Source organism: Spirillospora sp. NPDC048819 (assembly GCF_040650055.1).
GTDB lineage: Bacteria > Actinomycetota > Actinomycetes > Streptosporangiales > Streptosporangiaceae > Spirillospora.
Genome location: NZ_JBEZGN010000008.1, coordinates 1 through 56,818, shown reverse-complemented (window position 1 = coordinate 56,818; position 56,818 = coordinate 1). Strand labels below are relative to the sequence as shown.

Here is a 56,818-nt window from a genome sequence, read left to right as displayed (position 1 = left end):
GCGAACCGCTCGCTCGCGATCCGCCGCCTGATCGGGGATCGGCACGGCGAGGCGAACGTCCTGAACGCGCTCGGCCTGATCGAGCTGAACGCCGGCCGACTCGGCCGGGCACGGCAAGCGGCGAAGGGTTCGCTCCGGCTGTGCCACACGATCGACGACAAGCGCGGCATAGCCGGCTCCCTCGACCTGCTCAGCAAGGTGTACCTGCAGACGGGGCTGGCCGAGAAGGCGCTGCGGACGGCGGAACGGGCATTGATCCTGGAGGACGACGTCGGCCACCACTACGGCAAGGTCGTCACGCTGCGCAATCTCGGCGAGATCCTGCTGCGGCTCGATCGCGCCTCCGACGCGCTGATCCGGGTGCGGGACGCGCGCCTCCTGGCCGCACAGATCGGTGTGCAGCACGAAGAGATCAAGGCGCTCCGGCTGCTGGCGCACATCTGCGATACGGCGGCCGAGCCCTCCGCCGCCGAAGCCGCCCGCGGTGAGGCCGACGCAATCGACCGGGAACTTGAGAAGCTTCTGGGAAATCCTTGAACTCCCGGGGTCTTTGGTTCTGCACCTATCCCTGTGTCCGGTGTGGTGAAATTGCTCTCCGGGCCTAAGCGAGGCACGGGTTCAATCACCGAGGACGTGCCTTGCTCGATCCGATTGACCGTTTTCTCACTTGCCGTGAGATTCTCAGATGGCATTACGGCCACTGGAGACCCGAGTTCCTGAGTCCGCCGCGGCGGCACTACAGCCTGCACTACACGTATCGGTACGACGACCGAAAGTACGTGGCCTCGAAGGTGTGCAAGGAGCGCGGGAGGCTCCCCTTCCACCGGCAGTTCGCCATCATGCGCGCCCTGGAACGGACCGAGGCCGGACCGGTGGTGCGATCTCCCATCGCCCCCAGGTTGAGATGGCGCGGACGCAACTGGGTGACCGGACCGTCCAACCGCTGGTTCGTCCGCTCCTACACGGAGCACGACCAGTGCCCCGACTGGTCATCGGCGGCGCTCGTCGCGGACGCCGCACGGAAACTGGCGCTCGTCCACCGGACGTCGAAGGCCATCGATCCCAACATGCTGCGCCCTCCCGTACACGGCCTGCAGGTCTACGACTGGGGACTGTTCGACGTTCTTCAGCACATCGGAACACTGCTTGAGGACATGCACTCCCGGGAACGGTCTCCCCGGCACATCAAGGCCGTCGATTCCGCCTTGACCCGGTTACGGGACGAGAGGGCAAGTGTGGATCTCGGGCCGGAAGGGCTCGCCCACCACGATCTACGGACCGAGAACCTCCTCGTCAAGGACGGCATGGTCATCGAGATCGTCGACTGGGACCGGGCGCACTGGGACGTCCAATGGTATGACGTCACGCTGGCGGCCCTTCACCTGGCTTATGCACGGCCGGCGAATCCGCGGTGGGACCTGACGAACGTGTTCCTGAACGCCTATCAGGAGGAATCGGAATACGAGCTTTCGCCGGACGCGCTGGCATGGCTGTTCCGGTTCACGGCGGCCCGGAATCTCGCGGTTTCGCGTTCTCCCCAGAAGTGGGCGCGGCTGGCCCGCGGGGTCGAAGAGCGGTGGGGGAACGGGGCGTCAGCGTTCGTTGATGATTTTGTTGCCGAGGACCAGGTCGCCTCTTACCTGGACGTTGCCGCTGAAGACGGTGGAGCCGTCGGGGTCGGGTGAGGCCGGCGCGGGCGCGGGAGAGGACCGGGGCTTCGCGCCCGTCAGGTACATCCAGGCTTCGGTCGTCGTTTCCTTGACCTGGACGGTCACCTTTTCGAAGGAACCCGGGTCCAGCGGGCCGTGCAGATGGGCCACGAAGGCCTCGTACACGAACGGCGAGACGATGAGGCCCAGGTCGGCGCCCGTCTCGGCGAGGGCGGTCTTGAGGGCCGGAGCCTCCATGAGGCGGGCCGTCTGGATGATGGCCTGCCCGTTCAGGCCTTCGGCGTCGGGAGTGATCGGGCCGACGTGCAGGGCGACGCGGAGCTGGACGCGGACGGCGGCGCTCGCGCGGTGGTTGTGCAGGCGGAGCGCGACGGCCAAGTGTCCGGCGAGGGGGTCGACGAGGGACGCGGTCGGGACGGCGGGCGAGAGGATGACCAGGGCGCCGTCGCCGCGGTCCTCGCGGTAGGTGTCCGAGGGTGGGACGCCCAAGGCGTCCAGCGCGGACAGCAGGATGCGGTAGGTGACCTCGCGGACGACCCGCCGGTCCTCGTCGTCGCGGGACGGGTCGCCGAAGCCGGCGATGTCGCAGAAGAGAACCGAGCAGTTCAGCCCCGACCAGGTCGTGAGGGCGCGGCGCGGCGCGGGGGCGACCGGTGCGGAGTCAAGGGGTGCGTCCACGGTACGAGTGAACGCTCCGGGCGAGTCGCCGTCCATGTCGTGTGGCACAAACGTGCGTTAGCGGGGGGTGTTGTTTTGGCGTAGGTCGCGGGGGGTTACGCCGAAGCGTTGGCGGAAGGCGTGGCTGAGGGCGCTGGCCGAGGAGAAGCCGGTGGCGTGGGCGAGGTCGGTGATGGTGACGTTCCGGTAGAGGGGGTTGCGGAGGCGGTCGCGGACGAGGCGGAGCCGCTCCTCGCGGATCAGCTCGCGGGGGGTGGTCCCGGCCCGCTGGAGGGCGAGCTGGATCTGCCGCAGCGACCAGCCGAGGTCCTGCGCCATCCCGGCGCCGGTGAGGCCGGGGTCCGTGACGTGCGCGCGGACGTAGCGGCGCACGACGGCCTCCACCTCGGCGAGGTGGCCGGGGGCGGGCGGCCGGTCCTCGCCCGCGACGACGATGCACAGCAGCTCGGTGATCCGGTCGCAGGCGGCGTCGAACTGCGGTTCGCTGAGGGTCTCGGCTCCGACGGCCCTGACCATGTCGGCGACGACGCGGCCGAGGCCGGCGGACAGGTCGAGGCCCGTGGCGAGCGGCGAGGCGGGGCGCAGCCGGCCGTCCACCTCGTGGGCCGGGATCGTCATGACGAGCGCGCGGGCGGGGCGGTGCTGGACGACCCGCAGCGGCGCCGCCGGCGACAGCAGGCCGCCCGTCCCCGGCCGGAGCCGTGCCTGCCCGCAGTCGCGGAGCACGAGCATCTCGCCGTGCAGCGGCAGCAGGAAGCGGTAGGCGTCGTCGGGGTCGCGGCGCGCGTCGCCCGCCGTGCGGACGTAGTCGGTCCGGTCCGAGCGGTAGAGGACGAGGCGGTAGGCGGCGCTGCTCTGCCGGACCGACCCGCCGAGGAAGTCGTCCACCGCAGGCCCTTCCGCCGGTCGGTCCGCGTGCCGTGGCCGGCCGGCGGCCGCGGCACCTGATCACCGCAGGTGAGCGTAGTACGATCACCGCCGCAGAATCAGGCGAATCCAGCGGAAAGTGACGCGTTTCAGACGGCGCGTGATCACGTGATGCGCCTGGCGGCAAGATCTCTGCGCGCGAGCACAAGCGCCCCCGTGCGCACCCGTCCTACGGTGCCGAAACCGCGGCGTATCTGCGCCGTCCGGAACCCACCCCACCCGGCCATGAGGCGGTCCGCTCCGGTCCGCCTCGCCCGATTCGTGTGCACCGAGGATCTGATGGAGCAATTCCTCTTGGCGGCGGCGTTCGTCATCGTGGCGGGCGCGGGCATCGCCGCCGCGGTCCTGCTGGTACGCCAGCGGCAGGCGGCCGCCGAACTTCGCGAGCAGAACTCCGTGCTGGCCCGTGGTCTGGACCTGCGGGAGAAGGAGCTGCGGCACCTGGCCGACGTCCGGCTGCCGGAGCTCATGGAGTCACTGGGCAACCCGGGCGTGCACGTCGCCGGGCCGCTGCACGACCTGGCCCGGGAGGCCCCCGCCTACGGGCAGTCGCTGCAGACCGTGATGGACCTGTTCGCCGGGTCCGCCGCCCGCGTCCGCGAGCGGTCCGACCGGTCCGCGAAGTCGACGCTGCGGGCGATGATGCGCGCCGTGCAGAGCCTGGCCAACGAGCAGCAGCTCGCCATCTCGACCATGCAGGAACGCCACGACGACCCGGACGTCCTGGAGGGCCTGCTCCGCATCGACCACATGAACGCCCAGCTCGGACGGCGCACCCAGGCCACCGCCGTGCTGTGCGGGTCATGGCCGGGGCAGCAGCGCTCGGCGTCCTCGATGAGCGACGTGGTCCGCGGCGCGACGTCCCGGATCCGCGACTACCTGCGCGTCAACCTGGAGGGGACGGTGAACAGCGCGGTGACGAGCCGGGCCGTGGAGCCCGTCGTGCTGACGCTGGCCGAACTGCTCGACAACGCCGCGCGGCACTCCCGGCCCGACACCTCCGTCGAGGTCAACTTCCGGTCCACGCACAACGGCGTCGCCATCACGATCGACGACGCGGGCGTCGCGATGGACGCCGACGAACTGCAGCGCGCGTCCGACCTGCTGTCGGGCGAGGCGTCGGTGGACATCCACCGGCTCGGCGACCCGCCGCAGGTCGGGTTCGCGGTGGCGGGCGTGCTCGCCGCCCGCTACGGGTTCCGGGTGTCGGTCGACAGCCGCTCCCCCTACGGCGGCGTGCGCGCCGTGGTGTTCGTGCCGAGCACGCTGCTCACCACCGTCCCGGACGCCCGGCCGCCCGAACCGGTGACCTCGTCCCGCCCGGCCGCGGACACCGGCGCCGAGGACGGGCCGTCCACGGCGGGCGGCCTGCCCAAGCGCAGCCGCGTCGCGGTCGCCGAACGGCCCGACGGGACGGACGGCGAGCAGGACGCGGCGGAGACCGGCGGCCCGCCACCGGCCAGGCCCGCCAGGGAGACCGCCGCGGGCCTCGGCGCCTGGCAGCGCGGGACGCGCTCCGGCCGCGCCGGCGGCGAGGGAACCGGCATCGGCGGGCCCGCCATCGAGAGCAAGGACCTGCGGCCATGAACGAGGGGTGGAACGGCGCGATGGACGACGGGACGAACCGGCTCGGCTGGATGCTGGACGACGCGCTGCGCATGCCGGAGACGCGCTACGCGATCCTGCTGTCGGCCGACGGGCTGCTCATGGCGCACTCCGAGCGGATCAGCAGGGACGACGCGGAACGGCAGGCCGCCGGCATGTCGGGGCTGCAGTCGCTCGCCCGCAGCACCGCCGAGTTCTGCGGCGACCCGGGCACGACGTGGCGGCAGACGGTCAACGAGTTCGACGACGGGTACGTGTTCCTCGTCGCCGCCGGCCCCGGCGCGTACCTGGCGGTGTCGGCGACGCAGCACGTGGACATGGAGACCGTGTCGTTCCGGCTGCAGGAACTGGTGCAGCGGCTGGGCAAGGAGATGACCAGCCCGCCGCGTCCCGGCGCGGGCCGTCCCGCATGACCCCGCGCAGGAACGAGCGGGCGCTGGTCCGCCCGCACGTCGTCACCGGCGGCCGGGCCCACCCGACCCGCAACGTGTTCGACCTCGTCACCCTCGTGATCGCCACCGGCGACCTGCCGCTTCATTCTGGGGGGACGACCCCCCAGACCCCCCGGCAACCGCTTTCGAGCACCGGGCTGTCCCCGGAGAAGCTCCGCATCGTCGAGCTGTGCCGCGGCGGCGCGCTGTCGGTCGTGGAGATCGCGGGGCATCTCGCCCTGCCCGTCGGGGTCATCAAGGTCCTGCTGTCCGACCTGGTCGACGGCGGGCACCTCACCACCCGGGCCGGCGCGCCCGCGGCCCAGCAGTCGAAGGTCCGGCTCCTTCAGGAGGTGCTCGATGGACTCCGCGCTCGCCTCTGACACGCCCTACCTGCGCGACAGCGTGCGGACGGCCGTCAAGATCCTCATCGTGGGGCATTTCGCGGTCGGCAAGACCACCTATGTCGGGACGCTGTCGGAGATCCGCCCGCTGCGCACCGAGGAGCGGATGACGCAGGCGGGCGCGATGGTCGACGACCTCGCCGGCATCAAGGACAAGACGACCACCACGGTCGCCATGGACTTCGGCCGCCTGACGCTCAGCGACGACCTCGTCCTGTACCTGTTCGGCGCGCCGGGCCAGCAGCGCTTCACCCGGCTGTGGGACGACCTCGCGCGCGGCGCCCTCGGCGCGCTGGTCCTCGTCGACACCGCCCGACTCAAGCAGTCGTTCGAGATCATGGACCTCGTGGAGCGGCAGGGCCTGCCGTACGCGGTGGCCGTCAACCACTTCGACGCGTCGCCGGTCTTCCCCGAGTCCGAGGTCCGCGAGGCCCTCGACCTCGCCGACACCACACCGCTGATCACCTGCGACGCCCGCGACCGCAGGTCGTCCACCGAAGCGCTGATCTCGCTCGTCGACCACCTCCTCACCCTCGACACGGAGACACCGTGACCGACGACACGACCACCACCGGACCGGCCCGCTTCGCGATCTACGGGGCGGAGTTCGCCAAGGACCCGCGGCGTGTCTACGAGCAGATGCGCGCCCACGGCGACCTCGCGCCCGTCGAGCTGGCCCCGGGCGTCCCGGCGACGCTCGTCCTCGGGTACGACGCGGCGCTGGAGATCCTGCGCGACCCCGACCGGTTCCCGCGCTGCAGCGAGGTGTGGGAGGAGGATGTCGGCCCCGAGTGCCCGGTGCTGCCGATGATGATGACCCGGCCCAACGCGCTGTTCACCAACGGCGCCGTCCACGCCCGCCTCCGCTCGGTGATCGTCGACAGCCTGGACCGGGTCGACCCGGCGTCGCTGCGCGAGCAGGTCGCGGCCGCCGCGGACGGCCTCATCGACATGTTCGCCGCCGACGGCAAGGCCGACCTCATCGGCCAGTACGCCCGGACGCTGCCGCTGCTGGTGTTCAACGGGATGTTCGGCTGCCCCCGCGACATCGGCGACAAGCTCGTGCGGGGCATGAGCGCGATCTTCGACACCGTCGGCGCCGAGGAGGGCAACGCGCTGCTCGGCGAGGCCACCTTGGAGCTGGTGGCGCACAAGCGGCAGAAGCCGGGCGCGGACGTGACGTCCTGGATGATGCGGCATCCCGCCGGCCTCGACGACCTCGAGATGACCCACCAGATCACGCTGCTGGTCGGCGCCGGCACCGAGCCGGAGCAGAACCTCATCGCCAACGGGATCCTGCTCCTGCTGTCGGACGACAGGTTCGGCGGCGACCTGTCCGGCGGCAGCCTGCCCGTCGAGGACGCCCTCGACGAGATCCTGTGGACGGACCCGCCGATGGTCGCCTACGGGACGACCTTCCCCCGCCACGACATCGACTTCCACGGGTACCGGCTGCCCGCCCACCAGCCCGTCCTGGTCGGCTACGCCGCGGCGAACACCGACCCGTCCCGGTCGATGGCCGACCGCAAGGGCAACCGCGCGCATCTGTCCTTCACCGGCGGGCCGCACACGTGCCCGGCCAAGAGCCACGCCCGGCTGATCGCGTCGGTGGCCATCGAGACGCTCCTCGACCGGCTCCCCGACCTGGACCTCGCGCTCCCCGCGGAGGACCTGGAGTGGCGGCCGGGCCCCTTCCACCGGGCCCTGACCGCCCTCCCCGTCACCTTCCCGCCCACCCGGTGACCCAGGGCGTTCCGGTCAGTCTTCGGTGGAGGCGCGCAGAGCGCCCACCACGGCGGTCAGCTGGGTGATCAACCCGGCGACGCTCGTCTGGTCGGCGCCGTTGACGGTGACGGTGCGCAGCTCGTCCGGCTTGGGCAGCTTGGCCATGATCTCCGGCAGCGATGCGATGAGCCGGGACTGCACGGCCGCGGGCGTCCGGTCGTTCTCGATCGCGGCGCGGGCGCCCTCCCGCTCCAGGTCCAGCAGCGCCTGCTCGTGCCGGGACCGGGCGCGGGACTCGGCGAGCGCCAGCTCGCCCTCGGTGCGGAGCCGGGCGAGCTCGTGGTCGCGCTCGATGCGCAGCCGCCCCGTCTCGGCCTCCTCCTCGTGCCGCTCGCGCTCCATCCGCAGGGTGTGCCGCGTCGTCTCGGTCTCCAGCTCGGCGACCTCGCGGGTGTCGTCGTGCTCGCGTTTGGTGCGGCGCAGCTTCTCGGCCGCCTCGGTGTCGAACAGCTGCGACTCGTTGCGGGCGCGCAGCTCCGCCAGCTCCCGCTCGTGCTCCAGCCGCTGCGACTCCTTGATCCGCGCGGCCGCCATCTCGCGCTGCGCGACGACCTCCTCGGCCTCCAGCTCCGCCAGCCGGGCGATCTGCCCCTGATGGGCCCGGTACGGCTTCTGCAGGTTCTCCCAGAGCCGCGACGAGCTGACCACGGCCTCCTTGATCTGCACGGTGACGATCCGCAGCCCGAGCCCCTGCTCGCCGTCGTCCTGCCCCTCGGCCACCGCGCGCAGCCGGGCCGTCAGCTCCTCGATGATGGGCTGCTTGTCGCTGAGGACGTCCTGCACCCCCATGGTCGAGACCTTGTCCTTGATCGCGGCCTCCGCCTGCTCCCTGAGCTGCAGGTTGACCAGCCGCATCGGGTCGTCGGCGTCGCTGAAGTCGAGTTTGCGGTACGCGATGCCGAAATCCTGGACGATCCACTGGACGTAGCCCTGGACGAGCACGCCCTGCAGTTCCCGGCAGATGCAGTACGCGTTGATCAGGATCGTCTGCGTGGCGCCCGGCACCACGAGGAACGAGTCGGTGGACGGGTTGAACCGGAACGACACCCCGAGCCCGATGTGCAGCGGCTCGGCCCGTCCGCGCCGGGTGTGGACGACGAACGCGTTCGGCGGCACGAGCACGTTCCTCCACCGCCAGAACCCGCTGATCCGCACGTCGACCGGGCCGGGCGCGGCGCGGTCCCCGGCGGGGGCGCCGCCGAGGGCGCGGTCGCGTTTGGCGAGCGGGCCGGGCAGGGCGGGCGGTGCTCCCGCGGCGGCGGGCGCCGCCACCGGGGCACGCCGCGCCCTGAGGTCGTCCTCCAGGACCGCCTGCTGGGCGACGACCTTCTCCAGATACGTGTTGCCCTGGTCCTGGGCGCTCATCTCACTCCTCGGCGCTTGATCGGCTTGGCGGTACCTTATTGGGCTTTGAACCTTCTGTTCGGCCGTATACGTATGTCCGGCCGTGGCGACACATGAGCGACAGGCTCCCCCGACCGACAAGCCGATGCTCGTCATCGGCGCCGCGGCTCTGGCGCTGGTCGTCCTCGCGCTGGTGACGCGGCTGGGCGGGGCGCTCAGCGAGACCTCGGCGCCGGGCCTGTCACAGGCCGGCGCCCTGACCAAGACCGGTCTGTCGGTCGCCAAGCTCGGCGGGAACGTCGCCGCGGTCCTCACCGTCGGGTGGCTCCTGGTCGCGGCCGTGTTCGCCCGCCCGCCGTCGCCGGTCGGCCGCCGCTGCCTGCGCGCCGCGTCCATGACGGCCCTGGCGTGGGCCCTGTGCACCCTGGCGCTGATCGTTTTCAGCGCCCTGGACCTGTTCGGCATCGGCGTCGGCGGCCTGACCGGGAACATGATGCGGACGCTCCTCATCGAGCTGCCGCAGGGACGGGCACTGCTGATCGTCCTCGCCGTCGCGGTCGCGCTGTCGGTCGCGGCCAGCCTGCCCCGCGCGGAGGGCGGCTCCGGCTACCTGCTGGCGGCCGCGCTCGCCGCCCTGCTCCCGCCGCTGTTCACCGGCCACGCGGCGGGCGCCTCGTACCACGCGCTCGCCGTCTACAGCCTGGCCGCCCACGTCGTGGGCGCCGCGCTGTGGATCGGCGGGCTCGTCGCGCTCGTCACCGCCGGTCCCGCACTCCGCGACCGGCTGCCGCACATCGTCGGGCGTTACAGCGCGCTGGCGCTGGTGTCGTTCACCGTCGTCGCGGTGAGCGGCGCCGTCAACGCCTGGGTGCGGCTCGGCGGCCTCCACCTCGGATCGCGGTACGGGACGGTCGTCGTGGCGAAGATCGCGGCGCTCACCGTCCTCGGCGGGCTGGGCTGGTGGCACCGGCGCACCACCATCCCCGCCCTGCGGGACGGCACGGGCACGCGGCCCTTCCTGCGGCTCGGCACAGTCGAGATCCTCATCATGACGGCGACCATGGCCCTCGCCACCGGGCTCTCCCGCACTCCCCCGCCCGAGAACGCCCCCGGCACGCTCGACATCGTCGCGCTGCGCCTCGGCTTCCCGCTGCCCGGCCCGGCGGGCCCCGGCCCCTACCTGCTCGACTGGTGGATCGACCCGCTGTTCTTCGCGCTCATCGTGACCGGTGCCGTCCTGTACGGGGTGGGCGTCGTGCGCGTGCGGGACTGGCCGTGGCACCGCAGCGCCGCCTGGGCCGCCGGGCTGCTCGTCGCGCTCCTCGCCACAGGCAGCGGAATCTCCCGGTACAGCATGGTCCTGTTCAGCGCCCACGCCGTCCAGCACGTCCTCATCGGGCTGCTGGCCCCGCTGCTGCTCCTGTACGGGGCTCCGGTACGGCTGGCGCTGCGGGCCGTGCGGGACGAGAACGCGCCGCTGCTCGCCGCCGCGGCCGGCTGCCGCGGGATCCGGCTGCTCGCGCACCCCGTCGTCGCGTCCGTGCTGCTCCTGATCAGCCTCTACGCGTTCTACGTGTCGCCGCTGTTCGGCGCGACGCTCAGCAACCACGCGCTGCACTCGCTCGCGATGCTCTGCTTCCTGGTCATCGGCCTGGCGTACTTCCACGGGACGGCGGGGACGCTGGTCCCGTTCGCCGTCCTGCCGCTGCACCTGATCGCCGGGGTCGCCCTGATGCGGGACGGGACCGTCCTCGGCAGCTGGTACGAGGAACTCGGTCGGCGCTGGGGCCCGGCACCGCTGGACGACCAGCACCTCGGCGCGCTGCTGCTGTGGACGGCCGCCGCAGCCGTCACGGCCGCCGTCGCACCGGCGCAGGAGCTCTACTGGCGGAGACGGCGGTCCACGACCCGGCTGAGCGCCTCCACGACCGTCGGGTCGTACTCGGCGGCGGAGTCGAGCCTCAGCCGCTCCAGCACGGCGGCGCCCCTGTCCCGGTCGCGGGACTCGCCCACCAGGTCGTCGTAGGCGTTGGCGACCTTGATGATGCGGCCCGCGAGCGGCGGCGGGACCGGCCTGGTGTCGGCGGAGTCGCCGGCGTCGGGTTCGCGTCCCGTCCGGTAGGGGTGGGAGGACAGCTGGACGATGTGCGCCACCCGGTCCAGGACCCCGGTCTGCTTGATCACCTCGGCGCCGAGTTCGGCGATGCGGCGCTGCTCGGCCGGGGACGCCAGCACGGTCGCGCCGCCCGGGATCGGGTCGCCGAGCGACAGCTGGCCGATGTCGTGCATGAGCGCCGCGTACTCCAGTTCGAGCAGCTCCTCCTCGGACATGCCGAGCTCGCGCCCCATCGCGACCGCGAGCCGGGACACGCGCCGCGAATGGCCCGTCTCCACGTAGCCGCCGACCTCGGTGACGCGCGACAGCGCCCGGACGGTCTGCAGGTAGGTGGCGCGGATCCCGGCGTACCGGCGGAACGCGAACTGCGTCACCAGGATCGGCACCGTGAAGATCAGCAGCGCGGCCTCGCCCATCGCGGTCGTCGCCACCGCGATCAGCATCGCGGTCGCGCTGGTCGCGGCGCACAGCGCCATCTTCGCCTCGATCTCGTCGCGCAGCGCGATGCCGAACCGCGCCCGGACGGCCTCCGCCCGGATCACCGCGGCGATCAGCACATCGGTGAAGCAGGACGCGATCACGACGATGCCCATCACCGCCAGCAGCAGCTGCCAGACGAGGTCGAGCGACAGCATCGGCCGGAAGCACAGCGCGACGACCGAGGCCGTGAACAGCCGCCGCGCCATCGCGTCCAGGCGCGGGGACCGGCCGACCGCGATGTGCGGCAGCGAGCCGATCAGCATGCCCACCGCGGTGACGGCGACGACCTGCAGCGCGGAGTGCTCGGCGGCGACGACGCCGAGCGGCGCGTCCGGCGGGGCGCCCTCGGGGCCGACGCCCACCAGCAGCGCGTAACCCATCGCGCCGGCGCCGGCGATTGGCGCGACCTCCCGGTTTCCCGGCATCACCATGCGGAACAGCTCGCCCAGTGCGATCAGCACGCCGAAGATGATCGCGACGTTGGGCTGCCGGAGCCCGACGGCCGCGACCTGCGTGATCGCGACGATGACGAACAGGCCGGCGGTGGCGATCAGCAGCAGCTGGCCGGAGTCGATGGTCTGCCACGCGGCCCGTTCCCGGGTGCGGCCCTCGCTGCTCATGGACGTCCCGTCACCGCCGCACCTCGTCGCCTGCGACCCGCAGCGGCGTGCTCGGGTCGTCGTGGTCGTGCCGGGTGGTCTCCACGACGTCGTCGTCGGGCAGGACGACCGGGCCGGGCGGCACCCACGGGTCGCGTTCGAGCGCCCGCAGGAACGCCTCCACGATCTCCGGGTCGAAGTGGTCTCCCATGCAGCGGCGCAGCTCCGTGACGGCCTCGTCGACGGTCCGGGCGGCCCGGTAGGACCGGGTGGAGGTCATCGAGTCGAACGCGTCGGCGACGGCGATGACCCGGGCGAACTCGGGGATCTCGTCGCCGGCCAGGCCCATCGGGTAGCCGCGGCCGTTCATCTTCTCGTGGTGGTGCATGATGCCGGCGAGCGCCTCGTCCAGGAACCCGATCTCGCGGACGATCTCCAGCCCGCGCATCGGGTGCAGCTGGATCGCGGCGAACTCCTCCTCGGTCATCGGCCCGTTCTTCTGCAGCACCTTGGTGGGGACGCCGAGCTTGCCGACGTCGTGGAGCATCCCGGCGTAGCGGATCGCCTCGACGCGGTCGGCGCGCATGCCGATCTCCTGGGCGATCATCACCGAGCCGCGGGAGACCCGCTCGGAGTGGCCGCGGGTGTAGAAGTCCTTGGTCTCGACGGCCTGGCAGAGCGCGGCGAGGGTGGCCGAGTGCGCCTGCTGCTGCACGTACGCCTGGTCCATCGCCCAGCGAGCGATGAACAGCGGCAGCAGGACCAGGACGGCGGCGAACGGCCCGACCCGCGGCCACAGCCCGGCGATCAGCAGGCCGACCATGCCGTAGCCGAGGCAGCCGACGGCGAGCTGGCCGCTCTCGTGCAGCCACTCGCGCGGCGTCGTCTGCCGGCTGAGCAGCAGCACCCCGCCCATCAGCGTCAGGTTGACCAGGACGAAGGTGACGAGGGCGCCGAGGAACGGCCCGATGACGTTCTCCACCCAGCGGGCCTGCTCGGGGTGGAAGCGGTCACCGCCGAGGAGGTCGAAGACCGTCCCGGCGATGAAGCCGCTGAGCGCGAGTTGCGCGCCGTTGAAGATCCGTTTGACGGGGGCGAAGATCCGCTGGCCGGTGATCACGGCGCAGAAGCCGATCAGGGCCGCGCCGGCGGGTCCGAGCAGGACGACCGAGGCCAGGCTCGCGGCGAAGCTCAGCGACACCCTGGCGCGCGCGACGTTCAGCCGTGCGGGCGCGGAGTCGCAGATCAGGAACAGCAGGGCCAGGACGGTCAGCTTGCCCCAGTCGATCTCCGCGAAGGACGACGTCGCGATGAGGCCCACCGCGAGGGCGACCACACCACAGACGTACGCCCAGGCAGCGAGAGGTAGTCCACGCATTGCCGCCCCCCTCGGGGAGTGAACGCCCTCATCCGGCCGGTCCGCGTCGGCGTGGCCTGTGCGGGCCTGCCGGGAATGAAGGTGTTCGTGACGAATGGCGGGCCGCCGCCGGGCTTACGCGTGCCTGCCGGCACCTACACCCAGGACACGCCCTCGGGCATCATCAGCGACGACGCCGAGGCGCTCTCACGCCGGCCGTGTCCCACCGGCGTCACGCGCTTGAGCATGGCTCCTTGCCTCCCCCCGCGAACCGGGCCGTCCGGCCTCGCGGCCGGCCACCGGGACCGGACCGGTCCAGGCTTCCCGGGCGAGCACTTACCCCGAATACACGGGCGTAGGCGTGCTCCCGTCGCTGATTCCGGCACAAGCCTAACGTGAACTGCCCAGGTCACACAGGCATGCGGAGAAACGAAAGCAAGGCGTGAAGCAATCGTCACCTTAAGTGATCAATTGCCTCACGCGAATGCACTCAACGTAATTGCACGATCCCTCTGCACGTCACAATGCACGTGCATCCTCGGCTGATCGCAATAACCACCGGGAATTGGTTACAAAACGGCCAAGCCCCGGCTTTCCGTCATGCCGGGACGTTCCGCTCCCGCGCCCACGCGACCGTCTCGGCGAGCCCTTCCGCGAGGCCCACCTTCGGCTCCCAGCCGAGCGCCTCCTGCGTCGCCTTCGGGTCGACGGACATGGCGGGAAGATCGCCCAGCCGCGGCGGCGCGAACTCCGGGTCGTCCGGCGCGCCCGCCGCCTCCGCCACCAGCGTGTGCAGATCCCGGTCGGTCGTCTGCACGCCGGTGCCCACGTTGAAGCGGCCCCCGCCGCCCCGCTCTCCCGCCGCGCGGGCGAACGCGTCCACCACGTCCGCCACGTAGACGTAGTCGCGGGTCTGCGCGCCGTCGCCGTAGACCCGGGTGGGGCGGCCCGCCAGCAGCGCGTCCGCGAAGATCGAGATGACGCCGGCCTCGCCCTCGGGCGTCTGCCGCGGCCCGTACACGTTGGCCAGCGTCAGCGTCGTGAAGTCGATGCCGTGCAGCGCCTTGTACATCCCCGCGTACACCTCGCCGGAGACCTTCGACGCCGCGTACGGGGACGCGGGGCGCAGCTCGGCGTCCGGCGGGACGGGCAGCGCGTCCGGAACCCCGTACACCGCGCAGCTCGACGTGAACACGACCTTGCGGCCGCCCGCCGCCCGCGCCGCCTCCAGCACGTTCGCCGTCCCGACCACGTTCGTCCGGGCGTCGCCCAGCGGGTCCGCCACGCTGGCGCGGACGCTCACCTGCGCCGCCAGATGGCAGATCACCTCGGGGCGCCGCGCCGCCGCCTTCTCCACGAGCCCCGGATCACTGACATCCATCTCCCACAGCTCCAGCCCGGGACGGACGTTGGCGCCGGACGACATGTCGTCCACGCCGATGACCTCGTGACCGTCCGCGACGAGCCGGTCGACCAGATGGGATCCAATGAAACCGGCCGCGCCGGTGATGAGTACGAGCACCCGCAGCAGAATACCGGCTGACGGGCGGTGGGCCGCACCGGTCGGCCCACCGCGATGATCAAGCGCTCTCGGTCTTCTCGGCCTCTCCGGACGCCTTGATGTCGCCGCAGATCTCCTCGATGCGGCCGAGCACCTTAGCGCGCAGGTCGGTGGGCGCCTGCTCGCAGCCGCAGGACTTGTTCACCAGCTTCTTGACGGCCTCTTCGAGCCCGTACTCGCGCAGGCACGGTCCGCACTCGTCCAGGTGCTGCCGCACCTCGCCGCAGCCGCCCTGGTCGAGCTCACCGTCGAGATAGGTGTAGACCCGCGCCAGCACTTCGTCACAGGGGGTCTCATGGTGGTTGCCACAGCTCATGGCTCACTCACCCCTCTCGTTCACCGCGCCGCCGCACGGCGCGGTGTCGGGCATCTCGCTCCGCTGTACGCGGCAGGCGCGTTTCCCGCTCACTTGGACCCTCCGCCCGTCCTCGTGAGACCGCGATCCTCAGCGTAGTCCTCCAGCATCACGCGCAACTGGCGCCGGCCCCGGTGCAGGCGGGACATCACCGTGCCGATGGGCGTGCCCATGATCTCGGCGATCTCCTTGTACGCGAAGCCCTCGACGTCGGCGAGGTAGACGGCGATCCGGAACTCCTCGGGCAGATCCTGCAGAGCCCGCTTCACATCGCTGTCGGGCAGGTGCTCCAGCGCCTCGGCCTCGGCGGACTTCAGCCCGCTGGAGGTGTGCGACGCTGCGCGCGCGATCTGCCAGTCCTCGATGTCCTCGGTGGCGGCCTGCTGCGGCTGGCGCTGCTTCTTGCGGTAGTTGTTGATGAACGTGTTGGTCAGGATGCGGTAGAGCCACGCCTTGAGGTTGGTGCCTTCCTTGAACTGGTGGAAGGACGCGAACGCCTTGGCGAACGTCTCCTGGACGAGATCCTCGGCGTCCGCCGGATTGCGCGTCATGCGCAGCGCGGCCGAATACAGCTGGTCCAAGAACGGGAGCACGTCGCGCTCGAACCGCTCCTGACGCTGCTCCACGGTCTCCGTGGTGCCCTGTACCTGACCCACCCCCTCGGCTGTGGCGCCCTTGGCCTTGGCATGGCCGGCGGCGTCGTATCCCACAGACGATATCGGTCCGCGCGGCCTGGCCACGCGTACAGGGGCCTGCGCGTCGCCGCGCGGTGCCGCGGTCCCGGCTCTCCGCTGCTGGTCGGCAACGGCTGTGGTCATCGGTGTGCACCTCCGCGTTATGGGTTGTGAGACGGTGCAACACCGGATCGGCGCCGCCGATTCCCCGATGGGGGCGGACACGGCGATCACGGGCGTCCCGCCCGGGTCCTGCACGGAGGGTGACAACACCTGTAACGGGGAAGAAGTGACATACACGGCGAGAACAGGAGCAAAAGTGCATCCGGTGCTGTCGGCGCGATCGTCCGAGCCCACCATCGCCAGTCTGCGCGAACTCTCCGGGGACGGGGCGGGCGACGCCCTCGCGCGCTACTGGACGTTCTACTGGGCGGTCGCCTCCGCCCAGCTGACGCGATGGCTGCCGCGCAGGCCGGCCCGCGTGCTGGACATCTCCGGGGGACGCTCCGCCGCCCAGGCCGCCGACGCCCGCCACACCGTCCTGGAGGTGCGCGATCCGGGCAGGTCCGAGGGGCTCGCGTCAACGGACGGCGCACCGCCCGCGAAGGCCGCCACCATCCCGGTGATCGGCGACACCGGCACCCTCCCGTTCCTCGCCGACGGCTCCATGGACGCCGTGATCGCCGAGAACCGCGTGCTGTCGCGCCACCTCGCCACCGAGACCACGGTCGCCGAGATCGCCCGCGTCCTGCGCCCCGGCGGCCGCGTCCTGCTCTGCGTCGACTCCCTGACGCTCGGCATGGCCCTGCTGGCCGAACGGAACTACTGGGCGCACCTGTCCGACGTCCCGAGCGCCGAGGTCGTCCTCATCCCGTGGCCGGACGGCACGATCACCCGCTCGTTCTCCGCCCACCAGCTCCGCGAACTGCTCGCCGACGCGGGCCTCGAAGTCGAGTGGATCAGGCCCCGCACGGTCCTGTCCCCCTCGACCGTCGAACACGTCCTGGCCGAGTCACCCCGCACCCTCCCCCGCCTGGTCCGCACCGAGCTCAACACCCCGAGCCCGGACGAGTCCCTGGGCATCCACCTGCTGGCCAGCGCCCGCCGGAGCTAGCGCCTGCGGTCGTGTTTCGACTGGCAGGCGATGCAGCGGGCGGCGTCGGGGCGGGCCTCCAGGCGGCCTTCGGGGACGGGGTGGCCGCAGCCGAGGCACCGGCCGTAGGTGCCGGCGCCGATCCGCTCCAGGGCGGCGAGCACGCCGCGGCGGTGGCGTTCGAGGGACTCCAGGGCGGCCTCCACGCGGTCATGGGCGGTGAGGCCCGCCCCGGCGTCCGCGGCGGAATTGTCGCGTTCGGGGCTTTCTCCGCGGAGAATGGCGATGGAACGGTCCAAATCCTCGAGCAGCACCTCGAGGCGGGAACGGGCTGCGTCGGTGTCCACGATGCTGCGAACTCCTCCCGGTGCGGGGCTCCGGGCAATGCGGCTCTCACCCCGGCCGCCGGCGTGACGCGGCGGCCGGAACAAACAGGGGTCAGAACAAACTGTCGGAATGGTTGCCAGAACTATCCCCAGAAGTCGAGGGTTCTATGAGTTCCGGCCCGTTGTTTTTCACGTTGTTGACCGCCTTGGACACCGGGTAGGCCTCCATTGTCCCGGCCATGGCGGGCACCAGAAGGCCCCGTACCTGCTCGGTGTCGTTCAGGCCGGGGTCGAGCCAGGCGTCCCAGCGGTCGGGTTCGACGATCATCGGCATCCGGTCGTGGATCCGGCCCAGATCATCCGGCGCGTCGGTCGTGATCACCGTGCACGTCCACAGCCACTCGTCCTCGGGGGACTTCCACAGCTCGTACAAGCCCGCCATGGCCATGACGGCGCCGTCGTTCGGGCGGATGAAGTACGGCTGCTTCTGCGGCTTCTTCTTCTTGGCCTTCTTCTCACCCTCGGCGGGGTCGGGCGAGTCACCCTGGTCCTGGAGGGTGTACCACTCGAAGTAGCCGTCGGCCGGCAGCAGGCAGCGGCGCCGCGCGAACGCGCGGCGGAACGACGGCTTCTCGTGCACCGTCTCGAACCGCGCGTTGATCATGCGGGAGCCGATGGACAGGTCCTTGGCCCAGGACGGGACGAGTCCCCAGCGCACCGTCCGCAGCTGCCGGACGGCCGCCTCCTCCTCGGGGGCGTCCTTCGGGCGCCGGTTGAGGACGACCGGAACCTGCTTCGTCGGGGCGACGTTGTAGTCGGGCTGGATGTCCCCGTCGACGGCGTCGAGCTGGACCTGGAACTCGTCCAGCAGCTCCTGACGCGCACGGGTGGTGGCATAGCGTCCGCACATGGGTCCCATCCTGCCGTGCTTGAGGCGTGGCCTGTTGGGCATGTAGCGGGTCATGCGACCCTTCACGACCCTGGCCCGCCCGTTCGTGGCGGCGCCCTACATCATGACCGGCCTGGACGCCATCCGGGACCCACGCGAGCGCGCCGAGCGGGTCGGCCCGGCGGTCAAGCCGGTGGCCGACCGGATCGACTGGCTGCCGAAGGACCCCGAGACCCTCGTCCGCATGGAGGGCGCGCTCAGCCTGGGCACCGGCGCCCTGCTGCTGACCGGCAGGTTCCGGCGGCTCACCACGCTGCTGCTCGCCGCCCAGCTGGTGCCCGCGCTCGCGACCGAGCACCGGTTCTGGACCGAGGACGACCCCGAGCGCCGCGCCAGTGAGCGCTCCCACCTGCTGAAGAACGCCGGCATGTTCGGCGCGCTGCTCATGGTGGCGACCGAGCCGCGCCGCCCGCCGCGGACGGCGGAGCTGCGGCGCGCGGCGCGGGAGACGCAGATCAAGAGCGCCGCCGAGGCCAAGGCGCTGCGCAGGGAGGCCGCGGTGACGCTCCGGGACGCCCGCCGGGAGGCGGCCCGGCAGGTGCGGATCGCCCGCGCCGAGGGCGGGCGCAAGGCCGCCAAGCAGACCGCGAAGGCGACGAAGGCCGCCAAGGCGGCCAAGCCCGGCGCCGCGTTCAAGGCCGGCAAGGCCGGCGGCGCGATGAAGGCCGCCAAAGTCGGCAAGGCAGGCGGCATGCTCAAGGGCGCCCAGCCCGGCGGCATGCTCAAAGCCGCCAAAGCCGGCAAGGCAGGCGGCATGCTGAAGGGTGCCCAGCCCGGCGGCATGCTCAAGACCGCCAAGGCCGGCAAGGTCGGCGGCGCGCTCAAGGGGGTCCAGCCCGGCGGCTTGCTCAAGGCGGCCAAGGCCGGCGGTGCGATGAAGAACGTCAAGGCCGGTGGCGCGTTCAAGATCGGCAGGGCGTCCAAGCCGGGCCGGGCGGCGCGGGCCGGGCAGACGGTCAAGGCGGGGACGGCCACGCAGGCGGCGAAGGCCATGAAGGCGGGCAAGACCGTCCGGGCGGGGACGGCCGTCCAGGCGGGCAAGGTCAAGCAGGCGGTCAAGCGCTGACTTCCCGAAGAGAACCTTAAAAGAACCTCAAATCGGTTGAACCGCAAGCCGGGGCGGTCCCGTACTGCCAGATGACGACCGTCGACGAGCGCCGCTCGTGCCCATCCCCCACAACGGAGACGCCCCGGCCATGGCAGTTCCCGGATCGACCGGTCGCCAGACCGGCGGGTTGCGGAGCCTGCTCCGCCGCCCCGGCTCGTCGCGACCGGCTTCGGCCGTGCGCGACGAGGAGATCGTCGCCGAGCTCTACCGCGAGTACCATCGGCCCCTCCTCGCGTTCGTCCTGCGGCTGACCGGCGGTGACCGCCAGTGGGCCGAGGACGTGGTACAGGAGACCATGATCCGGGCATGGCGCAGTGCGGACCGGCTCGACGACCGCACGTCCTCGCTGATGCCGTGGCTGGCCACGGTCTCCCGGCGTATCGTGATCGACAACCGGCGGCAGCGCGAGGTCCGACCGCCGGAGGTCGGCGACGGCCCCCTGGAGAACCTGCCGATGGCGGACGAGATGGACGGCCTGCTGCGCAAGGTCGTGGTGACCGAGGCGCTGGACTCGCTCTCCCCGGCGCACCGGCAGGCGCTGACGGAGACGGTGCTGCGCGACCGTACGGTGAATCAGGCGGCCGAGTACCTCGGCATCCCGGTGGGGACGGTCAAGTCCCGCGTCTACTATGCGCTGCGCGCCTTGCGCGTCGCCTTGGAGGAGAGGGGGGTGACCTCATGAGTTCGCCGGTCGAGCACACCGACGTCGGCGCGTACGCGCTCGGCCTTCTCGAGGAAGGCGATCGGCGGGCCTTCGAGGCCCATCTTCGCGGGTGCGGCAGGTGCCAGGCCGAGCTGGGCGAGATGTCGGGAACGGCCGGTGTCCTGTCCGCGCTCGGCGGGGACGCCGGTGTGCGCGCGCCCGCCCCGGAGGGGGGTGAGGACGGGCCGTCCGCGCCTCCGGCGCCGGTGATCGACATGATGCGACGCCGGCGCAGGGAGGACCGCCGGTTTCGGCGCGGCGCCTACGCCGTGGGCGGCGCGGCGGCGGCCGCCATGCTGGCCGTCGGGATCGGCATCGGGACGCTCCTGAGCGACGACGGGAACGCCGTGCGGCAGCCGCCGCCCGTGGCCGTCACCGGGGAGAAGTTCCAGGCGGCGAACGCGAGCACGGGCGCGTCCGGCACGATCGGCCTGGTCGACAAGGGCTGGGGCACGCAGGTCAGCCTGGAGCTGCGCGGTCTCAAGGGGCCGCTGAGGTGCCGCCTCGTGGCGGTGTCCGTCAACGGTTCCCCCAGCGTCGTCGCCGACTGGCGCGTCCCGGACAAGGGCTACGGCGTGCCGGGGCAGCCCAAGCCGCTCGTCATGCAGGGCGGGACGGGCCTCTCCCGCGAGGAGATCAGCCGGTTCGAGGTCCGCCTGGACGACGGCGGTGGCACGCTGCTGGCGATCCCCCTCTGAGCACCCCCTCTGAGCACCCCCTCTGAGCGACTCCGCCGCCGGCGGCGCGGCCCGATAACCTTGGGTCATGCCCACTCCGCACTGGACCGCCCCGGTCGCCCATGCCCCGGTAGACGCGACGGTGTCGCTGCCCGGCTCCAAGTCGATGACGAATCGGGCGCTGATCCTGGCCGCGCTCGCCGAGGGACCGGCGCGCATCACGGGACCGCTGCACAGCCGCGACACCGAGTTGATGGCGGCGGCGCTCCGCGCGCTCGGCGCGGGGATCGACGAGGACTCCGGCGGCTGGCGGGTGCGCCCGGGCCGGCTGACGGGCCCGGCGCGGGTGGACGTGGGCCTCGCCGGGACGGTGATGCGGTTCCTGCCGCCCGTCGCGGCGCTGGCGTCCGGTGAGGTGTCCGTCGACGGTGATCCGCGGGCGCGGGAGCGGCCGATGGGCCCGATCGTCGCCGCGCTCCGGGCGCTCGGCGCCGGCATCGACGACGGCGGCCGGGGCACGCTGCCGTTCACGGTGCGCGGGACGGGTGCGGTGAACGGCGGTCAGGTCACGATCGACGCGTCCGGGTCGTCCCAGTTCGTCTCGGGGCTGCTGCTGGCCGCGCCGCGTTTCGAGAAGGGCGTGGAGGTCAGGAACGACGGCCCGCCGGTGCCGTCGGCGCCGCATGTGGAGATGACCGTCCACATGCTGCGCGAGGCGGGCGTGGCGGTCGAGACCGAGGAGAACGTGTGGCGGGTGGCGCCCGGCCCGATCCGGGGCGCCGAGTGGGTGATCGAGCCCGACCTGTCGAACGCGGCGCAGTTCCTCGGGGCGGCGCTGGTCACCGGCGGGCGCGTCACCGTGCCCGGCTGGCCGGCCGAGACCACCCAGCCGGGTGACGCGCTGCGCGGGCTGCTCGGCGCGATGGGCGCGGAGGCGTCCCTCGGGCCGGACGGGCTGACGGTGCGCGGAAACGGCGAATTCTCCGGGCTGGAGGCCGACCTGCACGACGTCGGTGAGCTGACGCCCGTGCTCGCGGCCCTGGCCGCGCTGGCCGGCTCCCCGTCCCGGCTGACGGGCATCGCGCATCTGCGCGGCCACGAGACCGACCGGCTCGCGGCCCTGGTCACCGAGATCAACGGGCTGGGCGGCGACGTCCGGGAGCTGCCGGACGGGCTGGAGATCCGGCCGCGGCCGCTGCACGGCGGCGTCTTCCACACCTACGACGACCACCGGATGGTGATGGCGGCGGCCCTGCTCGGCCTGGCGGTTCCCGGAATTGAGGTGGAGAATCCGGGCACCGTGGGCAAAACTCTTCCGAACTTCACGGAGTCGTGGGCGTCGATGCTGGCGCCCGCCTGACAGCAGGGACGGACCACTGGCACGACGAACGCACGACTACGACGAGGACGACGTCCGGGTGCGGCCCGGACGCCGCGGGTCGCGTCCGCGCACCCGCCGCCGTCCCGCGCACGAGGACGCCTCCCCCGGGTTCGTGATCGCGGTGGACCGGGGCCGGTACCGCTGCCTGGTGGACCAGGGCACCGACGACGAGCGCGGCGTCACCGCGATGCGCGCCCGCGAACTGGGCCGCAAGGGCGTCGTCGTGGGCGACCGGGTCGCCCTCGTCGGGGACGTGTCGGGCGCCCCGGACACCCTGGCCCGCATCGTCCGCGTCGAACCGCGGACGTCGTCGCTGCGCCGCACCGCCGACGACTCCGACCCGTTCGAGCGGATCGTCGTCGCCAACGCCGACCAGCTCGTGATCGTGACGGCGCTGGCCGATCCCGAGCCCCGCCCCCGCATGATCGACCGGCAGCTCGTCGCCGCCTACGACGCCGGGATGGAGCCGCTGCTCTGCCTCACCAAGGCCGACCTCGCCGACGCCGCCGACCTCGTCGCCGAGTACGCGCCGCTCGGCGTCCCCTATGTCGTGACGCGTCGCGACGGCGACCACGGTGCGCTGCGCGGCGGAGGCCTGGAGGAGCTGCACGGCCATCTGGCCGGGCAGGTGAGCGTGCTGGTCGGGCATTCGGGCGTCGGCAAGTCGACGCTGGTGAACGCGCTCGTCCCGGACGCCGAGCGGGCCGTCAGCCACGTCAACGCGGTCACCGGCCGCGGCCGGCACACCTCGTCGTCGGCGATCGCGCTGGAGCTGCCGGGCGGGGACGGCTGGATCATCGACACCCCGGGCGTGCGGAGCTTCGGTCTCGCGCACGTCGAGCCCGAGAACGTGATCAACGCGTTCGAGGACCTCGCGGAGGGCGCCGCGGAGCGCTGCCCCCCGCTCTGTGATCATCTGCAGGACAGCTGCGGGCTGGACGGCTGGGTCGCCGACAGGCGCGCCAGCCGGGCCCGGCTGGACTCGCTGCGGCGGCTGCTCGCCAGCCGCGAGGGAGAGCCCGAATAGCCGGTCCCGTATGGCGAACGACGCGCCCGCCTCGCGTCGGTATCGTCTTCCCCCATGGTCCAGTTGATCGCGGGGCGCTACGAGTTGATCGAGGTGCTCGGCCGCGGCGGGATGGGCGCCGTGTGGCGGGCCCGCGACCGCACGCTCGGCCGCGAGGTGGCGGTCAAGGAGGTGTCGCTGCCGCAGGGCCTGGACGACGCGCAGGTCGAGCGGACGTACGCGCGGACGTTCCGGGAGGCGAGGTCGGCGGCGCGGCTCGACCATCCCGGCATCGTGACGGTGCACGACGTCGTGGAGGAGGACGGCCGTCCCTGGATCGTGATGCAGCTCGTCCGGGCCGAGGCCCTCGACGCCGTCGTCGCGCGGGAGGGTCCGCTGCCGCCGGACCGGGTCGCGGCGATCGGCCTCGACCTGCTGGACGCGCTCCGCGCCGCGCACGCCGCCGAGGTCGTGCACCGCGACGTCAAGCCGGGGAACGTGCTGCTGCCGCGCGGCCGCGCCGTCCTCACCGACTTCGGCATCGCGACCGTGGCGGGCGACGAGACCCTCACCCAGGCGGGGGCCATCGTCGGGTCGCCCGCGTACCTGGCGCCCGAGCAGGCACGCCACCAGAAGGCGACCCCCGCGTCGGACCTGTGGTCCCTGGGGGCCACGCTGTACGCCGCCGTCGAGGGCCGCCCTCCGTACAAGCGGCCCGACGTGTGGGGCGTGATGGCCGCCGTCCTGTCGGACGAACCCGACCCCATCGAGCGCGCCGGGCCCCTGACGCCGGTGCTCCATGGGCTCCTGCGCAAGGACCCCGACCAGCGGATCAGTCCCGATGAGGCCGGGCGGCTGCTCCGCCAGGCCGCGCAGGTGGCCGCTCCCCACGTCCCCGCACCGCCCCACTTCGTCCCGCCGGACCCTGGACGGCGTGATGTGACGCTGCAGCCCCGCGATGCGACGCTGCAGCCCCCGGTGGCCCCGCCGACCGTCGTGACGCCCGCCCGGAGGCGCGTGCCCTGGCCGCTGATCATCCCGGCCGGCGTCTTCACCGCCGCGCTGGTCGCCGCGGTCATCACGGTCGTGGTGTTCACCAGCCAGAGCGACGCCCCCGAGGGCAAGGGCCGGGCCGGTGGGCCCGGGACCTCGTCTTCTTCGCCGAACACCGCCGTGCCCGAGGGCTACCGCCTGTACCGGGGGTCGGCCTTCGTCGCGGCCGTCCCCGAGGGCTGGAAGGACGACGGGTCGGGCGACGACGTCACCTTCCAGGACCAGACGGAGGGCGTCCGCCGCGGCATCGTGATCCAGCGCATCGCCTCCGCCTCCGCCGGCGACCCGGGGGACGGCCTCGCCGACGCGATCGCGAACATGAGGTACGACTCCCAGTACCCCGGCTTCAAGCAGGAGAAGTTCCACCGGAACGTCCCCTACCAGGGCGGCAGCGCGGCCGATCTGCAGTTCACCTTCACCAAGGACGGCATCCCGGGCCGCTGCCTCGTCCGGGTGTTCGAGTTCGACGGCGCCATCTACCAGGCGATCCTGGTCGGCGAACAGAAGCACTGGTACGGCGGCCTCCCCTACTACGAGACGTTCCTGAGGACGCTGCGGAAGCCGTGACGCGAGCGGAAGGGGGGCGCGTGGACCGCCGGGCGGTGCTCATGGCGACGATCCTCGGCGGCATGGCGGCCGCCGGCTGCTCCGACGGGGAACCGTCCCCGAGCGGCCGGCGCCCTTCGCCGCCACGGCCCCGCCCGACGGGTCCGGCCGACTGGAACGCCCTCGCCCGCGGCCTGGACGGGACGCTGATCCGTCCGTCCGACGCCTCGTACGACCAGGCCAGGCGCCTCTACATCCCCCGCTACGACGACATCGAACCGGCGGGCATCGCCTACTGCGAAACCCCGCAGGACGTGTCCGAATGCATCGCGTTCGCGACGTTGAAGGGGATTCCGGTCGCGGTGCGCTGCGGGGGCCACAGCTACGCGGGCTGGTCGACGGGCACGGGAATCGTCATCGACGTCTCCCCCATGGGCGTGGTGAAGCGCGACGGCGGCAACGCGATCGTCGGAGCGGGAACTCGGCTGATCGACCTGTACGCCGAGCTCGCACGCGACGGTGTGAGCGTCCCGTCCGGCAGTTGCCCCACGGTCGGCGTGGCGGGGCTGACGCTGGGCGGCGGCCTGGGCGTGACGTCCCGCGCGTACGGGCTGTCGTGCGACGTCCTGGAGTCGGTCCAAGTCGTCACGGCGGACGGCCGGGTCCTCACGTGCGACGCCGAGCAGAACAGCGACCTGTTCTGGGCGTGCCGGGGCGGAGGCGGCGGCAACTTCGGCGTCGCGGTGTCGTTCGCGTACCGCACGCACGAGGCCGGCGATGTCACACCGTTCAGCCTGCGCTGGCCCTGGCCGGAGGCGGCCAAGGTGATCCGCGGCTGGCAGCGCTGGGCACCGGGCGCGCCCGGCGAGATCTGGACGAGTCTGCACCTCGACACCCGCCCCGACGACGGCTCCCCCAGCGTCGAGGTCATCGGGGTCGCGCTCGCGGACGCCGACGGCCACGTGAACCGGCTGGCATCGGCGATTGGGACCGACCCGGCCTCGTCCACCGTCCAGAGCCGTCCGCATCTGGACGCGATGAAGTTCATGGGCGGCTGCGCGGGACAGAGTGTCGAAGAGTGCCACGCACAGGGCGATCTGCCCGGCCGACGCCCCGGCGGCGGCTTCCCCAGAACCGACTACGCCGGAAAGTCCCACATCGCCTACAAGCCCCTCCCCGACGACGCCGTCGACGCGCTCCTGGACCGTTTCGACAAGGGCAACGACGTGCGGAACCATTCCGTCCTGCTGGACGCCATGGGCGGCGCCATCGGCCGCCTGGCCCCCGGTGACACCGCCTTCCCGCACCGGAAGGGCCTGTTCTGCGTCCAGTACCTCGCGCCGGACAACGCCTGGCTGCGCGCCGCTCACGCCGCGATGGAGCCCTACATGGGCGGCACCGCATACGTGAACTACATCGACCCCGATCTCAAGAGCTGGGCGCACGCCTACTACGGCCCCAACCTCGACCGCCTCAGAAAGGTCAAAGCCGCCCACGACCCCGGAGGGCTGTTCCGCTTCCCCCAATCCCTCTAGCCCGCGGCCGGATGTGGCGATCTTCACGGGGCGGAAGATCGATATCGTCCCCGTATGCCGCAGACGATCGCCGGGCGTTACGAACTGGCCGAGATCCTCGGCCGCGGCGGGATGGGCGCGGTGTGGCGCGCCCGCGACCGCACGCTCGGCCGCGAGGTCGCCGTCAAGGAGGTGTCGCTGCCGGACGGGCTCGACGGCGCGCAGGTCGAGCGGGTGTACGCGCGGACGTTCCGGGAGGCGCGATCGGCGGCGCGGCTCGACCATCCCGGCATCGTGACCGTGTACGACGTCGTGGAGGAGGACGGCCGCCCCTGGATCATCATGCAGCTCATCCGGGCGGAGTCGCTGGACCGCGTCATCGCCCGCGAGGGGCCGCAGGCGCCCGGGCGGGTCGCGGAGATCGGTCTCGACCTGCTGGACGCGCTCCGCGCCGCGCACGCCGCCGGGGTCGTGCACCGCGACGTCAAGCCGGGGAACGTGCTGCTGCCGCCCGGCCGCGCCGTCCTCACCGACTTCGGCATCGCGACCGTGGCCGGCGACGAGACCCTCACCCAGGCCGGCGCCGTCCTCGGCTCACCGGCCTACCTGGCGCCCGAGCAGGCCGGCCACCAGCGGGCCACGCCGGCGTCGGACCTGTGGTCGCTCGGCGCCACCCTGTACGCCGCCGTCGAGGGCCGCGCCCCGTACAGCCGTCCCGACCTGTGGGGCGTGATGGCGGCGCTGCTGGCGGAGGAACCCGACCCGCTGCGGCTCGCCGGTCCCCTGACCCCCGTGATCCAGGGCCTGCTCCGCAAGAACCCGGACGAGCGGACGGCCCCGGACGAGGTCGGCCGGATGCTCCGCCGGATCACCCAGGGGCCGGTACCCGGGCCCGCGCAGGCAGGCCCGCGCAACGTGACCCTCGATCCCGCCGTGACGGCGGCCGAGCCGCCGACACCCCAGCCGGGGCCGCTCGGCGGACCGTCTGCGGCCTCCCGCGGGTCTCGCCGGCCGGTGATCTTCGCGGCCGGGGCCGTCGCCGTGCTGCTGGTCTCCGTCGCCGCGGTCGTCCTGTTCCTCGACCTCCGGGGAGACCAGGGCGGGCAGGCGTCCAAGACGCCGCGGCCGGGGGGCGGCAGTGGGCGCGGATCGCCCCAGAGCACCTCCACCGCCGTTCCGCCCGGCTACAAGGAGTACCGCGGGCCGGCCTACGTCGCCGCCGTCCCTGACCGCTGGAGGCAGACGGAGGAGGGCGACACCGTGGAGTTCTACGACCCCGTCAGGGGCGGCGAGGGGCATGGAATATCGCTGTCTCCGGCCGATTACGGCACCGTCGATCTCGGGGACCTGCTGGCCACGGCGTCCGGCGCCTTCGAGAACGACGGTGAGTACCCCGGATACAAGGAGGTCGGCCTCAAGCGGAACCTCGCCTACAAGGACGGGAAGGCCGCGGAGCTCGAGTTCACCTTCCTCCAGAACAAGATCCCGGCGCACGGCCGGATACGGATGTTCCGGATCGACGGCGCCGCCTACCAGGTGATCATGGTGGCCTACGAGGAGAACTGGAAGGCGAGCCTCCCGCACTTCGACACGTTCTTCAGGACGTTCCGCAGCGCGCCTAGTTCTTCGAGGTCTCCTCGAACAGGCTCCTCGCCCTAGTCTCGGCCTCGTTCAGCGCCCTGACGTGCTCGGGCGCGAGTTCCTCCACGCAGCGGGTCATCTCCTCGGTGACCCGGCTGAACGCGCTCTCCTCCGCCCCGCGCAGCGCCGCCCGGACGGTCGCGGACCGGGCGCCGAGCGCCGCCCACTCCAGTTCCAGCCGCGCGACGGCCTCGTCGAACGCCCGGGCCGTCTCGGCCCCGGCGTCCTTCAGCTCGCCGGGGACCGGGCCCCGTCCCGCCTTGCGCGCGTGGCCCGACAGGGCCGAGATGCGGCTGGCCAGCGTCAGCCCCTCCCGGGCCAGCGGCAGCACGTCGTGGATCAGGTCGGTGACCGCCTTGGCCAGTTCCTCCACCCGCGTCAGGAGCGTCTGCGTCGCCTCCTCCAGCGCCCCGGAGGTGCGCTCGGCGACCCGCTCGGCGACGTCCTGCTGCTGCTTGAACAGGACCGGGACGATGTCGTGGTCCAGCCTGCGCCGCAGTTCGCGCTCCCGCTCGCCGCGCGCGTCCGGTCCCGCCTGCTCGTTCCAGTCCGCCCAGACCCGCTCGATGCGCTCCTCGCCGGAGGCGGCGATCTCCGCCGTGATCTCCTCCAGCGCCTCGCCCGCGCGGGCCTTCAGCCGTTCCACCCGCCCGTAGAGGGCCTCGCGCTTGAACGGGTCGTTGAGCTCGTTGAGCTGCGCCTGCAATCGACGGGAGACGTCGATGGCGTGCTCGGCCAGCGGGACGAGGCGGTCGGCGAGCTCGTCGAGCGTCGCCGCCCGGCGTGGATCGGTCAGCTCGGCCACCCATGCGGGAAGGTCGTGCGCCATGGCCCCATGCTCCCACCACCGCGCCCTGGAAACGGCCCACATCGGCACCGGCGCGCCACACCCGGACGACCGAAAAGCCGGAACAGCCCGGGTAAGTGTGTCTGGACAACCCGTGATCAGGGTAGCGTTGCTCGCCGTGGCGGGCTATTCCGATGACCTGCGTCTCGCACATGTGCTGGCGGACGGGGCCGACGACATCACGACCAGGCGTTTTCGCGCTCTCGATCTCGCCATCGAGACCAAGCCGGACCTGACACCGGTCAGCGACGCCGACCGCAGCGTGGAGGAGCAGATCCGCGGCACCCTGAAGCGGGCGCGCCCGCGGGACGCGGTGCTCGGCGAGGAGTACGGCAAGACCGGTTACGGCAACCGCTGCTGGATCATCGACCCGATCGACGCGACGAAGAACTTCGTGCGGGGCGTCCCGGTGTGGGCGACGCTGATCGCGCTGATGGAGAACGACGAGATCGTCGTCGGGGTCGTGTCGGCGCCCGCGCTGAACCGGCGCTGGTGGGGCGCGAGGGGCGGCGGCGCCTGGACGGGACGCAGCCTGACCCGCGCGTCCCGGATGAACGTGTCGTCGGTCACGGAGCTGCCGGACGCGTCGCTGTCGTTCTCCAGCCTCAGCGGGTGGGAGGAGCAGGGCCGCCTCGACCGCTTCCTCGACCTGACCCGGTCGGTGTGGCGGACGAGGGCGTTCGGCGACTTCTGGTCGCACATGATGGTCGCCGAAGGGGCGATCGACGTGTCCGCCGAGCCCGAGGTGTCGCTGTGGGACCTCGCCGCGCTCCAGGTCATCGTGGAGGAGGCCGGCGGAATGTTCACCGACCTGTCCGGCGTCCCCGGGCCGGACGGCGGCAGCGTCGTGTGCACCAACGGCAAGCTGCACGCCGAGGTTCTGCGCACCCTGGGCGGCGGCCAGCTCTCCCTGCGCATCTGATCGGCGTCCGCGTCTGGTTCCATGGAACGTGCCGCCTGCGGGAACGGTTCACTATGGCCATCGGGCAGACTCGCGACATATCGTGGAACAGCGGTCGCCGGGTGGCCGTTGTAGAGATAGGGCGGCCCGTAAACGGAGGTACCAGATGTCGACTCAGACAAAGTTCGTGATCGGCGGCGTCGTCGTCGGCTTCCTGACCCTGTTCATCTTTCCCTGGTGGCTGACCGCGCTGATCATCCTCGGCGTCCTCGGGACGCCGCTCGTCGGCTACCTGATGCTCGACCCGTCCCAGCGCAAGCGCGTGCGTGCGCAGGGCCGCAAGCGCCTCGGCAGCTGACCGGGCACGCTGACCGGGCCTAGTCCCAGAGTTTGCGGACGTCGCCGCGGGGGTCGTCCACGACTTCGTCGGCGGGCCCGTCGAAGACGTGCACCGCGCGGGTGGACGGGTCGAACCGCCGCCAGCCCGGGTCCCCGTGGACGGCGAAGTCCGTCCAGGCGCGGTGCATGCGGTCGGCGAGGGCCTGCGGCGGGTTCGGTCCCGCCAGGCCCTCGGTCTCGCTGTTCAGGTTGTCGAAGACGAAGCCGAGTTCGAGCGCGTGGCAGGCGCCCAGGTCGTGCTTGGGCGACCGCCACGCGAACTCGTACATCCACGTCCCGCCGGCGCCGCCGGATGCGGCGTGCCCGGCCGCCGCGCGGTTCGCGGGGATGCGGAACAGGTGGTCGGTGATGATCGTCGCCATCAGCTCGCCGGGCGTCATGTCCGGGTGGCGGCCGCGGTAGGCGGCGGGCAGGCCCTGCGGGACGCCCATGCCCGCCGCGACGGCGCCCGCCAGCTCGTCGGTGAGGTCGCCGGCGAGGCCGGTCGGCATCAGGAAGAACCGGAACTCCTCGGACGTGTAGCCGATGAGCAGGTCCACGTCCCGTCCGGCGCCGGCGGCGATGGCGTCCTCGGGGCGGCGGGTCAGCAGCTCGCCGTCAAGGATCGGCGTCAGCGACATGCCGCCCGCGGCGGTGGTGACGCCCCAGCGGCCGGGGTCGGGAAGCATGGAGACCTCGGCGGCGACGGCGGACTGGACCGGCATGATCGCCCATGGGTCGAGCGCCGCGAACGCCTCGGCGGTCGGCTCCACGCCCAGCCGGGCGGCCATCTCCGCGGTGACGAGCATGGCGTCGGCCGGGTCCTGGGCGATGCTGCCCGCGCCGCTCTGCGCGATCGCGCGGCCGAAGAGCCCGAGGTCGACGGAGAGCAGAGTGGTCACGCTCATCCCGCCGGCGGATTCACCGAAGACCGTGACGCGGTCCGGGTCGCCGCCGAAGCCCGCGATGTTGTCGCGGACCCACTCCAGTGCGGCGATCTGGTCGAGCAGCCCCCGGTTGAGCGGCGCTCCGGGCAGGTTCGCGAAGCCGTCGACGCCGAGCCGGTAGTTGAACGTCACGCAGACGACGCCGTCGCGGGCGAAGTTGCGGCCGTTGTAGACGGGCACGGCCCCGGATCCGTTGCGGAACGCGCCGCCGTGAACCCACACCATCACCGGAAGTCCCGAGTCTCCCCGATCCGGCGCCGAATCGTTCAGGCCCCCTGCGACACCCCGGTACGGCGTCCAGACGTTGAGGTTGAGGCAGTCCTCCCCCGGAATCTCGGGGTCGGGCAGGAGCGCGTCGTACGGCTTCGGGTAGCCGGGCTTGGGCGCGGTCGGCCCGTACTCGACGGCGTCGCGGACGCCGTCCCACGGCTCGGGCGGGCGAGGCGCCTGGAAGCGGTTCGGCCCGAACGGGGGCGCGGCGTAGGGGATCCCGAGGAAGGCGGTGACGCCGTCCCGTGTCGTGCCGCGGACCTTCCCGTAGGACGTCTGAACGACCGCCTCCATGCGCGCCTCCGGTTCTAGAACGAAGTTCGACAGCTGAAGACTACGGGACGATGCCGGGGCGAAGCATGCGGGTGAGGTAGTCGCGGGCGAACGCGCGGATGGCGTCCTCGTCGTCCAGCGCGAGCCCGCCGCCGGGGACGAGCAGCAGCGACATCGCCAGCCGCAGCAGCACCTCGGCCACGGTGTCGTGGTCCCCGCGGTCGCCGGGGCGGGCGCGGCGCAGCCGGTCGGCGAGGATGTCGCGGGCGGCGAGCATCACCGCGCCGCCGTTCATGCTGAGCTGCGGCAGGAACGCCTCGGGCTCGCTCTCCAGGACGCGTCTCATCAGCGGGTGCGTACGGGCGCTCTGCAGCCCCACCACGAACCCCTCCACGACGGCCTCTTCGGGGGAGTCGAGGTCCTCGGTGGCCTCCGCGATGGCGGTGAGGAAGCGGCGGCACTCCCGCAGGATCACGGCCTGGAGCAGTTGCTCCTTGTTGGTGAAGCGCCGGTAGATGGTGGTGCGCGCGACCCCGGCGCGTTTGGCGACGTCCTCGACGCTGACCCTGCGCAGCCCGTAGGTCTCGAACTCCGTGAGCGCGGCGTCCAGAATGCGGGTGTCGAGGTCGTCGGCGTCGGCCTCCGGTGTCGCGAGCCGGGCCCGCAGCCCGTCGGCGGTGGTCACGCGGGTCGTCACGCGGGTGGTCGCGCGCAAGGTCATAGCTCGCACCCTAACCGGCTCGGGCACCCGACTCATGCCATCGGGTGCGACACAGTTACAATAATCGTCGTTCTGTACTTCTGTCTCAGATCTCCGGCGGTGCACATGACGGACCAGGCCGAGACGCAGCCCCCGGCCCCGCTCGGGCCCGGATCGCTGACCTGGCGCTACTTCGGCGACACCCGGATGGTCCTCGTCGGTCCCCGGGCCGCCGTGCTGCAGAACATGCTCCCCGCGCTCGGCCAGGGCGTCCTCGACCACTCGGTGTTCTTCTCCGAGACGTTCGCGCGGGTGAAGCGGTCCGCCGGGCCGATCCTGAACACCGTGTACGGCGCGGAGCGGTCCGCCGAGACGGGCCGCCGGGTCCGCGACTACCACCGCGACATCAAGGGGACGATGCCGGACGGCACCCGCTACCACGCGCTCGATCCCGAGACCTACTACTGGGCGCACGCCACCTTCCTCGACCACATGCTGTACGGCATCGAGACGTTCATCAGGCCCCTCGGCGAGGCGGACAAGCGCCGCATCTACGACGAGTCCAAGGTCTGGTTCCGGATGTACGGGGTCAGCGACCGGGCGATGCCGGAGGACTGGGAGGCGTTCCAGGCGTACTGGAAGCGGATGCTCGACGAGGAGATCGTCGCGCACAAGACCGCCCGGTACGGCGTCGGCTACGTCACCAAGGGCCTGCCCGCGCCGCCGAAGGTCCCGGCGCCGGTGTGGCGCGCGGTGTCGCCGCCGCTGAACGCGGTCGCCCGCTTCATCACGGTCGGCGGGCTGCACCCGCGGATGCGCGAACTGCTCGGCCTGCCGTGGAGCGACGCGGACGAGCGCCGCTACCGGCGTTTCGCGGCGGCCGTCCGCGCCGGGAACCGCGTGTGGCCGCTGCTGCCCGAGGTCGTCCGCTACGTCCCACAGGCCCGCCGCGCCCGCCGCAAGGCCCGCCGCGCCACCCGTTGAGTTGGGGCTTCAGGAGTCGGTGCGGATGCGGGCGTCGTAGGCCTTCCGCGCGTCCGGGTCGTACTCCAGGAAGATCTTGTCGAGCCCGAGACGGCGCGAGACGGCCTGCCTGACCCGGTCGGGGAACAGCCCGCTCAGCCTGACCTGCCTGCCGAGCCTCTTCGGGACGACGGCCTGCGGCCGCGGCCTCCCGATCAGCCCGACGACGGCCGCGGCGATGTCCTCGGGCTCGCAGTTCTTCTGGCCCTTCGGGCTGCGCGTCCCGGCGACGAGCTCGGTGTTGGTGAAGGTCGGCAGGACGGCGCCGACGTGCACACCCCGGTCCCGGACCTCCAGCCGGGCCGCCTCCGTGAACGCGACGACGGCGGCCTTGCTGGCGTTGTAGAGGGCGAGGCCGGGGGTGTACATGATCCCGGCCACCGACGCGACGTTGATGATGTGGCCGGCGCCGCGCGGCAGCATCCGGTCGAGGGCGAGCTTGGTGCCGAGCATGACGCCGTGCACGTTGACGTCGAGGCAGCGGCGGGCGTCGGCGTCGCTCTCGCCGGTGACCGGGCCGATCGGCATGATCCCGGCATTGTTGATCAGCACGTCGAGCCGCCCGGCGGCCTCCTCGGCCCCGTCGAGGAACGCGGTGAACGACTCGCGGGACGTCACGTCCACGGGCAGGCCGGTGACGCCGAGCGACTCCGCGGCCTCCTTGACCGCGGTCTCGTCGATGTCGCCGATGACGACCGTGGCGCCCTTGTCCTTCAAAGCGCGGGCGGTCGCCAGACCGATCCCCCGCGCCGCCCCGGTGATGGCGACGACCTTGCTCATCGGCTCTCCTTCAGGCTCATGGGCTCTGCTCCAGACGGTTCAGCCGGACGGGGAGGCCGTCCTTCGGCGACGGCAGGGACGTGGTGTCCAGGGGCCATTCGTACCGGGCGGGGACGCTCCAGCGGTACCTCTGCAGCACCTGGTGCAGGATCGTCTTGACCTGCATCCCCGCGAAGTACATGCCGATGCACTTGTGCGCGCCGCCGCCGAACGGCGACCACGCGTACTTGTGGACCTTGTCCTCGCGGCGCTCGGCGGAGAACCGCTCCGGGTCGAACCGGTCGGGGTCGGGCCACCATTCGGCCATGTGGTGGTTGCTGAGCATCGGCACGACGACGAGGGAGCCGGCCGGGATGTGGAACCCGAGGATGGAGGTGTCCTTGACGACCCTGCGCGGCAGCGCCGGGACGGGCGCGACCATCCGCAGCGACTCCTTCATCACCATGTCGATGCCGGCGAAGTGGTCGAGGTCGTCGTAGCCGGGCTGCGGTTTGCCGAGGTCCAGCGACTCCTCGCGCAGCCGTTCCTGCCATTCGGGGTACTTGGCCAGGTGGTAGGCCATCGTCGTCAGCGTGATGGTGGTGGTGTCGTGCGCCGCCATCAACGCGAAGATCATGTGGTTGACGACGTCCTCGTCGGTGAACCGCTCGCCGTCGTCGGTCTCGGCCTGGCAGAGCGCGGCGAACAGGTCGTCGCCCCCGTCGCGGCGCTTGGCGGGCAGGTGCCGGTAGAAGAACTCCTCCAGCACCTTGCGGGCCTGCAGGCCGCGGTGCCAGCGGAGGCCGGGGACGGGGAAGCGGACGTAGGCCGTCCCCGCCCGGACGGCGTCGATGAACGCGCCGTTGACCCGCGCGCGCTCGGCGTCGTCCAGTTCGACGCCCATGAAGACGTCCACGGCGAGGTCGAGGGTGAGCTGCTTGATGTGGTCGTACACCTTGAAGCCCTCGCCGGGCTCCCACGACTCGACGCCCTTGACGATGCCGGGCGCCATCGCGTCCATGTAGGCCTGGAGCCGGGTGCGGGTGAACGCCTCCTGCATGATGCGGCGGTGGTGCAGGTGCTCCTCGAAGTCCAGGAGCATGATGCCGCGCTTGAAGAACGGCCCGATGAAGTAGCTCCACGCCGGCCCGTTCGCGAACGCCTTGTCCCGGTTGACCAGGACGGCCTGCGCCGCCTCGGGGCCCTGGACGGTGACGGTCCGCTGCCCGAGCAGCCATCCCCAGGCGACGGGGCCGTACTCGTCGTACCGTTTGCGGGCCATCCCGATCGGGTCGCGCATCACCGCGAGGGTGCTGCCGATGTACGGGATGCCGGGCACGCCGGGGACCGGCTTCAGGCCGCTGCCCTGCGGCGGCGGCGCGAGGACGCTCGTCATGACCCCTCCGGAACATGCGCAACAAAAAGCCTAAAACTGTTGCTTTGTTCTAACGTAGCGGACACGTGTAAGTCCAGGCTTATCCGCCGTGACCTATGCCTCCGCCGTCAGCGCGCCTCGCGGGCCGCCGCGGCCGCGAGGAGCCGCCGCCGCGCCGCGTCCGTCAGCGGCCGGTACGCGCCCGCCTTGTCCCGGTAGTACGTACGGCCGTCCCCGGCGCGCGGGACGCCCTCGTCCCGCAGCGGACCCGTCCGCAGCCGCCGCCCCGCCGTGACGGGCACCTCGTCCACGACCCGGACGATCGCGGGCCGCAGCCCAGGCTCCACCCGCAGCAGCGCCTCCGACAGGTCCAGGGGCTTCAACTCCCCCGCGTCGCGCAGGCTCACCGCCGCCGCCACGACCTCGGCCTCCCCCACCGGGACGCCGTAGACCGCGACGGCGTCGATGTAGGGCAGGTCGCCGAGCGCGTCGCGGATCGGGCCCGGCGGGACGATGCCCTCCGCCGTGCGGATCAGCTCGGCCTCCCGCCCGACCAGCCAGAAGTCGCCGTCCGCGTCCCTGCGGAACAGGTCCCCGGTGATCGTCCAGGCGTCTTCGGGGGCGAAGACCCCGCGCACCGGACGGGCCGCGGCGCCGATCGCCGCCAGCCGCACCCGGGCGAGCAGCATGCCGATCTCGCCGGGTTCGCATTCGACCGCGAACCCGTCCGGCCCCTGCTCCAGGCGCCCGCTCTCCAGGTCGTACCGGGCGAGCCGCACCCCGGCGCTGCCCGGCAGCGTCCGTCCCAGCGACCCGGGCTTCTTGCCGCTCAGGTTGACCAGGACCGACTCGCCCTCGGTGGAGGCGTAGAACTCCAGCACGCGGGCCGGGGCGAACCGGTCCTCCACCCGGCGCCACAGGCCGCGCGGCATGCCGGAGCCGATGAACAGCCGGACGGCGTGGTGCCGCTCGGCCGGGTTCGGCGGCGCGTTGACGAGGTCGCGCAGCAGCATCCACGTGTAGGACGCGACGGTCACGCCGTAGCGGCGCGCCTCGTCCCAGAACGTCTCGGGGTCGTAGGCGCTGGCGAGGGCGAGCCGGGCGCCGCCCGCGACGGCGCCGCCGAGGCTCATCAGCAGCGCGGACGGGTGCTGGAGCGGGGTGATGCTGTACACGGTGTCGGACGAGGACAGGGAGGCCGACGACGCCGTCCCGAACGCCGACAGGGCCCAGCGCCGGTTGGTGACGCGGCTGGCCCGCAGGTGCTCCCCGTCGCCGGTGAAGACGACGAACGCCAGGTCGCCCGCCCGCCCCGGATTCGGCCGGTACCAGCCGGGCAGATCGACCCGCGCCGGGTCGATGGTCTCCATGTCCATCAGCGGCGGGTCCGCCAATGGCCCGCGTTCGCCGCGTCCGGCGCCGCCGAGCAGGTAGCCGTCGACGCCGTCCAGCTTCGCGGCCCGCGCCGCGTGCTCCGGGTCGGCGATCACGCGGGTCACGCCGCTCAGCCGCGCCTCCGCGGCGGGGTCGCCGTCGGGGCGCAGCAGCACCGCGACGGCGCCGAGCCGGCTGAGCGCCGCGACGAGCGCCAGCGCGGTCGGCCGGGTGCCCATCAGCACCCCGACGGCGTCGCCCCGCCGCACCCCGATGTGGATCAGGCCGCGGACGACGGCGTCGACGCGCCGCTTGGCGGCGTCATGGGTGTGGGCGCGCCCTTCATACAGGAAGAACACCTCGCCGGGGCGGCGTCCGGCCTGCTCGTCCAGCAGCAGCCCCATGGACATGCGCGTGTCGGACTGGATGCGTTCCAGCCGGGCCAGCCGCGGCAGGTTCTGCGCGGCCTCGCCGGTGAGCTGCCGGGTGCCGTGCACCGCCCGGGACGCGGTGCGGAAGGCGGAGCGTGCGGCGCTCGTGCCGACGCCCATCGCGAGCTGGAGCCCGTACCCGGCGGACCCGCCGGGCAGCCCGGCGGGAACGGCCTCCTCGTCCCCGGCGACCGGCGCGACGATGTCCGGCAGTTCTCCCTCGCCCGCGCGCCACTTCGCCCACCCGGCCACCGCCGGCCACGTCCGCCCGATCGCGAGGCCGCCGACGACGAGCCCGAAATGCCCGGCGCGCAGGGACGCCTCGTACACCTGGGCGCGCGGCGCGGCCCGCCGGATCCCGCGGACCATCGGCGGCGCCGCGATCTCGTCGACCTCGCCGACGAACGTCAGCACGGGGCAGGTGATGTCGGCGAGCGTGACGAGCCGGTCGCCGATGACGAACCCGCCGGTCAGCATCCGGTTGTGCTGGATGAACTGGCGGATGAACTCCGCCAGCGCCGGGCCGGGCCACGACACCCAGCCCTCCCGCTCCAGGAACCGCCGCTGCCGCTCGCGCGGCGCGAGCCGCTCCCGGTCGTGCAGCTGGAGGATGAAGTCGACCCGCGACCGCACCGACTTGACCGGGCTGAGCACCTGGAACCCCAGCCGCGTCACCCACCCGGGTACCGCGAACCCGCCGAGCAGCGCGTCGGGGATCCGCTCCACGCCCTCGGACGCGAGCCAGCTCGGCAGCCCGAACGGCAGGCCGACGCTGGTGTCGGCCGGGCTGCCGAACGTCACCACCGACTCGATGCCCTCGCTGCGCCGGTACGCGGCGGCCTGGTAGACGAACATGCCGCCCTGCGAGTACCCGGCGAGGTGCACGTCCCGCCCGGTCGCCCTCCGGATCCGGTCTACGGCGTCGCTGACGGCCAGGACGTGGTCGCTGACCGTCCGCTCCAGCCCGCCGGGCTCGCGCTCGGGGGCGCCGAAGTCCACCACCCACGGATCGACGCCGAGGTCGTGCAGCACGCCGACCGCGCTGACCCGCGAGGAGATGTCGTACACCTCCGCGGTGATCATCAGCGGCGGGACGAGCAGCACCACCGGCCCGCTCGCCGACTCCGGGAAGTAGTGCCGCAGCCGGTACACCCGCTGCTCGGTCACCACCTCGCAGGGCGAGGCGTCCTCGTCGGTGTCGAACCCGCCGAACCGGGCGACCTCAAGGGCGTTCTGGGCGGTGGAGCCCAGGCGGGAACCCAGGCGCAGAAGCGTTTTGGCAACAGCCGGCATCGTCGACCTTTCACGGCGTCACCGCCGACGTTATCACCGGCTTTAGCAGTGGCTTCTCCACTCCCCGAAGGGAGGGGTTTCGATCCCTCGCAGGATTGAGGTTCCTGTTTCACCGGGCCGTGCCTCCCCGGAGTTCTCCGGGGCCGGTCTTACCAGCCCTCCGCAGGCGTTTTACCTGTCCGCCAGCCCGGCGGCCAGAATGTTCTTCGCCGCATTCACGTCCCGGTCGTGCAGAGTGCCGCACTGCGGGCACCTCCACGACCGTACGTTCAGCGGCATCTTGTCGGATATATGGCCGCACCCGGGCGCAGAGCACAGCTTCGAGGACGGAAACCACCGGTCGACCAGCATCAGATCCCGCCCGTACCAGCCGGACTTGTACTCCAGCATGCTCCGCAACTGCGACCACGACGCGTCGCTGATCGACCGCGCCAGGCAGTGGTTGCCGAGCATGTTGCGCACGGTCAGGTCCTCGATGGCCAGCGCTTGGTTTTCGCGTACCAGCCTCGTGGACAGCTTGTGCAGGTGATCGCGGCGCCGGTCGGCGATCCGCGCGTGGATCCGCGCCACCCGCGCCCGGGCCTTGTCCCGGTTCGCCGAACCCTTCACCTTGCGGGACAAGTCCTTCTGCGCCTTGGCCAGCTTGCGCCGGTCGGCCCGTTCGTGCCGGGGGTTGGCGACCTTCTCCCCGGTCGACAGCGTCACCAGATGGGCCAGGCCCGCATCGATGCCCAGCGCGACCCCCGTGTCCGGCAACGGAACGATCGTTTCCTCGACCAGCAGGGAGACGAACCAGCGGCCTGCGTTGTCCTGGGACACCGTGACCGTCGACGGTTCCACGCCCACCGGTAGCCGCCGGTGCCACACGATGTTCAGCGGATCGGCCGTCTTGGCCAGTTTCAGCGCGCCATCGCGGAGGGTGAAGGCGTTGTTCTGGAATGTTGCCGACTTCCGCGACTTGCGCTTGGACTTAAAGCGGGGATATCTGGCCCGTTTGGAGAAGAAGTTGGTGAAGGCGTTCTGCTGCGCGCGCAGGCACTGCTGGAGCGGGACGTTGGACACCTCGCGCAGGAACTCCATTTCGGGGTCCTGCTTCCAGGCGGTGAGCCACTTGGCGGTGTCCACGTACGAGGTGTGCTTGCCCTCGTCTTTGTACCGGCGGGTCCGCTCGGCCAGCGCCTTGTTCCAGACCAGGCGGACGCACCCGAACGTGCGGTTCAGCAGATCCGCCTGCTCGGTGGTCGGGTAGAAGCGATATTTGTATGCACGCTTGATCACCTGGGCCACGCTTAACACCGTACTGCAAGATCATGTTAATCAGTGCAGCTACCCGCCCAGCTCCTGAAGGATGGAGTTCCCGGCCTTCACGACCAACGATCATGCCGTGGGGTCAGGGGACGATGCGGGCGCCGTCCATTTGGTCGTTCCGCAGCCGCTCCCACATGTAGCGGCGGCGCGGCTTGCCGCTGGACGTGCGGTGGATCAGCCCGGTGCCGACGACGATGGTCAGTTCCACGTCGTCGCCGAGGCGGCGGCGCAGCATCTCGCGGACGGCGCCGGTCCACGACTCGTCCTGCGTCTCGGCGAACAGCGCGAGGCCCTTGCGTCCCGCGCCCGGCACGCTGACGACCGCGATGCGGCCTTTGCCGAGCCGGCTCACCTCGGCGATCTTCGATTCGAGGTCCTCGACGTACACCGACCGTCCGCGGACCTTGATGCTGTCGCCCATCCGCCCGAGCACGAAGAGCTGGCCCTGGTGGAAGAACCCGGCGTCCCCGGTGTAGACCTTGCCGTTGATGAACCGCGTCGACTTGGCCTCGGCGCCCGCGTAGTACCCCGGGCAGGCCGACGGCCCGCCGACGACGATCTCGCCGAGCAGCCCGTCCCCCAGCTCGACTCCGTCGTCGTCGACGATCGCGACGGGCACATCGCTCTCCGGGGTACCGCACCCGACGACCCATCCGGCCTTCGCGCCGAGCGACTCCGGTCCCAGCGTGTGCTGGTCCAGGATGCGGACGGGCTCCCCGAACGACAGCGACTCCGGGTCGGGCCGGACGGCGAGCGGGTCGCGCTGCTCGCTGTCCATGGTGACCAGCAGCGTCGTCTCCGCCATGCCGTAGGCGGGCTTGTACATCGTCCGCGAGAACCCGAACGGCTCGACGAGCCGGGCGAACACCTCCAGGGTGTGCGGGTCGATGGGCTCGGCGCCGATCAGCGCCATCTTCCAGCCGGACAGGTCGAGGCCCTCCAGCTGCTCCGGCTTGACGCGCCGCGCGCAGTACGCGTACGCGAACGGCGGCGCGGCCGTGTGCGCGGCCTCGGCGAAGCACCGGATCCACCGTGCCGGGTCCCGGATGAAGTGGTCGGGGCGCATGAGCCGCAGCATCCCCTGCCGCGCGATCGGCGTGATGAAGGTGCCGATGAGCCCCATGTCGTGGTAGAGCGGCAGCCACGTGGCCACCACGTCCCCGTCCTCGTAACCGGCGGCCCGCGCGATCAGGTCGCTGTTGGCCTCCAGGTTGTCCCAGGTGACCATGACGCCGCGCGGCGCGCCGCTGGACCCGGAGGTGAACTGCAGCAGCGCCAGCTCCCCGGCCGGCTGCACGGCCGCCTCGTCCAGCGCCTGGCGCGGACGCCACGGCCTGCCGCTCATCCCCGCCTCGGCCATGGCCCGGCCCGCGTACTCGGACAGGTCTTTGGACGCGACGACCAGCGCGGGCGAGGCCTGCCGCAGGATCGCCGCCACGTGCGCGACGTAGTCGTCCCCGTCCTGGAACAGCGGCGGGGTGATCAGGCACACGGTCGCCCCGGCGGCCCAGACCGCGTAGTAGGTCTCGATGCAGGTGAAGTCCGTGGGCAGGATCAGGCACACGACGTCTCCCGGCCGCACGCCCTCCTCGATCAGCGCCCCGGCGGTGCGTCGCGCGGCGGAGGCGAGCTCGCCGTAGTCGCGGTACTCCCAGCCGCCGTCGTCGGCCGCCAGGTGAACGCCGCGTCCGCTGTTCGGCTTCTCCAGCCAGTCGCGCAGCGCAGATGCCATCGTGTCCCTTTCGACATGCCCTCGGTCACCCACGTGACTCGCGAGTAACTTCATCAGGACGGCACGTTTCCGTCAACTAGGACGATCAGCAAAGAGACCGGGCGGTCATTTGGAGACGTCCCACAAGAAACCGGTGGCGCTCACCCCTGCCGGGACGGCCTCCGCGCCTGTACGAGACGGGCGACGAGACGCCACCCGAGCAGTGTCGAGGCGAGGAAGACGCCGGCCACGACCACGAACGCGGCGGCGGTGCCCTCCCCCGACAGGGCCCGCAGCCCCATCCCGCCGACCACGGCGGTCACCCACACGACGACGCCCGCGGGCATGAGGGCCTCCGGCCGCCGCCAGGCCCGGCTGACGACCCACCCGGCACCGAGCCCAACAAGAAACGGCCAAACCGTCGCCACGTAACCCGCGAAACTGGCCGCGTCCTCATGCGTGGCTCGTCCGATGGCGACGAAAACGAGCACACAGCAAACGTCCAGCAGCGCAGCCGCACCATTCCGCATGCGCCAAGGCTATGCGCACCGCCACCACCGGGGCGGCGGCGGTGCGCGGACGGCCTCACACGGCGGCGCGCTCCTCCCGGACCCCGGCACGCGAATCTCCGCCGCGCCCGACGGGAGCCAGGGCACGGACCAGGATCGAGGGCCGCATCAGCGCCGCCGGCGGGTCGAGCAGCCCGACGACGCGGAAGAACTGCTCCGCGACGTCCGCGTCGCGGGAGGCGGCCGCCTGGACGCGGTCCACGTAGGCGTTCATGACCTTGACGGCCGGCCCCCGCCGCCCTTCGACCTCCGGCATCGACAGGTCGGCGGCGACCGCCATCCGCCACGGGTCGTTCAGCGCCTTGGCCACCGCCCGGAAGTAGCGCCTGGTGAGACCGCGCGGCCCCGCGTCCAGGCAGCGGCACAGCACCTCGGCCTCCAGGCAGGCCACGGTCATGCCCTGCGCGTAGATCGGGTTGAAGCTGCACAGCGCGTCCCCGGTGACGACGAGCCCTTCGGGGAGACTCCGGACCCGCTCGTAGTGGTTGCGCAGATCCGAGGAGTACCGGTGCGTGGCGATGTCGCCCAGCGGTTCGGCCGCGCGGATCGCTTCGAACACCTCCGGCGGCGCGAGTTCCCGCGCGAACGCGAGAAAGCCGTCCTCGTCCGCCGGGGGACGGCAGTCCAGGCCGGCGACGGTCAGCAGGTACCGGTCGCCCTCGACGGCGACCATCGCCATGCCCTTCGGCCGTCCGGGCCGCGGCCCCACCACGACGGCCTTGCCGATCCGCGCGTCCAGCGCCAGCCGCATCGGGCGGGAGGCGTAGCCGACGGCGACGTCGATCTCCTCCTTGGGCACGGACTCGTGTCCCAGCCGCTCCAGCCAGTACCGGGTGCGCCCACCGCGTCCCATGGCGTCGACGACGAGATCGGCGCGGATCTCCTCGGCGGCGGCGCCGACGTTCCTCGGCATGACCTGCACGCCGGTGACCCGGCCCGGCCCGTCGGTGAGCAGCCCGACGACGTCGCGCCCGCAGGCGAACCGCACACCGGGCAGCGCCGCGACCCGCTCCCGCACGACCCCCTCCAGGAACGGCCGGGTCGTCTGGATCGCCCGCTCGGCCCCGGCCCGCCGCACGAGCCGGTGGCCGCCCATCACGAAGTGGTGATCGACTCCCGGGTCGGCGACGACGGCGCCGCCGCCGATCAGCTCCCGCTCAACGCCGGGGAAGAACTTCTCCAGGATCTGCTGCCCGCGCGGCAGCAGGATGTGGGCGTGCCTGCCCTGCGGGACGCCTTTGCGCGCCCGTCCCGTCCATGTCTCGTCACGCTCGACGACCGTGACCCGCTCGTACGCCCCGGCAAGTGCGCGTGCCGCGAGCAGCCCCGCCATGCCGGCGCCGAGGACCACCGCGTGCTCTGCGTTGCCTCGCATCTCGTGCCTCCCGTTGTCGGTCGATGAGGCGACGATGCGACGGCCCGCTGTCCACCTGCCAGGCCACTAGCTGTCCACCTGGTGGCCGGTTCCGTAGAGTTCGCGTTCCCACAGCCACGCGGCGATCCGCTCCACGGCGCGGTTGCGGTGCCGCCGGTAGGTGCTGAACGGCAGCCCGAGCATCTCGGCGGCCCGTTCCTGCGTGGGCGCCGGACGCAGGAAGGTCCGGTCGACGACCCGGTACAGCGACTCTTCGCGCGGGTCGTCCCGCAGCGTCCTGGCGGCCTCCTCGACGAGCCTGCGCAGTTCGGCGGCGGGTGCGGCGGCCTCCCGGACGAGCCGGGACCGCAGCAGCGGATTGCCGGCGAGCCGGTCGGCGCGGTGCAGGTCGCGCAGGGCGGCGCGGACGGCGCCGGCGAACTCCGGCTGCGACAGGACGAGCTCGGGCGCGCTCACCGTCGGGGGAGTGACGGGGGCGCCGAGCTCACGTTCGGCCGTCAGCCCGAGCCAGTCGTCGACCCCGAGGACCCGCCAGTCGTGGGCGTACACGTCGTAGGTCCGGCCGCCGATCCGGAATGTCGCCTCCGGCGCGTGGTGGAAGTCGAAGAAGGAGAGCAGCGGATCCCAGTATTCGCGCTCCGACGGGACGGCGACGAGGTCCCAGGCTTTGCCGGCCCGGGTGATGATCTCCTGCCCGTGCCAGAGCCGGATCATGGTCTCCGACCGGGAGGGCCGCGCGTCCGGCTCGGTGTCCAGGAAGAACCGCCAGGCCATGACGTTCTCCCCGGGCCGCGGCGGCCCGTGCCGCAGGACGTGTTCCCACATCGCCCGGGCACCCGGGTCGTCCCCGATGTCGGCCTCGCGCAGCTCCACGTACGCCGCGTACCCGAAAGACTCGCCCGCCTCGTCCCGGAAAACCCCGAACGCACCGGGCTGCCGCTCGATCCAGTACGCCGCGTACGCGGCCTGTTCCTCGCCCTGCTGCTTGCGGGTCATGGCGAGAACGGTCTCGGCGTCCCCGGTCCGCAGCCCGGTGGCGGACAACTGCCCGAGCCCGGTGAGCTGCCAGTACCCCTTGACGATGGGATGGTCCCTGCTGAGGAACAGGATGTCCGCGACGTTCTGGTGCAGGACCCGCTCGTCATCGGCGGTTCTCCGCGCCCGCTCGACCAAATGCCCGCGTAATCCCCGATGCAGCGCCGCATACCCGTCCGGGTCACGCCACCGCAGGTCAGCGTCCAGGATGTCCCGCACGACATCATGCGGAAACAACCCGAACTCCCGTTCCTCGATGAACGAAAGACCCCGCAGCCACCCGAACAGCGGCCCGGCATCGTCCCCGAGCATGGCGCGCAGAAGCTCCTCGGTCGTGAACCGCGCGTGCGCGCAGATCTGGAGCGCCTCCCCATGCCGCGAACTCGGCACCTGATCGACCAGCCGCGCAAGCAGCGCCCGCACGACATCAGGAGCAACGCTCAGGGCCCCAGGCACGTCCTCCTGCCGCCGCACCATGTCCACCAGCAGCGACAGCGTCAGCGGATGCCCGTGCGCCAGCTCCAGCACCCGCTCGTGCAGCTCGCCGGGGACCCCTTCGACCCTCAGATAGGCAAGGGCATCCGACGGACTGAGATTGCGCAGCGACACGACCCGCAGCAACTCGTGCCACCCGGCGTCGGCGACCCACCGTTCCGAGGGCGCGTCCCGCCCGGCGAGCACGACGACCGTGTCGGCGGGCAACCCGGGCACGAAATGCTCCCGCACCCAGTCGTCGAGAGGCCCGAGCAGCTCATAGGTGTCGATCAACACGGCGTACCGCCCGCTTCCGGGGGCCTCCGCGGCCCGCAGAACGGCCGAGGGCTCGGGCGTCACCGTCCGGGCGTCCACGAGCACGGGCGTGACCCCGCTCTGCCGCGCCGCCTCCGCCATCTCCGCGAGCAGCGCACTCTTGCCGACCCCTCCGGGCCCATGCAGGAACAACACGGCGAACGCCCCATCGGAGAGCGCCCCGCGAAACAGCTCGATCTCCCCGCTGCGCCCCACGAACCGCCGCCGCCGCGCCCGCCGCAGCCGATCCCCGACCGTCCCGCCGTCGGCCACCAGTCCCCTCCAGACCCCGCCCTGATCCTCAACCGTAAGGGCGAACCCCACCAGGAAACGACCCACCGGGGAAGGCAGGGAACGAAAAGGGAAAGAGGGCGAGGCCCCGGAGGCTCAGGGGAACGGCGGAGCGACCGGCTCGGCGATCTTGACTTGGTCCGCGCCCTTCAGGTGCAGCATCACCCGCGCCTCCTCCGGCGTGGCGACCGTCTTGCCGAGTTCCTCGAGGAGCCTGCGGATCTTCGTCACCTGTTCGGCGTTGTCGCGGGCCAGCTCTCCGGGGCGGATGTACAGGTTGTCCTCCAACCCCACGCGGACGCTTCCTCCCATCAGGGCGGACGCCGTCGCGAAGGTCATCTGATGGCGCCCGGCACCGAAGGCGGAGAGCAGGTAGTCGCCGCCGAACAGTTTGTCGGCGATCGAGACCATGTGCGCGAGGTTCTCGACGTCCGGGCCGATCCCGCCGAGGATCCCGAAAATCGCCTGGATCAGGAATGGAGGCTCCGCGAGCCCCCGGTCGACGATGTGCGCCAGATTGTAGAGGTGACCGACGTCGTAGCACTCGAACTCGAATCGGCATCCGCGCTGCCGGCCGAGCAACTCCAGCGTGTTCACTATCTGGTCGAAACTGTTCGCGAAGACCGCTCCTTCACTGGCGAGCACGAAGGGACGCTCCCACTCGTGGAGCCACTGCCTCTCTTTCGCCGCCGCAGCGGAGAAGTTGAAGTTCAGGGATCCCATGTTCAGTGACGCCAGCTCCGGTTCGAACTCCATCGCGGCCGCCAGGCGCTGCTCGACCGTCATGCCGAGCCCCCCGCCGGTGGTGATGTTGATGACGGCGTCGGTCTCATGGGCGAGGGCGGTCACGAACGGGCGATAGGCCTCCGGGTCGAAGACAGGGCGCCCGTCGCGGGAGTCACGAGCGTGCAGGTGCAGGATCGCCGCACCCGCGTCCGCGGCGGCCCTCCCCTGCTCGACCATCTCGGCCGCGGTGACGGGGAGGCCGGGCGACATGGACGGTGTGTGCACCCCACCCGTCAGCGCACAGGTGATGATGCTCTTCTTCGCCGCTTGCATCGTGTTCTCCTCTTCCTTCCCGGGACGTCATTTCAGAAGCTCGAAGATCCGGGCGCGGTGCTCGGCGAACTCGGGGTCGGTCTTGGTCGCGATCTGGTCGCGGGGCCGGGCGATGGAGACGGTCCGCTGCTCGATGACGCGGGCCGGCGAGGTCGAGAGCACGACGACGGTGTCGGCGAGATAGACGGCCTCATCGATGTCGTGGGTGACGAGCACGACCGTCATGTCCTGCTGCTCCCACAGCTTCAGGATCAGATCCTCGAGGTCGGTCCTGGTCTGCGCGTCGACGCTGGCGAACGGCTCGTCCATCAGCAGCACCTCGGACCGGTAGGCGAGGGCGCGTGCGATCGCGACGCGCTGTTGCATTCCGCCCGAGAGCTGCCAGGGATGCTTTCCCCGCGACTCCCAGAGCCCCACCGCCTGCAAGGCATCTTTGACCCGTGTCGCGACCTCGGCGCGGGACAGCGGAAGGTACTTCAACGGCAGCCGGACGTTGGCTTCCACCGTGGACCAGGGGAGCAGCGAGCGCGCGTACTCCTGGAACACGACGGCCAGTTCCCGCGACGGGCCGTGCACGGCCTTCCCGCACACCCTGACCTCTCCCGCGTCATGCGGCGCCAGACCGGCGATCGAGCGCAGCAGGGTGGTCTTCCCGCAGCCCGACGGACCGACGACACAGACGAACGCGCCGCGGGGCACCCGGAGATCGAGTCCGTCGATCACGGGTGCCTCGCCAGCCGCCCCGCCGAATGACTTCACCAGTCCGCTGACCTCCAGCACCGGCGGTGGCTCGCCCGGTCCGGTGGCGGCCTGGTTCTTCTGGATCAGCCGGTTCACTTCTTCTGACCTCCCTGTGACGTCGGGACGACCACTGCCTGCACTCGCCGCTCGATCCAGGCGAGGGCAAGGCTCAGGGCCATGCCGACAAAGCCGAGTAGCAGCACACCGGACCACATGTCGGTGATGTCGTAGGACTGCTGGGCCTGCAAGATGAAGTAGCCGACGCCGTCGGTGCTCGCGACGAGCTCGGTGACCACCATGAGGACCATTGCGATCGGCAGCGCCGAACGTATCCCGGCGACCACCGAGGGCAGCGCGTTGGGCAGGACGACGTGGCGCAGGAGCGCGGTCCGGCCGAGGCCGAACACCCTGCCCATGTCAAGGGCGATGCTGTCGCTCGCGCGGACGCCGGTGATGGTCGCCAGGAGGATCGGCCACACCGAGCCCAAGGCGATCACGAAGACCTTCATGCCCGACCCCGTCCCGAACAGCAGCAGGCTCGGCGGCAGAAGTAGCACGGGCGGTGTGGAGCGGAGGAACTCAAGTTGGGGCTGGAAAGCGTTCTGCAGGCGCGGGGCCCGTCCGAGCAGCACGCCGGCGACCACCCCCAGGACCACGGCGCCCAGCAGGCCGAGCCCGAACCGGCCGAGGCTCGGGGCGAGGTCGCTCCCGACGCGCTCGAAGAGCCAGTTGTCGGCGAACGCCTCCGCGATATCGGCCAGCGGCGGGAAGTAGAACGAGGTCGAGCCGGCCGAGAGGAACCACCACGCCGTCACGGCGGCGGCCAGGCCGACCACCGGAAGCAGGAGCCGGACCACAGCGGTCATGCGGCCTCCAACCGCTGGGAGTCGTGCCAGTGCAGGACCCGGCGCTCCATCCGCATGAACACGGCGTTGATCACCATCCCGAGCACTCCGATCAGGCTGATGTACGCCCACATCTGGGCGGTATCGCCTGCTTGCTGTGCGACATTGACCTGCTTGCCCAGACCGGGGGCTCCGACGATCAGCTCCACCGTGATCGCCACGATGAGAGCGATGGCGGAGGAGATCCGCAACCCGGTCAGGAACTGGGGGGCCACACTGGGCAGCATGAGGTGCCGGATGCGGCCGGCGAGCGGGACGCCGTAGGTCCGGCAGGTGTCGCGTGCCACCAGGTCCACGCTGCGGGTGCCGAGGACCGTATGGATGAGGATCGGCCACAACGAGCCGATGAAGACCAGCAGGTACTTCGTCTCCATCCCGATGCCGAGGACGATGATGCACAGCGGGATGAGCGCGATCGAAGGGATCGGGCGGACGAACTCCAGCACGCCGCTCATTAGCCGCTCGACGGTCGGAAGGGATCCGAGGAGGAGTCCGAGGGCCGCGCCGGCGACGACGGCCGCCCCCAGACCGACGGCCCAGCCCTGCAGGGTGGACAGCATCAACCGCGGAGCGATCCCGTCCGCCAGGGATGCCGCCATTTCCCCGCCGATGTCGCTGGGTGGCGGGAGCACCGAATCGGACAGCAGCCGGGTCTGGATGAGGACCTCGAGAAGGACCAGCGTGCCGAGTACCGACGCCAGCGGCGGGAGCGCGGCGCCCCATCGTCTGCGACGCGGAGCATGGGACGAGCCGCGTCCGCGAAGCCCACCGGGCGCCACCGGAGCGGCATGCCCCTGGACCGCGCGGTCAGCCGACATCGATGATCGCCTCACCGAGGTTCACCTCGGCGTCGATGAATTCATGGTCGATCATGACGTCCGCCCAGACCTTCACGTCCTTGGGAGAGAGCCCGTTTCCGAACGTGGGCATCAGCAGTGAGCCCTTCTGCTCCGGCTTCATGGCCTTCATGCCGATGAGGGTGTCTTCGACGAGCGACTTGTTGTCGTTCATCTCGTTCACCGCCTTCCCCAGCGCGGCTGCGAAGCCCTTGAGCGCGTCCTGGTTCTCCGCGGCGAATTTCGCCGACGTGATGTAGCCGCCAATGGAGACATCCCGGAATCGACCGGCGTACACGTCGAGGAGCTGCCGCTGCCCCGCGGCCTTCCCCTGGCTGATGAACGGTTCGACCAGCCAGCCCCCGGCGACCTGGCCCTCGTTCACGGCGGGCACGATGCTGTTGAGCGGCACGGTGGTGAACTGGACGCCGCCCGGGTCGACCCCCGCCTCCTTGAGCGCCTCACGGGTGGTGAGCTCCGTGATGGTCTTGAGTTCGGTCACTGCGACGACCTTGCCCTGCAGACCGGCGGGGTCGGTGATGTCCGAACCCTTCGCCACGTAGATCCCCGAATACCCGGGCGTGGCGACCGCGCCGGGGGCGAAGGCGCGAATCGGGGTGTTCTTCGTCACGGCCTGCACGAACGACACCCAGTTGGTGACCGACACCTGCAGGTCTCCGCTGAGCAGGCCGGGCACCGCGGCCGCCCCTCCCTGAAGCGACTGGATCTCGATGTCGAGGCCCTCGGCCTTGAAGTAGCCCTTTTCAAGCGCGTAGGTGACCGGTGCGTAGTCGGCGACCGGAATCAGGCCGACCGTCATCTTGGTCGGGCCGTCTTCGGCACCGGCATCGCCGCCGCAACCGGCCAGGGCGGCGACCATGATCACTCCGACAAGTCCTGACAGCATCCCTCGTGCGCGAGCGGTCATGAGGTGGTCCTTTCGGCTAGGCACTGGTCAACGCTGAGTTGTGGCCACCGGTGACTCGGTGGAGGATCGCGGTGAAGTCTCCGGCTTCGCGTTCGCCACGCCATGCGATGTGCTGGTCAGGGCGCACAAGGAGGATCTGCGGGCGGTCGTAGCCCGGAGCCCTCCCCATGGCCGCGCGGACGATCGGCAGCTCGCCGATGCCCACGCCGCGGCCGGCCGCGGCGCTGCGCGATGGGTCCGGAACGTCGCCGACCGCGACGAGGCTGTAACGCGGGCCAAGCCGGTCGTAGATCGCCACGCGATCGTCGTCCAGCCAGGCGTGGGGCAGCCTCACCCCGGGCACGGTGGTGGGCGTGTAGTGGACCGGATGGGGCGCCGGGGGGCGTGTCCCGTCGCCGATGACCAGCGGCGAGTCGGCGTAGTGGTAACCGAGGACGAGCCCGCGGCTGTAGAACTCCGATTCCTTGACCTCGGCGATCTCGGCACGGAGTGCCGAACGGGCGGCACGGGCCGAGTCGTCCTGGCCGAGGATGTCCGGTGACACGAGCGCGTCGTCCAGGGCCCGCATGTTCGCCGCCGCGTCCGCGACGGTCTGCATCGCGGCGGTCCGCCGCTCGCGGTCGTAGCTGTCGAGGACGGAGCCGGCCGACCACCCCTGAAGGACCGCGGCGAGCTTCCACCCCAGGTTCACCGCGTCGCCCACACCGGTGTTGAACCCGTGCCCGCCCCACGGGGGGTTCGCGTGCGCGGCGTCACCGGCGAGGAAGACGCGACCGGCCCGGAACGACTCGGCCACCGACACCCGCGGCCGCCACGGGTCCGTTGACATGATCTCGATGTCCACCGGCTCACCGGCAACGCGGTGAAGGCCCGCGACGATCTCCTCGTTGGACGCGGCGGCCGTGACGCCCTGGAGGTTGGCGAAGAACACCTCCTCGCCGTCCATCGGGCCCACCATGCCGTTCCCCTCGGGGCTGACGACCCAGTAGTGGGTCGCGCGGCCGTGCGTCGCCGCCGCGCGCGCCATGAGTGCCCGGGACCGGAAGACGACGCCGAAGTAGGAGCGGGAGAAGACCTCGCCGGTCGTACCGATGGCGAGGCCGCGGCGCACGACGCTCGCGCCGCCGTCGCACGCGACCAGATACCGGCCCTCGACGTGCCCGGCACCGCCCGGATCCGCCTCCTGCGACGTGATCGAGGCGCTGACGGACTCGTGGTCCTGGCGGACGCCGGCGACCCGGTACCCCGTCATGAGCCGGACGCTGGGAAGCCCGGCGACCACGTCGCGCAGCACCTCCTCCACCAAGGGCTGCGGGATCTGCAGGCTCGCCTCCGCCGCTTCCGCGACACGGCGCATCCCGAAGATGTTGGCGAAGCGCCGCAGCTCGTGACCGGTCATCGAGGTGCAGTACACGGCCTCGGCCGGCCAGTCCCGGGGAAGTACCGCGGCATCCCGCACCCGCTCCGCGATGCCCCATCGCCGCAGATGCTCCATCGTCCGGATGCTGACGGTCTTGGCTCTCGGTGCCCGCCGGCTCACGGCCGCACGCGGCTCGACGATGAGGCAGGAGACTCCCCGCGTGCCGAGTTCCACGGCGAGGGCCAGCCCGACCGGGCCGCCACCTGCGATGACGACATCGGCCGAGAACCGGCCGCCGCCCGCCGTCTCCACGTCGCGCATGCGTTCCCTCCTCGGTCGGCGTGGTCACCGTCACATGACTATGTGGGAGAATCACCATCAACGCAAGACTTTTACGAAATTCTGTTCAATCATCGTCATCTTGAAGGTTGTTCGGTAAGGTGCCGATGTGACGATGACGCGAGTGGACGCCGTGTACGTCGCCGTGCGCGACGCGCTCATGGCCGGCGAACTGGAGCCGGGCAGCAGACTCAAGCTCGCCGCCCTGGCAGAGCGCTTCGACGCCAGCCTGTCCGTGCTACGCGAGGCGATGACCAAGCTGGCGGGTGACGGCCTCGTCACGGTGTCGCCCCAGCGCGGGTTCCGGGTGATGGACCTCTCGGTCGAGGACCTGCGCGACCTCACTCGTGCCCGGGTGCTGGTCGAGACCGCGGCTCTCGGTGAGTCGGTGCGCGTCGGGGACGTCGCGTGGGAGGCCAAGCTCCTTGCCGCGCACCACACGCTGACGCGTACGCCATGGAAGGAAGAGAACGGCAGGATTCAGCCCGAGTGGGCCGCGGCCCACCACGCCTTCCACACGGCACTCTTCGCCGGCTGCTGCAGCGGCCATCTGGTCGCGGTCGCCGTCACCCTGCGGCATCGCGCCAGCCTGTACCTGCAGTGGTCGCAGCGGTTGGGCGGCGCTACCCGCGACGTGGAGACGGAGCACCAGGACATCACGGAGAAGGCGATCGCACGGGACGCCGAGGGGGCATGCGATGCCCTCGCCGCGCACATAGAGCGGTCGACCTCGGCACTGCTGGCCTACGTCGCGGAACATGCCGCACGGACGACGAGTGCGAGTGAGCACGGACTCCAGTGATGGAACAGGGGCCCAGCGCGAGCGATCGGTCAAGCGCTCCGCACGTCGACCGCAGAGTCATCGTCGGCCCGGGAGGTGGCCGAATGCTCCAGAAGCAGTTCGGTCGTCAGTTTGATATGGCTCCGGATCAGTTCCGCGCACAGATCGGCGTCGCGGGCGATCGCAGCGTCGGCGATCGCCCGGTGCTCCCCGGCGACATCGCGGCGGGTACGGACGGTCGCATCTCTCGACCAGCAGCGATAGACCTCGGAGATCGTCCGCAGCCGCACCGCCACATCGACGAGGTGCCTGTTGCCGCAGCCGTCGAGGAGCACGTTGTGGAACTTCTCGTGGGCTTGGAGCCACTCCTCACGGAGATCATCGTCGGACGTGAACTGAGGTGTACGAGCAAGTTCGTGGTGTGCGGCCACGATCGCCGCTTCCCAGCTCAGGCCCCCGACGCGCGTGGCCTGCGCGACGACGAGCGCCTCGATCTCCTCCCGCGCGGCGGTGAGGGCGACAAGATCCGACTCTGACAGCGACACCACGCGATACCCGAGCTGGGGCTCCGCGGTGGCGAGCCCCTGCTCCACGAGGCGGGGCAGCACCTCGCGCAGGACGCCGATGCTCACGTCATAGCGGGCGCCGAGGAAGGCGAAGCCCATCTTGGCACCCGGCTCCAGGTGTCCGTTGAGGATGTCCTTCTTGACGCGCGCATACGTGGCATCCGCGATAGTCGTTCCCGCTGATCTGCGCATAGCATTATTCAAGCAATCTTCGGTCTCTAGGTCAAATTTTCGAAACCTTGCGCCATGCGTTGTGTTAGTCAAGGCAGTTGCCGAGGGGACGGGAGCCGGGCGGCGGCCAGGAGCATCGTCCACATCGTCAAGGAGAGAACCAGCACACCGTTGGTGAAGGAGCCGGTAAGTCCGACCATTAGCCCGATGATGGACGGACCGGCGAAGCCCCCCATCTCCCCGATGGTGAAGTACAGACCGGCGGCGGCACCCATGTATTTGGATCCGATCTGCGGCATTTCCATCAGCGTGTTCATCATCAGCGGCATCAGGGCCGCCGCACAGAAGCCCTCGACCGCGATGGCGAAGTACACAGGGGGACCTGTGGTGATTGCGGTGAGCAGCATGACACCGCCCACGACGATGAGAAGCAGCATCGCGGTCACGCGCCTGTGACGACCGGACCCGTGGCGAAGAATGACGATGCTGCCGAACATGCCGCAGAGGGCGGGGACGGCCGCGAGCAGCCCCGCCTGGGTCGGTGAATAGCCCTTGGCCGACAGAAGTTCGGGCAGCCAGCTGCGAAAGCCGTGGCCGGCCAGGAATCCGGAGAACCCGACGGCGATGATCAGCCATACCCCCGGGACACGCGCCACGTGCTTTATCCCCGACAGCGCTCCCCCGGCGGCGCGTTCCTGCGCGTTGCGGTCGACCCGCTTGGCGAACAGGAGCCACACAATGGCCACGCCGAGCACGCCGGCCGCGAAGTAGCGCAGGGTGAGCCGCCAGGAGCCACCGGCCAGGTGGTCCACGATGACGCTGGTGGCGGCGAGGGCGGACATCTGGCCCAGGTGCGCGCCCGTGATGTAGACCCCCGATGCCGTCGCGCGATGCCGGCCCGAGAAGAGCTCGGCGATGATCTTCGGGAGACCGACCGACATGACGGGGCCTCCCAGGCCGAGGACGGCGACCGCCGCCAGCATGGCGGCGAAGTCCCCGGCGAAGCTTCGCGCGAGCTGAGAGGCGGCCACGATCAAGGTCCCGCCGAACAGGACCCACTTCGGCTGGAAGCGGTCGACCAGATGGCCGACGGGGACGGCGGCGGCGAGGTAGAGGAGCTGCCAGCCGGCCAGGATGACACCGACCTGCGCATACGAAAGGCCGAGCTCCGCTTGCACCCGCCCGATCAGCGGGAAGAGCGACGCGAGGGTGAAAGCGAACGAGAAGTACAGGAGCCATGCCAAGGCCAGCATCGGCCAGTCGTGCCGGTCCGCCTGGCCGGTCTCAGGCCAGGACATCGCTGTCGTTCGTCTGCTCCTGCTCGATCACGAGGAGTGGGCGCCGACCATGTGGGCGGCCACGTCCTCGGGGTTGATCATGGACGGCGGCGGCGGTGGCCCCCAGCGGAACAGGCCCCGGGCCCCTTCCACCGACTCCGGGTCCCACAGCGAGTCGTCGATGATGCAGTCCATGTCGGAGTAGTACTCGCTGAAGTTGCCGGCCGGGTCTTTGAGGTACCAGAAGAAGTTCGAGCCGGCGTAGTGGCGGCCGAGTCCCCACACGTGACGCCCGGGGTCGTCCTCCAGCATGTCCATGGCTCCGCGACCGACCGCGTCCACGTCTTCCACCTGCCATGACGTGTGGTGCGGATAGACCATCGGAGCATTCATGACGAGCACGTTGTGGTGGTCCTGGCTGCAGCGCATGAAGGCACCGAAGCCCACTCGATCGCTCACCTTGAACCCGATGCCTTCGGAGAGGAACTTCGTCGAGTCCGCGGCGTCCGGGGTACCCAGCACGATGTGACCGAGCTTGCGGGGGCGGACCCGCTCTTCGAGAACGGCCCCGGCGGCTCGGGCATCGAGCCGCTGCAGGTTGCCGGGGTAGTTGGCATCGGCCGGCTTGAACGGCTCCTGGCGGACCCGCTCCTCGGGAGCCACGACGACCTCGGTGCCGGTGCCGGGGTCCACGGTCACCAGCCTCCCCCCGTCGATCGAGCACTCGACCTGGAGGCGCCGCAGGTTCGCGGCGATGCGGCCCAGGTCGTCCTCATCATCGCAGCCCACGGTGAAGCTGGAAATGCGCCGAAACGCCCCCGGAGCGACCTGCTCGACGTACAACTGCCGCCCGCCGTCCATGGTCGACAAGGAGCCGTCACCGTTATCGGTGAGGCCGAACTCCTCGTAGTAGGAGATGACGTCCTGCGGGTTCGGAACTTGCAGGGTGAACGAAGTCAGGCGATGCAACGCCATGCCGTCCCACTCCTCTGTCTCTGGATTCCCGTCAATTCACCAGATGCACGGTCAGGTCCCCGACGCCCTCGACCGTGCTGACGAGGTCACCGGGCACCAGGAAGCGCTTCGGGTTCCTGCCGTTCCCGACACCGGACGGCGTGCCGGTGAAAATCAGGTCACCGGGGCAAAGCGTCAGCGCCTCGGACAGATAGGCGATCAGTTCCGGCACCGGGAAGATGAGGTCGCTCGTCCTGCCGTCCTGCAGGACCTCACCGTTCAGGCTGCACGAGATCGCAAGGTCGTCCTTCTCTGCCAGTTCGTCGGGGGTCACCACCATCGGCCCGACCGGACTGAACCCGGGATAGGACTTGGCGATCGCGAACTGTGGAGCCGGGCCTCGCCCCTGCACCTCCCGCCACGACAAGTCCTGTCCGACCGTGAGGCCGGCGACATGGTCCCACGCCTTCTCAGGCAGAATCCGGTGCCCGCCCTTCCCGATGACCACGACGAGCTCGACCTCCCAGTCGATACCGTCGCTCGGAAGGGTCACCGTGGACCCGTGGCCGGTCAACGAGCTGGGAAACTTCGTGAAAACGACGGGGTACTCCGGCTCGGCCATCTGCGACTCACGCGCGTGCTCACGGTAGTTCAGCCCGATCGCCATGATCTGGCGCGGCCGAGGCACCGGCGAGTCGAAACTCGTGCCGTCGAGGTCGACGGTCTCGGAAGAGTCCAGGCCGTCGGCAGCCCATGCGAGGAACTCGTCCCAGCAGTCGTAGACGGCCTGCGGATCGTGAGCGAACCGTCCGCCACTGGCCTTCTCGACATCGATCCATCCCCCGCCGCGGCTGACGACGAGCCGTCCATGGCTGCTGGCGATCCGCATGTTCTCTCCAGGTGCTCGGTCATGGCCGGTAACTGCACGCAGACGCCCGACCGGAGCAAGGCAGCCGCCATACATGCACATGTCTCTTTGATCGCAGCATCGCAGCAGATTTCGGAGTAGTCAAGAGTTTTCGACATTTTCCAACCCCATCCGAGGCACCGCGATGCTGTGATCCGAGCGGCGCCCCTGTTGCTCTGCGTAGGGCTCAAGATGACCCCACACCGAACGCCGCCCTGGAGACCGACGCGCCCACCCAACAGGCACGTGCTCCCGGAGCAGGGCAACAGGGCCGAAGCCCAGGGGGACAGGACCGAACCCCAAGCCCGGGGGGATAGGGGCGGAGCCCCAGGGGCGGGCGGGTGGGGGATGGCGGAGGAACC

The 56,818-nt window shown here is 71.3% G+C and carries 51 protein-coding genes and 1 pseudogene (1 of these 52 cut by a window edge); 21 read left to right on the top strand and 31 right to left on the bottom strand.

Annotated features, from left to right (window positions below; all coding sequences use genetic code 11):
- Window positions 1–537, top strand: partial view of a tetratricopeptide repeat protein gene (locus AB0C35_RS13860; protein ID WP_358454599.1) — the end only. Its footprint begins 2,247 nt before the window's first position; 537 of the gene's 2,784 nt are visible here — the last part of the coding sequence; the start codon falls outside the window, past its left edge; it ends in the stop codon at window positions 535–537.
- A 242-nt stretch (window positions 538–779) separates the two neighbouring features.
- Entirely contained in the window at window positions 780–1,685 is a 906-nt protein-coding gene (locus AB0C35_RS13855; protein WP_358454596.1) for a phosphotransferase, read from the top strand.
- Here AB0C35_RS13855 and AB0C35_RS13850 read toward each other — a convergent pair.
- Both AB0C35_RS13850 and AB0C35_RS13845 read right to left on the bottom strand, forming a co-directional pair.
- Entirely contained in the window at window positions 1,593–2,348 is a 756-nt protein-coding gene (locus tag AB0C35_RS13850; protein ID WP_358454593.1) for a hypothetical protein, read from the bottom strand. The two genes, AB0C35_RS13855 and AB0C35_RS13850, sit on opposite strands and share 93 nt — an antisense overlap.
- A 57-nt stretch (window positions 2,349–2,405) precedes the next feature.
- Complete coding sequence (locus AB0C35_RS13845; protein ID WP_358454590.1) at window positions 2,406–3,236, bottom strand: helix-turn-helix domain-containing protein; 831 nt, start codon at window positions 3,234–3,236, stop codon at window positions 2,406–2,408.
- A 318-nt stretch (window positions 3,237–3,554) separates the two neighbouring features.
- On the opposite strand from AB0C35_RS13845, the gene AB0C35_RS13840 reads away from it, so the two are divergent.
- The 5 genes from AB0C35_RS13840 to AB0C35_RS13820 are packed head-to-tail and all read left to right on the top strand — an operon-like array spanning window position 3,555 to window position 7,458.
- The gene (locus tag AB0C35_RS13840; protein WP_358454587.1) at window positions 3,555–4,862 is read left to right on the top strand and encodes an ATP-binding protein; all 1,308 of its coding nucleotides are present in this window, start codon (window positions 3,555–3,557) and stop codon (window positions 4,860–4,862) included.
- Window positions 4,859–5,293, top strand: a complete 435-nt coding sequence (locus AB0C35_RS13835) for a roadblock/LC7 domain-containing protein (protein ID WP_358454586.1) — start codon at window positions 4,859–4,861, stop codon at window positions 5,291–5,293. Before AB0C35_RS13840 ends, AB0C35_RS13835 begins: the two co-directional genes overlap by 4 nt.
- On the top strand, window positions 5,290–5,694 hold the full coding sequence (locus AB0C35_RS13830) for a DUF742 domain-containing protein (protein ID WP_358454583.1): 405 nt from the start codon (window positions 5,290–5,292) through the stop codon (window positions 5,692–5,694). The genes AB0C35_RS13835 and AB0C35_RS13830 overlap by 4 nt, the downstream gene beginning before the upstream one ends.
- Window positions 5,672–6,268, top strand: coding sequence for an ATP/GTP-binding protein (locus tag AB0C35_RS13825; protein ID WP_358454580.1), 597 nt, complete (start codon window positions 5,672–5,674; stop codon window positions 6,266–6,268). The genes AB0C35_RS13830 and AB0C35_RS13825 overlap by 23 nt, the downstream gene beginning before the upstream one ends.
- The gene (locus tag AB0C35_RS13820; RefSeq protein WP_358454578.1) at window positions 6,265–7,458 is read left to right on the top strand and encodes a cytochrome P450; all 1,194 of its coding nucleotides are present in this window, start codon (window positions 6,265–6,267) and stop codon (window positions 7,456–7,458) included. Before AB0C35_RS13825 ends, AB0C35_RS13820 begins: the two co-directional genes overlap by 4 nt.
- Before the next feature lie 15 nt (window positions 7,459–7,473).
- Here AB0C35_RS13820 and AB0C35_RS13815 read toward each other — a convergent pair whose 3' ends face one another.
- The gene (locus tag AB0C35_RS13815; protein ID WP_358454575.1) at window positions 7,474–8,865 is read right to left on the bottom strand and encodes an SPFH domain-containing protein; all 1,392 of its coding nucleotides are present in this window, start codon (window positions 8,863–8,865) and stop codon (window positions 7,474–7,476) included.
- A 124-nt stretch (window positions 8,866–8,989) separates the two neighbouring features.
- Here AB0C35_RS13815 and AB0C35_RS13810 point away from each other — a divergent pair.
- Window positions 8,990–10,678, top strand: a pseudogene (locus AB0C35_RS13810) (cytochrome c oxidase assembly protein); the annotation flags it as partial.
- A gap of 47 nt (window positions 10,679–10,725) precedes the next feature.
- On the opposite strand, the gene AB0C35_RS13805 reads toward AB0C35_RS13810, so the two are convergent.
- From AB0C35_RS13805 to AB0C35_RS13785, 5 genes are all read right to left on the bottom strand, one after another.
- A complete protein-coding gene (locus tag AB0C35_RS13805; RefSeq protein WP_358454573.1) occupies window positions 10,726–12,060 on the bottom strand; it encodes an HD domain-containing phosphohydrolase in 1,335 nt (444 codons plus the stop codon).
- A 10-nt stretch (window positions 12,061–12,070) separates the two neighbouring features.
- Complete coding sequence (locus AB0C35_RS13800) at window positions 12,071–13,417, bottom strand: HD-GYP domain-containing protein (protein WP_358454570.1); 1,347 nt, start codon at window positions 13,415–13,417, stop codon at window positions 12,071–12,073.
- 577 nt (window positions 13,418–13,994) lie between these two features.
- Window positions 13,995–14,918: an NAD-dependent epimerase/dehydratase family protein gene (locus tag AB0C35_RS13795; protein ID WP_358454567.1), complete on the bottom strand. Its 924-nt coding sequence runs from the start codon at window positions 14,916–14,918 to the stop codon at window positions 13,995–13,997.
- Window positions 14,919–14,976: 58 nt separating this feature from the next.
- Window positions 14,977–15,273 (bottom strand): mycothiol system anti-sigma-R factor, encoded by a 297-nt coding sequence (gene rsrA, locus AB0C35_RS13790; protein ID WP_358454564.1) that lies wholly within the window; start codon window positions 15,271–15,273, stop codon window positions 14,977–14,979.
- Window positions 15,274–15,362: 89 nt separating this feature from the next.
- Complete coding sequence (locus AB0C35_RS13785; protein WP_358455070.1) at window positions 15,363–15,968, bottom strand: sigma-70 family RNA polymerase sigma factor; 606 nt, start codon at window positions 15,966–15,968, stop codon at window positions 15,363–15,365.
- A 337-nt stretch (window positions 15,969–16,305) separates the two neighbouring features.
- On the opposite strand from AB0C35_RS13785, the gene AB0C35_RS13780 reads away from it, so the two are divergent.
- Window positions 16,306–17,100, top strand: coding sequence for a methyltransferase domain-containing protein (locus tag AB0C35_RS13780; protein ID WP_358454561.1), 795 nt, complete (start codon window positions 16,306–16,308; stop codon window positions 17,098–17,100).
- Here AB0C35_RS13780 and AB0C35_RS13775 read toward each other — a convergent pair.
- Entirely contained in the window at window positions 17,097–17,426 is a 330-nt protein-coding gene (locus tag AB0C35_RS13775) for a TraR/DksA C4-type zinc finger protein (protein ID WP_358454558.1), read from the bottom strand. The genes AB0C35_RS13780 and AB0C35_RS13775 overlap by 4 nt on opposite strands.
- A gap of 91 nt (window positions 17,427–17,517) precedes the next feature.
- Window positions 17,518–18,315, bottom strand: coding sequence for an SOS response-associated peptidase (locus AB0C35_RS13770; protein ID WP_358454555.1), 798 nt, complete (start codon window positions 18,313–18,315; stop codon window positions 17,518–17,520).
- A 52-nt stretch (window positions 18,316–18,367) separates the two neighbouring features.
- On the opposite strand from AB0C35_RS13770, the gene AB0C35_RS13765 reads away from it, so the two are divergent.
- From AB0C35_RS13765 to AB0C35_RS13730, 8 genes are all read left to right on the top strand, one after another.
- Window positions 18,368–19,420: a DoxX family membrane protein gene (locus AB0C35_RS13765; protein ID WP_358454552.1), complete on the top strand. Its 1,053-nt coding sequence runs from the start codon at window positions 18,368–18,370 to the stop codon at window positions 19,418–19,420.
- Window positions 19,421–19,550: 130 nt separating this feature from the next.
- Complete coding sequence (locus tag AB0C35_RS13760; RefSeq protein WP_358454550.1) at window positions 19,551–20,144, top strand: sigma-70 family RNA polymerase sigma factor; 594 nt, start codon at window positions 19,551–19,553, stop codon at window positions 20,142–20,144.
- The gene (locus AB0C35_RS13755) at window positions 20,141–20,863 is read left to right on the top strand and encodes a zf-HC2 domain-containing protein (RefSeq protein WP_358454547.1); all 723 of its coding nucleotides are present in this window, start codon (window positions 20,141–20,143) and stop codon (window positions 20,861–20,863) included. The genes AB0C35_RS13760 and AB0C35_RS13755 overlap by 4 nt, the downstream gene beginning before the upstream one ends.
- A gap of 67 nt (window positions 20,864–20,930) precedes the next feature.
- Window positions 20,931–22,202, top strand: coding sequence for a 3-phosphoshikimate 1-carboxyvinyltransferase (gene aroA / locus AB0C35_RS13750; RefSeq protein ID WP_358454545.1), 1,272 nt, complete (start codon window positions 20,931–20,933; stop codon window positions 22,200–22,202).
- A gap of 58 nt (window positions 22,203–22,260) precedes the next feature.
- A complete protein-coding gene (rsgA, locus tag AB0C35_RS13745; protein WP_358454543.1) occupies window positions 22,261–23,250 on the top strand; it encodes a ribosome small subunit-dependent GTPase A in 990 nt (329 codons plus the stop codon).
- Between the two features lie 54 nt (window positions 23,251–23,304).
- Complete coding sequence (locus AB0C35_RS13740; RefSeq protein WP_358454541.1) at window positions 23,305–24,849, top strand: protein kinase; 1,545 nt, start codon at window positions 23,305–23,307, stop codon at window positions 24,847–24,849.
- Window positions 24,850–24,869: 20 nt separating this feature from the next.
- Entirely contained in the window at window positions 24,870–26,363 is a 1,494-nt protein-coding gene (locus AB0C35_RS13735) for an FAD-binding oxidoreductase (RefSeq protein ID WP_358454539.1), read from the top strand.
- 54 nt (window positions 26,364–26,417) lie between these two features.
- Complete coding sequence (locus tag AB0C35_RS13730) at window positions 26,418–28,001, top strand: serine/threonine-protein kinase (RefSeq protein ID WP_358454537.1); 1,584 nt, start codon at window positions 26,418–26,420, stop codon at window positions 27,999–28,001.
- On the opposite strand, the gene AB0C35_RS13725 is transcribed toward AB0C35_RS13730, so the two are convergent.
- A complete protein-coding gene (locus tag AB0C35_RS13725; RefSeq protein ID WP_358454534.1) occupies window positions 27,961–28,812 on the bottom strand; it encodes a hypothetical protein in 852 nt (283 codons plus the stop codon). The genes AB0C35_RS13730 and AB0C35_RS13725 overlap by 41 nt on opposite strands.
- 136 nt (window positions 28,813–28,948) lie before the next feature.
- On the opposite strand from AB0C35_RS13725, the gene hisN reads away from it, so the two are divergent.
- Together hisN and AB0C35_RS13715 are read left to right on the top strand one after the other, a co-directional pair.
- A complete protein-coding gene (gene hisN / locus AB0C35_RS13720; RefSeq protein ID WP_358454531.1) occupies window positions 28,949–29,752 on the top strand; it encodes a histidinol-phosphatase in 804 nt (267 codons plus the stop codon).
- Window positions 29,753–29,897: 145 nt separating this feature from the next.
- Window positions 29,898–30,089: a hypothetical protein gene (locus AB0C35_RS13715; RefSeq protein ID WP_358454529.1), complete on the top strand. Its 192-nt coding sequence runs from the start codon at window positions 29,898–29,900 to the stop codon at window positions 30,087–30,089.
- Between the two features lie 19 nt (window positions 30,090–30,108).
- On the opposite strand, the gene AB0C35_RS13710 is transcribed toward AB0C35_RS13715, so the two are convergent.
- On the bottom strand, window positions 30,109–31,620 hold the full coding sequence (locus AB0C35_RS13710) for a carboxylesterase family protein (RefSeq protein WP_358454526.1): 1,512 nt from the start codon (window positions 31,618–31,620) through the stop codon (window positions 30,109–30,111).
- A gap of 40 nt (window positions 31,621–31,660) precedes the next feature.
- Window positions 31,661–32,320, bottom strand: coding sequence for a helix-turn-helix domain-containing protein (locus tag AB0C35_RS13705; protein ID WP_358454523.1), 660 nt, complete (start codon window positions 32,318–32,320; stop codon window positions 31,661–31,663).
- 105 nt (window positions 32,321–32,425) lie between these two features.
- On the opposite strand from AB0C35_RS13705, the gene AB0C35_RS13700 reads away from it, so the two are divergent.
- The gene (locus tag AB0C35_RS13700) at window positions 32,426–33,283 is read left to right on the top strand and encodes an oxygenase MpaB family protein (protein WP_358454521.1); all 858 of its coding nucleotides are present in this window, start codon (window positions 32,426–32,428) and stop codon (window positions 33,281–33,283) included.
- Window positions 33,284–33,292: 9 nt separating this feature from the next.
- Here AB0C35_RS13700 and AB0C35_RS13695 read toward each other — a convergent pair whose 3' ends face one another.
- The 14 genes from AB0C35_RS13695 to AB0C35_RS13630 all read right to left on the bottom strand — a co-directional run bounded on the left by AB0C35_RS13695 (window position 33,293) and on the right by AB0C35_RS13630 (window position 51,782).
- The gene (locus AB0C35_RS13695; RefSeq protein ID WP_358454518.1) at window positions 33,293–34,102 is read right to left on the bottom strand and encodes an SDR family oxidoreductase; all 810 of its coding nucleotides are present in this window, start codon (window positions 34,100–34,102) and stop codon (window positions 33,293–33,295) included.
- A 16-nt stretch (window positions 34,103–34,118) separates the two neighbouring features.
- Complete coding sequence (locus AB0C35_RS13690) at window positions 34,119–35,477, bottom strand: cytochrome P450 (protein WP_358454515.1); 1,359 nt, start codon at window positions 35,475–35,477, stop codon at window positions 34,119–34,121.
- Window positions 35,478–35,584: 107 nt separating this feature from the next.
- Window positions 35,585–38,554, bottom strand: coding sequence for an AMP-binding protein (locus AB0C35_RS13685; protein WP_358454512.1), 2,970 nt, complete (start codon window positions 38,552–38,554; stop codon window positions 35,585–35,587).
- A 171-nt stretch (window positions 38,555–38,725) separates the two neighbouring features.
- Entirely contained in the window at window positions 38,726–39,841 is a 1,116-nt protein-coding gene (locus AB0C35_RS13680) for an RNA-guided endonuclease TnpB family protein (protein ID WP_358454509.1), read from the bottom strand.
- A gap of 103 nt (window positions 39,842–39,944) precedes the next feature.
- Window positions 39,945–41,594 carry an AMP-binding protein gene (locus tag AB0C35_RS13675; RefSeq protein ID WP_358454506.1) on the bottom strand — a complete coding sequence of 550 codons (1,650 nt, stop codon included), beginning with the start codon at window positions 41,592–41,594 and terminating at the stop codon, window positions 39,945–39,947.
- A gap of 140 nt (window positions 41,595–41,734) precedes the next feature.
- Complete coding sequence (locus AB0C35_RS13670; protein WP_358454503.1) at window positions 41,735–42,103, bottom strand: DUF3054 domain-containing protein; 369 nt, start codon at window positions 42,101–42,103, stop codon at window positions 41,735–41,737.
- A 55-nt stretch (window positions 42,104–42,158) separates the two neighbouring features.
- Complete coding sequence (locus AB0C35_RS13665; RefSeq protein WP_358454500.1) at window positions 42,159–43,517, bottom strand: FAD-dependent monooxygenase; 1,359 nt, start codon at window positions 43,515–43,517, stop codon at window positions 42,159–42,161.
- Window positions 43,518–43,583: 66 nt separating this feature from the next.
- Window positions 43,584–45,614 carry an AAA family ATPase gene (locus AB0C35_RS13660; RefSeq protein WP_358454497.1) on the bottom strand — a complete coding sequence of 677 codons (2,031 nt, stop codon included), beginning with the start codon at window positions 45,612–45,614 and terminating at the stop codon, window positions 43,584–43,586.
- Between the two features lie 114 nt (window positions 45,615–45,728).
- Entirely contained in the window at window positions 45,729–46,691 is a 963-nt protein-coding gene (locus AB0C35_RS13655) for a 3-keto-5-aminohexanoate cleavage protein (protein ID WP_358454494.1), read from the bottom strand.
- 27 nt (window positions 46,692–46,718) lie between these two features.
- Window positions 46,719–47,528: an ABC transporter ATP-binding protein gene (locus AB0C35_RS13650; protein ID WP_358454491.1), complete on the bottom strand. Its 810-nt coding sequence runs from the start codon at window positions 47,526–47,528 to the stop codon at window positions 46,719–46,721.
- Window positions 47,525–48,298, bottom strand: coding sequence for an ABC transporter permease subunit (locus AB0C35_RS13645; RefSeq protein WP_358454488.1), 774 nt, complete (start codon window positions 48,296–48,298; stop codon window positions 47,525–47,527). Before AB0C35_RS13645 ends, AB0C35_RS13650 begins: the two co-directional genes overlap by 4 nt.
- Window positions 48,295–49,155, bottom strand: a complete 861-nt coding sequence (locus AB0C35_RS13640) for an ABC transporter permease (RefSeq protein WP_358454485.1) — start codon at window positions 49,153–49,155, stop codon at window positions 48,295–48,297. The genes AB0C35_RS13645 and AB0C35_RS13640 overlap by 4 nt, the downstream gene beginning before the upstream one ends.
- Window positions 49,145–50,101: an ABC transporter substrate-binding protein gene (locus tag AB0C35_RS13635; RefSeq protein WP_358454482.1), complete on the bottom strand. Its 957-nt coding sequence runs from the start codon at window positions 50,099–50,101 to the stop codon at window positions 49,145–49,147. Before AB0C35_RS13635 ends, AB0C35_RS13640 begins: the two co-directional genes overlap by 11 nt.
- Window positions 50,102–50,117: 16 nt before the next feature.
- The gene (locus tag AB0C35_RS13630) at window positions 50,118–51,782 is read right to left on the bottom strand and encodes an FAD-dependent monooxygenase (RefSeq protein WP_358454480.1); all 1,665 of its coding nucleotides are present in this window, start codon (window positions 51,780–51,782) and stop codon (window positions 50,118–50,120) included.
- A 133-nt stretch (window positions 51,783–51,915) separates the two neighbouring features.
- Between AB0C35_RS13630 and AB0C35_RS13625 the strand changes: the two genes are divergently transcribed.
- Entirely contained in the window at window positions 51,916–52,602 is a 687-nt protein-coding gene (locus AB0C35_RS13625; RefSeq protein WP_358455067.1) for a GntR family transcriptional regulator, read from the top strand.
- Between the two features lie 29 nt (window positions 52,603–52,631).
- Here AB0C35_RS13625 and AB0C35_RS13620 read toward each other — a convergent pair whose 3' ends face one another.
- The 4 genes from AB0C35_RS13620 to AB0C35_RS13605 all read right to left on the bottom strand — a co-directional run bounded on the left by AB0C35_RS13620 (window position 52,632) and on the right by AB0C35_RS13605 (window position 56,438).
- Window positions 52,632–53,339 (bottom strand): FCD domain-containing protein, encoded by a 708-nt coding sequence (locus AB0C35_RS13620; protein ID WP_358454477.1) that lies wholly within the window; start codon window positions 53,337–53,339, stop codon window positions 52,632–52,634.
- A 68-nt stretch (window positions 53,340–53,407) separates the two neighbouring features.
- Window positions 53,408–54,616 (bottom strand): MFS transporter, encoded by a 1,209-nt coding sequence (locus tag AB0C35_RS13615; protein WP_358454474.1) that lies wholly within the window; start codon window positions 54,614–54,616, stop codon window positions 53,408–53,410.
- Window positions 54,617–54,643: 27 nt separating this feature from the next.
- On the bottom strand, window positions 54,644–55,570 hold the full coding sequence (locus tag AB0C35_RS13610) for a VOC family protein (RefSeq protein WP_358454471.1): 927 nt from the start codon (window positions 55,568–55,570) through the stop codon (window positions 54,644–54,646).
- A 31-nt stretch (window positions 55,571–55,601) separates the two neighbouring features.
- Complete coding sequence (locus AB0C35_RS13605) at window positions 55,602–56,438, bottom strand: fumarylacetoacetate hydrolase family protein (protein WP_358454468.1); 837 nt, start codon at window positions 56,436–56,438, stop codon at window positions 55,602–55,604.
- Between the last annotated feature and the right edge of the window lie 380 nt (window positions 56,439–56,818).

Excerpts from the sequence above, each read along its gene's own strand:
- AB0C35_RS13840 (WP_358454587.1), top strand. The coding sequence starts at position 3,555 with ATGGAGCAATTCCTCTTGGCGGCGGCGTTCGTCATCGTGGCGGGCGCG.
- AB0C35_RS13835 (WP_358454586.1), top strand. The coding sequence starts at position 4,859 with ATGAACGAGGGGTGGAACGGCGCGATGGACGACGGGACGAACCGGCTC.
- AB0C35_RS13830 (WP_358454583.1), top strand. The coding sequence starts at position 5,290 with ATGACCCCGCGCAGGAACGAGCGGGCGCTGGTCCGCCCGCACGTCGTC.
- AB0C35_RS13825 (WP_358454580.1), top strand. The coding sequence starts at position 5,672 with ATGGACTCCGCGCTCGCCTCTGACACGCCCTACCTGCGCGACAGCGTG.
- AB0C35_RS13815 (WP_358454575.1), bottom strand. The coding sequence starts at position 8,865 with ATGAGCGCCCAGGACCAGGGCAACACGTATCTGGAGAAGGTCGTCGCC.
- AB0C35_RS13805 (WP_358454573.1), bottom strand. The coding sequence starts at position 12,060 with ATGAGCAGCGAGGGCCGCACCCGGGAACGGGCCGCGTGGCAGACCATC.
- AB0C35_RS13800 (WP_358454570.1), bottom strand. The coding sequence starts at position 13,417 with ATGCGTGGACTACCTCTCGCTGCCTGGGCGTACGTCTGTGGTGTGGTC.
- rsrA (WP_358454564.1), bottom strand. The coding sequence starts at position 15,273 with ATGAGCTGTGGCAACCACCATGAGACCCCCTGTGACGAAGTGCTGGCG.
- AB0C35_RS13770 (WP_358454555.1), bottom strand. The coding sequence starts at position 18,315 with ATGTGCGGACGCTATGCCACCACCCGTGCGCGTCAGGAGCTGCTGGAC.
- AB0C35_RS13765 (WP_358454552.1), top strand. The coding sequence starts at position 18,368 with ATGCGACCCTTCACGACCCTGGCCCGCCCGTTCGTGGCGGCGCCCTAC.
- AB0C35_RS13760 (WP_358454550.1), top strand. The coding sequence starts at position 19,551 with ATGGCAGTTCCCGGATCGACCGGTCGCCAGACCGGCGGGTTGCGGAGC.
- AB0C35_RS13755 (WP_358454547.1), top strand. The coding sequence starts at position 20,141 with ATGAGTTCGCCGGTCGAGCACACCGACGTCGGCGCGTACGCGCTCGGC.
- aroA (WP_358454545.1), top strand. The coding sequence starts at position 20,931 with ATGCCCACTCCGCACTGGACCGCCCCGGTCGCCCATGCCCCGGTAGAC.
- AB0C35_RS13740 (WP_358454541.1), top strand. The coding sequence starts at position 23,305 with ATGGTCCAGTTGATCGCGGGGCGCTACGAGTTGATCGAGGTGCTCGGC.
- AB0C35_RS13730 (WP_358454537.1), top strand. The coding sequence starts at position 26,418 with ATGCCGCAGACGATCGCCGGGCGTTACGAACTGGCCGAGATCCTCGGC.
- AB0C35_RS13725 (WP_358454534.1), bottom strand. The coding sequence starts at position 28,812 with ATGGCGCACGACCTTCCCGCATGGGTGGCCGAGCTGACCGATCCACGC.
- AB0C35_RS13715 (WP_358454529.1), top strand. The coding sequence starts at position 29,898 with ATGTCGACTCAGACAAAGTTCGTGATCGGCGGCGTCGTCGTCGGCTTC.
- AB0C35_RS13710 (WP_358454526.1), bottom strand. The coding sequence starts at position 31,620 with ATGGAGGCGGTCGTTCAGACGTCCTACGGGAAGGTCCGCGGCACGACA.
- AB0C35_RS13705 (WP_358454523.1), bottom strand. The coding sequence starts at position 32,320 with ATGACCTTGCGCGCGACCACCCGCGTGACGACCCGCGTGACCACCGCC.
- AB0C35_RS13700 (WP_358454521.1), top strand. The coding sequence starts at position 32,426 with ATGACGGACCAGGCCGAGACGCAGCCCCCGGCCCCGCTCGGGCCCGGA.
- AB0C35_RS13695 (WP_358454518.1), bottom strand. The coding sequence starts at position 34,102 with ATGAGCAAGGTCGTCGCCATCACCGGGGCGGCGCGGGGGATCGGTCTG.
- AB0C35_RS13690 (WP_358454515.1), bottom strand. The coding sequence starts at position 35,477 with ATGACGAGCGTCCTCGCGCCGCCGCCGCAGGGCAGCGGCCTGAAGCCG.
- AB0C35_RS13685 (WP_358454512.1), bottom strand. The coding sequence starts at position 38,554 with ATGCCGGCTGTTGCCAAAACGCTTCTGCGCCTGGGTTCCCGCCTGGGC.
- AB0C35_RS13675 (WP_358454506.1), bottom strand. The coding sequence starts at position 41,594 with ATGGCATCTGCGCTGCGCGACTGGCTGGAGAAGCCGAACAGCGGACGC.
- AB0C35_RS13670 (WP_358454503.1), bottom strand. The coding sequence starts at position 42,103 with ATGCGGAATGGTGCGGCTGCGCTGCTGGACGTTTGCTGTGTGCTCGTT.
- AB0C35_RS13665 (WP_358454500.1), bottom strand. The coding sequence starts at position 43,517 with ATGCGAGGCAACGCAGAGCACGCGGTGGTCCTCGGCGCCGGCATGGCG.
- AB0C35_RS13655 (WP_358454494.1), bottom strand. The coding sequence starts at position 46,691 with ATGCAAGCGGCGAAGAAGAGCATCATCACCTGTGCGCTGACGGGTGGG.
- AB0C35_RS13645 (WP_358454488.1), bottom strand. The coding sequence starts at position 48,298 with ATGACCGCTGTGGTCCGGCTCCTGCTTCCGGTGGTCGGCCTGGCCGCC.
- AB0C35_RS13640 (WP_358454485.1), bottom strand. The coding sequence starts at position 49,155 with ATGTCGGCTGACCGCGCGGTCCAGGGGCATGCCGCTCCGGTGGCGCCC.
- AB0C35_RS13635 (WP_358454482.1), bottom strand. The coding sequence starts at position 50,101 with ATGACCGCTCGCGCACGAGGGATGCTGTCAGGACTTGTCGGAGTGATC.
- AB0C35_RS13630 (WP_358454480.1), bottom strand. The coding sequence starts at position 51,782 with ATGCGCGACGTGGAGACGGCGGGCGGCGGCCGGTTCTCGGCCGATGTC.
- AB0C35_RS13625 (WP_358455067.1), top strand. The coding sequence starts at position 51,916 with ATGACGCGAGTGGACGCCGTGTACGTCGCCGTGCGCGACGCGCTCATG.
- AB0C35_RS13620 (WP_358454477.1), bottom strand. The coding sequence starts at position 53,339 with ATGCGCAGATCAGCGGGAACGACTATCGCGGATGCCACGTATGCGCGC.
- AB0C35_RS13615 (WP_358454474.1), bottom strand. The coding sequence starts at position 54,616 with ATGTCCTGGCCTGAGACCGGCCAGGCGGACCGGCACGACTGGCCGATG.
- AB0C35_RS13610 (WP_358454471.1), bottom strand. The coding sequence starts at position 55,570 with ATGGCGTTGCATCGCCTGACTTCGTTCACCCTGCAAGTTCCGAACCCG.
- AB0C35_RS13605 (WP_358454468.1), bottom strand. The coding sequence starts at position 56,438 with ATGCGGATCGCCAGCAGCCATGGACGGCTCGTCGTCAGCCGCGGCGGG.